Here is a 56,188-nt window from a genome sequence, read left to right on the forward strand (position 1 = left end):
CATCAGGACCAGGTCGCTGCCGCGGGCGGCGCCGTAGCGGTACTCGGCCCAGGCGGCGGCATCGGCGTCGTTGCCCACCCACAGCGGGCGCTGCAACCGCACCCCGAGGTCCTTGCGCAGCGACTGGTTGCGCCAGGCCAGGTGCGGGCTGAACAGCACGGTGTCCCCGGTGCGGTCGAACCAGCCGGCCGCGCCCACGCCGACGCCGACCAGCGGCCCGCCGTGACGCTCCGCCAGCTCGTCGACGACCGCGGCGATCGCGTCCTCGGTGGCCGCCACCGACTTGCCCGGCGTGGCCCGGCGGGCGGTGTCGAGGATGGTGCCGTCCGCGGCGACGACGCCGCCGGCGACCTTGGTGCCGCCGATGTCGATGCCCAGCGCGGGCAGCTCGGCGGCGGACGGGGTCGGGTCGGCCGCGGTCACGCGACGTCGATCCGCTGGACGCGGGCGGTGCGGGGGTCCGGGTGGGACACGGGCTCCTCGGTCGGGGAAGGGACGCCCGGGTTCCCGGCGCCGTCGTCGCGGGTGGTGGCGTCCGGAGCCGCCTCCTCGTCTCCGCGGGGCGTGCCGGCGTGCGCGCGGAGCGTCTCGGCCGCCGCGACGAGCACGTCGGCGAGCCCCTCGACGAGGTCCGGACGACGGCCGCGCAGCGCGGCCAGGCCGGTGCACAGCGGGCACCAGCGGCAGTCCCCGTCGGCGGTCGCGTCGTCCCGGTGCGCCGTCCCGGCCGGAGCACTCCCGAGCAGCCCGCCGAGGGCACCGGCCAGGCCACCGGCTGCGGGGTGCTCGGCCGCCAGGCCGGTGACCAGGCGCCGGGCCTGCTCCATCCAGTCCGGTGCCGGGGTGGTCACGGTGTCTCCTGCGGATCGGTGGGGAGGGGATCGGTGGGCAGCAGGCCGGCGGGCCACTGGGCGGGGTCCGGGGTGAAGCGCACCGCGAGGGTGGCCCGCGGGGTGCCGGCGTCGTCGAGCGCCCCACCGGAGACGGTGCACCGGCGCAGCAGCGGGTCCAGCGGGAAGGACCGTCGCACACCGGCCGCGGTGACGACCAGGTCGTCCGCCCACCGGGTGAGCTCGACCTCCCCCCGCCGGGCGAAGGGCAGCGTCAGCTCCAGCAGCCACTCCCCCGCCGCCGACCGGCTGGTGCGCGGCACCCCCGGTGGTGGCTGGGCGGCCGCCGGTGGCGGCGGCACGGCGGCGTCGAGCGCGGCCAGCTCGGCCGGCGTCCGGGGCGCGACGGCGGCCTCGGCGACCTCGCGCACGCCCCCGGCCAGCTCGGTCAGCGCCCGGACCGCCTCGGCCTGCGCAGCCGCGCGCTCGGCCCACCAGTCCCCGGCGGTCGCTGGGAGCAGCCGGGCGGCCGTCACCGACGCCAGCTGCTGCCCGAGCACGCCCAGGGCGGTGGCGGCCGACTGCAGCTCGCCGGCGGCGGTGGCGTCCGGCCGCAGCACCAGGTGCACGGCCGTGCGCTCGGGGTCGCCCAGCGGCACGCGGTCGGCGAGCTGGTCGAGCCCCTCGGCACCCGCCAGCAGCCCGGCCACGCCGTTCGGCCGCCCCGGAGCGGCCGCCGTGCGGAGGCTGGCCAGCACCCGGAGCCGGGTCGGCGCCAGCTGGCCGAGCCACCAGCGCAGCGCCCCGGGCAGGGCGAGCAGGGAGAGCGCGGCGGGGGTCGGTCCGGCGTCGACGACCACGACGTCGAACCGGCCGGCGGCGGCGTGCCCGGCGAGCGCCGTGAGCAGGGCGAACTGCCCCACCCCCGGCACCGGGACGACCGACGTCGCCGGCGGGAGCACGTGCATCGGCAGGAGACCGGCCAGCTGCTCGACGTGCCGGCCCCACACCTGCTGCAGCGCGGGCTGGGCCGCGACCACCTCGACGTCCACGGCACCGGACAGCCCGGGGGTGCCCGGTGCACGGTCGGTCAGCAGCAGGCAGCGGCTGCCGGCGGCGGCCAGCCGGAGCGCCGTGGCGGCGGCCACGGTGGAGCTGCCGGCTCCGCCGGGGCCGGTGACCAGGAGGATCTGCACGTCAGCCCTCGACGCGCTTCTTGAGCTCCTTGAGCGCGGTGTCCAGGATGACCTTCTCCGCCCGGCGCTTGATCAGCCCCAGCATCGGGATCGACAGGTCGATGGTGATCGAGTAGGTGACCGTCGTCCGTCCGCCGGTCTCGACGAGGGTGTAGGAGCCGTCCTGCTGCTTCTGCATCTGCCCGCGCACCAGGGTCCAGTGCACGGACCGGTCGTCGTCCCAGGTGTAGGCCAGCTCGTAGTCGTCGCTGACCGGGCCCGCGTCGATGACAAAGTGCACCCGGCGGGCGCGGCCGTCGGGCCCGGTCTCGAGCACCTCGACGGTCTTGGCCGCGTCCACCCACTGCGGGTACGACGGGAAGTCGGCGATCACGGCCATCACCTGGGCCGCGGGCGCGTCGACGACGATCGACTGGGTGGACTGGTCGGCCATGCGCCGGAGGGTAGTCGCCGACGGTGACCACCCGGAGCCCTGACCGGACCGGTCACCCCGACCGGGGGTCGTTGCCGTGCCCCCCGGCGGCTCCCCCGACTAGATTGACCTCCCGACCCAGCGTCCGGGTCCGGGAGGCGACGGCGCCCCCCGCCCGGGCGGGGCAGAGAGGACCGGCGTGCGCGAGCTGAGCGTTCCCCCCACCGCCACCGTGGGGGCCGATGACGCCCTGACGGACATGGTCGCCCGCAACGCGGCCGAGCACCCGCACGACGTCGGCCTGCGCCGGCAGGTCGACGGGGAGTGGCGGGACGTGACCTGGGCGCAGTTCGCCGCCGAGGTCGCCGGCGTGGCCAAGGGCCTGGTGGCCGGCGGGATCGGCCCCGGCGACCGGGTGGGCCTGCTGGCCCGCACCCGGTACGAGTGGACCGTCCTGGACTACGCCATCTGGACCGCCGGCGCCGTGGTCGTCCCGGTGTACGAGACGTCGAGCCCCGACCAGATCTCCTGGATCCTCACCGACTCCGGTGCCCGGGGGATCTTCGTGGAGAGCCCGCGGCACGCCGAGGACGTCGAGTCGGTGCGCAGCGAGGCGCCGGACCTGGGCCCGGTGTGGGTCATCGACGACGGCGCACTCGACCAGCTGACCACCGCGGGTGCCGACGTACCCGACGAGGAGCTGGCGGCCCGCCGGCGGACCCTCGGCGCGGACAGCCTGGCCACGCTGATCTACACCAGCGGCACCACCGGGCGGCCCAAGGGCTGCGAGCTGACCCACGGCAACTTCCTGTTCGAGGTCCGCAACGGGATCACCCTGCTGGACCGCTTCATCAACCCCGACGGCTCGATGCTGCTGTTCATCCCGCTGGCCCACGTGCTGGCCCGGGTGCTGCAGGTGGGCGCCATCGACGCCCGCACGGTCATCGGGCACACCCCCGACATCGCCGACCTGGTGGGCGACCTCGGCCGCTTCCAGCCGACGTTCGTGCTCGCCGTCCCCCGGGTGTTCGAGAAGGTCTACAACGGGGCGAAGGCCAAGGCCGAGGGCGACGGCAAGGGCAAGATCTTCGACCGTGCCGCGCAGGTCGCCGTCGACTGGTCCCGCGCCCAGGACACCGGCGGCCCCGGTCTGGCGCTGCGGCTGCAGCACGCGCTGTTCGACCGGCTGGTCTACGGCAAGCTGCGCGCCGCCCTGGGCGGTCGCTGCGCCGGCGCCGTCTCCGGTGGCGCCCCGCTCGGCGAGCGGCTGGGCCACTTCTTCCGCGGGCTCGGCGTGACCATCTACGAGGGCTACGGGCTCACCGAGACGACGGCGGCCGCGGCGGTCAACCACGACGCCGCGATCCGGATCGGCACCGTCGGCCGTCCGCTGCCCGGCGTCGACGCGGCCATCGCCGAGGACGGCGAGGTGCTGCTGCGCGGCGGCATCGTGATGCGGGGCTACTGGCGCAACGAGCAGGCCACGCGCGAGGCGATCGACGCCGACGGCTGGTTCCACACCGGTGACCTCGGCGAGCTCGACGAGCAGGGCTTCCTGCGCATCACCGGCCGCAAGAAGGAGATCCTGGTGACCGCCGGGGGCAAGAACGTCGCCCCGGCCGTGCTGGAGGACCGGCTGCGGGCGCACAAGCTGGTCAGCCAGTGCATCGTGGTCGGCGACCAGCGGCCGTTCATCGCCGCGCTGGTCACCCTGGACGCCGAGGCCCTGCCTGCCTGGCTGAAGGCCCGCGGCAGGGACGAGTCGCTCACCGCCGCCGAGCTGCGCGAGGACCCCGACCTGCTGGCCGAGCTCGACACCGCGGTCGCCGAGGCCAACAAGGCCGTGTCGCAGGCCGAGGCGATCAAGAAGTACCGGGTGCTCGCCGAGGACTTCACCGAGGCCAACGGCACCCTCACGCCGAGCATGAAGCTCAAGCGCGGCGTGGTGATGAAGGAGTTCGGCGCCGAGGTCGAGGCGATCTACCGCGCGTAGCGGCCCCGCACGTCAGCCCTCCAACAGCCGGGCGAAGGTGCCGGCGATGGTCGCCCAGGACCAGCGCTGCTCGACCCAGGCCCGGCCCGCGGCCCCCATGGCGCGGGCCCGGGCCGGGTCGTCGAGCAGGTCGGCGAGCACCCGGGCGACGGCGGTGGGCGAGCGCGGGTCGACCACGTGCCCCGTCTCCCCCTCGCGGACCGTCTCCGGGGCGCCGCCGGAGGTGCCGGCGACCACCGGTCGGCCACAGGCGGCGGCTTCGAGGAACACCATCCCCAGCCCCTCGACGTCCAGCCCGCCGCGGCGGGTGCGGCAGGGCATGGCGAAGACGTCGCCGGCGGCGTAGTGGGCGGGCAGTTCGCCGGCCGGCACACCGCCGGTGAGCACGACCGAGCCGCCCAGGCCGCGGGCGGCGACCGCCCGGCGCAGCCGCAGCTCCAGCGGGCCGCCCCCGACCAGCAGCAGCCGGGCGTCGGGGTGCCGGGCGAGCACCTGCGGCCAGCCCGCGACGAGGACGTCCTGCCCCTTGCGCGGCACCAGCCGGGAGACGCACACGACCACCGGCGCGCTCCCCAGCCCGTACCGCTCGCGCACGGCCGAGCCGTCGGCGTCGGGGCTGAACAGGTCGACGTCGACCCCCGGGGACAGCTGGCTGAGCACCGTCCGGTCCCCGAGCGCCGGGGCGAGCCGGTCGTGGGTGTAGGCGCTGATGTAGGTCAGCTCGTCCAGCCCCGACGCGATCCGCTGCACCAGCTGCCGGGCCGCCGGGAGCGCCACCCAGCCGGTCTCGTGCCCGTGGGTGGCACCGACCAGCCGGCGCACGCCGGAGCGGCGCAGCACCGGGGCCATCAGGCCCAGCGGCGCCGCCGCCCCGAAGAAGACGGTGTCGCAGCCGTGCTCCTGCGCCAGGCGCGCGGCGGTGCGGGTGGCGTCCGGGGTCGGCAGCAGCATCCCGGTGGCGGCTCGGACCACCGGGTAGGGCAGCTGCGCGTCGTGCTCGGCCGATCCCGGGTGGTCGGAGGCGAGCACGACCAGCGACTCCGGCGGGCGGGTGGCCAGCAGCGCCGCCACGAACGTCTGGATGCCGCCCTGCCGGGGCGGGAAGTCGTTGGTGACGACCAGGGTGCGGTTCACCGGGGCACCGGGGCACCGTGCAGCCGGGCCCAGTCGGCGGCGAAGGCGATCCGCTGCGGCACCGTGGGGTGCGATCCGTAGAACCACTGCCAGGCGGCCGGCGGGTCCGGGTCGTTGAGGTTGGCCTCCCCCAGCCGCCGCTGCATGGCGGTGAAGGCGGCCGGGTCACCGGTCAGGTCCAGCGCGTGCAGGTCCGCCCGTGCCTCGATCTGGCGGGAGACCAGGTTCTGCACCGGTGTCGAGACCAGCGTCCCGACCGTGACCAGGAACAGCAGCAGGCCGACGACGGCGCCGTCCCCCGGCCCCCGCGCCCCGGCCCGGCGCAGCAGCGGCGGTGCACCGAGCAGCCACCCGAGCAGCGAGACCCCGGCACCGGCGCCCAGCGCGCCGATGAGCGTGCCGCTGAGGACGTCGTCGTTGGCCACGTGCCCCAGCTCGTGCGCCACGATCGACTCGATCTCCTCGTCGGGGAGCCGCTCGAGCACCGTGTCGTAGACGACGACCCGGCGCGTGGACCCGAACCCGGAGACGTAGGCGTTGAGCGCCGTGGTGCGGCGGCTGGCGTCGGCCACCAGCACGTCCTCGACCGGGGTGCCGCTGCGCTCGGCGAGCGCGAACAGGTCGCTGCGCAGCTGACCCGCCGGCATCGGCTCGAACCGGTTGAACGCCGGCTCGATCACCATCGGGTAGAGGAACGACCCGACGACGACGAGCGCCGCCGCGCCCCCACCCGCCCAGGCCCACCAGGTCCGCGGCGCCCGGCGGGCCAGGGCCACCACCGCCAGCAGCCCCAGCGCGGTGAGGGCGGCGTTGATGCCGGTCGAGACGGCGACGTCCCGGGCCCACAGACCCCAGCCCCGGGTGGAGAGCCCGTAGCGGTGCCGCACCACCTCACCCCAGGCCGACAGCGGGAGGGTCACCAGCCGTCCCACGAGCAGGATCGCGAACGTGCCGAGGAGCACCTGCCAGGCCCAGCCGCCACCCATCGGGCGGGCCAACCGACGCGCGGTGGCCGCGCCGGCGCGGGTGAGGCCGAACACCGCGGAGACGGCCAGCCCCAGCAGCAGGGAGACCAGCGACGCCGGCCGCAGCGCGCCGGTGAAGTCCTCGGCCCGGGCGATCTGCTCGGCCGTGAACGCCGCGGCGGGGTCGACGGGGGTGCGGCCGCCGGGCGGTGCGGCGAGCACCTCCCACGGGGTGGTCACCACGATCACCACGACCAGCGTGGCCCCCAGGACCGCCGCCGTGCCGAGCGCCAGCCGCCGGGACCGGGCCGGGGTGGGCACGAGCGCCGAGGTGCTCACGCGGACGGGCTCGGGACGGTCGGGGCGCACACGCGGGCGAGCTTAGGACGGCGCCCTGTGCGCGCTGCCCGCCCCGGACGGCCTCAGCCGACGAGCCGGCGCGCCCCCACGTACCCGGCCATGTCGACCCCGGTGACGACGACCGGACTGCCGAACGTCGGCGCGTGCACCATCTTCCCGTTGCCCACGTACATGCCCACGTGGCTGACCGGGCTGTAGAAGAAGACCAGGTCACCGGGCTGCAGCTCGGCCCGGCTCACCGCGGTGCCCATGGTTGCCTGCACCCGGCTGGAGTGCGGCAGCCGGACCCCGGCCGCGGCGAAGGCGTACTGGGTCAGACCCGAGCAGTCGAAGGCGTCCGGGCCGCCGGCGCCCCAGACGTAGGGGTCGCCGATCTGGGCCAGCGCGGTGTCCACGGCGGTCTGCGCGGCGTCCGAGGAGGCGACGACCTCGGCGGGGGCGGGGGGCGTCAGCGTCGGACCGGCGTGCTCCTGCACCACCGCCTGCTGCTGGACCGCGCTGAGGGAGTCGTACTGGGCCCGGTACTCGGCGATCCGCCCCTGCAGGTCGGCCTGCCGGGTGGTGACGTCGGCCAGTCCGGCCTCGGCCTGCCCCGCCGCCGCGTCGGCGGCCGCCTTCGCCTGCTCGGCCGCCTGGGCCGCGGCGGTCACCTGGGCGAGGACGTCGGTGGTGTGCCCGGCGATGGCGTCCAGGGTGGTGACCTGGGAGAGGAACTCGTCGGCCGAGCCACTGGTCATCAGGGCGTTGAACCGGGACAGGTTCTCGCCGGTGAAGGCGCTCCGCGCGACGCGGCGCATCTGCTCGTCGAGGGCCGCCAGCTGCGCCTGGGCGGCGGCGAGGGCCTGGCCGGCGGCGTCGGCCGCGGCTCGCTGCTGGGCGAGCTCCTCCTGCGCGTCGTTGAACTGCTCGGTGACGACCTCGAGCTCGTGCGTCGCGTCGGAGACCAGGCGCGTGGCCTCCTCCGCCGTGCCGGCCCGGGCCACCGGGTCGCCAGGGGCAGCGGCCGCGCTGCCCGGGAGCAGGGTGAGCGTGAGGCTGGCGGTGAGCCCGAGGAGCACCCCGGCACCGAGCCGGCCGGTCAGCCGGGCGCGCCGGGAGCCCGAGGGCAAGGCGGCAGGGCGGGCCGGCGTGGGCCGGAGGCGGGACTGAGGGCTCGCCATGGGAGGCGGGGCTCCGTTCTTCCTGGTCGCACCGCCTACCGAGTCGGCTGACAGGCCCGGGCGCAGCAGTCACGCCCGATCTCGGCCGCGTCGACGACGACGCGGTGTGCACCGGGGCGACCCGGTGCACGTGAGCACCCACCTACAGCGTTGCGTGGGTCCCGGGTCCAGCCGGCGAGGCCGGCTGGTTCGGCGGTCTCCGGCCGGGGCCACCCTGATCAGTGACGACTTCCCTACCGGACGTCACGAAACTAGGTCCGTGACCGGACCGAGACAAAGACCCGTCAAACCCGAAACCTCGGGCTAGACCTGACGAATCACAGAAGTGCGATTTGTCAGCTCGCGTTGCGGTCGCCGTGGTCTGACGCATCTTGATGACGCAACGGCGGGACCAGGCCGAACTCTGCCAAAGCCCGGACCGCCCGGCGCTCCACGTCGTCCAGTTCCACGACGGCACGGCCGTCGCCCTCCGTCGCGTCAACAGGAGCCACGTCACGTCCGGACCGGGCCCGCCCGGGCGCGTCGCCGTGCGGCGCCACCTCGGCCGGGCCGGCCCCCACCGTCGCCCTCGGCACCAGGGGCACGACACAGGGATCGCTCCCCTGCCAGCCCGGCGGTGCACCGAGGAGCATGGTGACGACGCAGTCGGCGCAGCCCGTGCCGCGGACGGTGCAGGTGTCGCAGTCGATGAGCACGGCGGCTCTCCCTCCCTCTCGATCCGGACGGCCCTCCGTCCCGGCAGCGCGGACCGTAGGAGCAGCCACCGACAGTTCCCGCCGCACGCCCTCCGCGGGTCCGCCCCCGCCCCGGTCCCGGCGCGCCCTCCCCCGGACTGTCGGACCCCCGACCTACCGTCCGCGGCGTGCCACCCGCTCCTGCGCTGCCACCCGTTCCGCTCCCCGGGGGGCCGGGCGCCCGCCCGTCCGGCTGGGCCTCCACGGTCCTGCCGTCGGCCCCCACCCCCGCGGCACCGCCGGGCCGCCCGCGCTACGAGCAGGTGACGATCGAGGAGGCGGGCACCGCGCTGTCGGCGGTGACGTTCGTGGTCGTCGACCTGGAGACGACCGGTGGCTCCCCGAAGGACAGCGCGATCACCGAGATCGGCGCGGTCAAGGTGCGCGGCGGTCAGGTGGTCGGCGAGTTCCAGACCCTGGTCGACCCGGGCCGGGAGATCCCGCCGTACATCAGCGTGCTCACCGGCATCACCACGACGATGGTGGCGGCCGCGCCACGCATCGAGGCCGTGCTGCCGGCCTTCCTGGAGTTCGCCCGGGGCGCCGTGCTGGTCGCCCACAACGCCCCCTTCGACCTCGGCTTTCTGCGCGCGGCCTGCGAGGAAACCGGCATCGCCTGGCCCGCCGCCGCCTCGGTCGACACCGCCGTCCTGGCCCGCCGGCTGCTCACCCGCGACGAGGTGCCCAACTGCAAGCTGGCCACCCTCGCCCCCTACTTCGCCACCTCCACCGAGCCCTGTCACCGGGCGCTGGCCGACGCGCGGGCGACCGTCGACGTCCTGCACGGCCTGTTCGAGCGGCTGGGGCCGCTGGGGATCACGACGCTGGAGGAGCTCTCCGGCCTGACCCGCCAGGTCGACCCCGAACGCCGCCGGAAGCGGCACCTGGCCGAGCACGTCCCCACCGGCCCCGGCGTCTACGTCTTCCGCGGCCCGCGCGACGAGGCGCTGTACGTGGGCACCTCCACCGACCTCCGCAGCCGGGTGCGCAGCTACTTCTCCGCCGGCGAGCAGCGCAGCCGGATGACGGAGATGATCCGGCTGGCCGAACGGGTAGACGCGCTGCCGTGCGCGCACGACCTGGAGGCCGCCGTCCGGGAGCTGCGGCTGATCGCCGAGCACAAGCCCCGGTACAACCGCCGGTCCCGCTTCCCCGAGCGCGCCCTCTGGGTCCGGCTCACCGACGAACCCTTCCCGCGGCTCTCGGTGGTGCGCCGGGTCCGCCCGGGCACCGGGTCCTTCCTCGGCCCCTTCCCCGACCGGCGCGCCGCCGACGACGCGGTCGCCGCGGTGCACGAGTCCCTGCCGCTGCGCCAGTGCACCCCCCGGCTGGCGCTCGCGGGCACCGGCACCGCCTGCGCGCTCGCCGGCATGGGCCGGTGCGGAGCCCCCTGCACCGGCGCGCAGAGCCGCGAGGAGTACGCCTCGATCGCCGCGGTGTTCGCCGCCGCCGTCGACTCCGACCCCCGCGAGCTGGTCGCGCCGCTGCTCGACCGGGTCGAGCGGCTGGCCGGCGAAGGCCGGTACGAGGACGCCGCGCTGCTCCGCGACCGGGTGGCGGTGCTGGTGCGGGCGGTGCGGCGCCGTCAACGGCTGGAATCGCTGGCCACCGTGCCGGAGATGGTGCTGGCCCGTCCCGACGGCGCCGGTGGCTGGCAGCTGTCGGTCGTGCGGCGCGGCCGACTGGTCGCCGCCGGGGTCGCCGAGCGCGGCCGGTCGGTTCGCGAGTGCCTGGCCGGCCTCCGGGCCACGGCCGAGACCCCCACCGGACCGGACGGCGAGCTCGCCGCCACGGTCGACGAGACCGAGCTGGTGCTGCGCTGGATGGAGAAGCCCGGCACCCGGTTGGTCGAGGTCGACGGCACGCTGGCCAGCCGCACCCCGGGCACCGGCGCCTACCGCGCGTTCCTCGCGCGGGTGGAGGCCGGCCGCGCCGAGCGCGACCCCTTCGGCGACGGCCGGCCGCTGCGCACCCGCAGCCAGCCCGACCGGGTCGCCGCCGACCGGCCGGAGGCACGGCGCGGCCGGGGCGCCACCCGGCTAGCATCCCGGACGTGATCACCGCCATCGTGATGATCGATGCCGCCACCGACTCCATCGCCGAGGTCGCCGAGGCGGTCGCCGACCTGCCCGGGGTCAGCGAGGTCTACTCCGTCGCCGGCGACGTCGACCTGGTCGCGATCATCCGCGTGCCCGAGTTCGACGAGATCGCCCAGGTGATCGCCGGTCGGATCAACAAGGTGCCCGGCGTGGTCGACACCGCCACGCACATCGCCTTCCGCGCCTACTCACGGCACGACCTCGAGGCAGCCTTCTCGATCGGCTTCGAGTCCGCCGACTGAGGAAGGACCCCGCTGCCCCCAACCCTCGCGAGCCCGGGCCGGGCCACTGCAGCGGGGCCGATGGGCCGGGGGCCGTCAAGTGCGGGGGCGGAGCTCCTGGCTGACCTGCACCCACTCCGCGAGCTTGGCCGCGGCCCGGCCGTCGTCGACCGCGGCGGCAGCCCGTTCCAGCGCCGTGCCGACCACGTCGGGCAGCCGTCCGCCGCGGCCGTCGAAGGCAGCCAGTGCTCCCGCGGCGTTGAGCAGCACCGCGTCCCGCACCGGGCCGCGGTCCCCGGCCACGAGCCGGCGGACCACCTCGGCGTTCTCCTCCGGCCCCCCGCCCCGCAGCGCCCCCGGCTCGGCCACCGGGATGCCGAACGCCGTCGGGTCGAGCCGCTCGGCGACCACCTCGCCGTCGCGCACCACCCACACCGACGACGTCGTCGTGGTGGTCAGCTCATCGAGGCCGTCGTCCCCCCGGAAGACCAGGGCCCGGGTGCCGCGATCGGCGAGCACCTGCGCGACGACCGGGGCCATCCGCAGATCGGCGCAGCCGATCGCCCCGGCCACCGGCCGCGCCGGGTTGGTCAGCGGGCCCAGGAAGTTGAACACCGTGCCGATGCCCAGCTCCCGCCGCGGGACCGCCGCGTGCCGCATCCCGGGATGGAACACCGGAGCGAAGAAGAACCCGATCCCCGCCCGGCGGACGCACTCCGCGACGGCGTCGGCGGGGAGGTCGATGACCACCCCGAGCGCCTCGAGGACGTCGGCCGTACCCGACTTCGACGACGCCGCCCGGTTGCCGTGCTTGGCCACCGGCACCCCCGCCGCGGCGGTGACGATCGCGGCCATCGTGGAGATGTTGACCGTCTGCGCGCCGTCGCCCCCGGTGCCCACGATGTCCACGCAGTCCTGCGCGAGCACCACGGGCGTGGCCTGGTCGAGCATGGTCGCGGCCAGCCCCAGCACCTCGGCCGGCGTCTCCCCCTTGACCCGCAGCCCCATCACCAATCCGGCGATCTGGGCCGGGGAGGCCTCGCCGGTCATCACCTGGCGCATCGCCCAGCGGGTGTCCTCGATCGAGAGGTCCTCGCGCCGGGCCAGCCGGCCGAGCAGCACGGGCCAGGTCGGGGCGGTGCCCGCCACGCCGCTCAGCGCCGCACGACGGGCCGCGAGGCGGCCCGTTCGCGCAGCAGCCCGGCCACGGTCTCCGGGGCGACCAGCGGGTCGACCGGGAACGCCAGCGTGGCGTCGGCCTGCGACCAGTGCGCCAGCCACCGGTCGGCCTGACGGGCGATGAGGACCACCATCGCCGGGCAGTCGGCCACCTCGGCGCGCAACTGGCGGCTGATCCCCATCCCCCCGGTGGGCTGGGCCTCGCCGTCCAGGACGCACAGGTCGACCCCGCCGGCGTCGACCGCCGTCACCACCTCGTCACCGGTGGCGCACTCCACGTAGCGGAGGGGGCCGACGTCCGGAGCCGGGAAGGCCCCCAGCGCAGCACGGACGGCGGCGCGGACCTCGGCCCGCTGGCTGAAGACCAGCACGGTGGCCGGTGCGGCGTCGACGCTCACCCCGCGCAGCCTAGCGCTTCCCACCGTCACGTCGGAGGGGGCACCGCACGCGCACGGGGAGACACGCCACGCGCGCCCACCCCGCGTCGTGGGGAGGGCATCCCGATGCCATGATGACCCCGTGACAACGGCCCCCGTGGCGAGCAGCACCTTCGACACCTCGCGGGTGCACTCCCTGACCCGACCGAACATGGTCAGCGTCGGCACGATCGTCTGGCTCGCCAGTGAGCTGATGTTCTTCGCCGGCCTGTTCGCCATGTACTTCACCGCGCGCGCCCGGGCGACAGACGGCTGGCCTCCGGAGCCGACCGAGCTGAACCTGCCCTACGCGACGTTCTTCACCGTGATCCTGGTGGCCTCCTCGGTCACCTGCCAGCTCGGCGTGTTCGCCGCCGAGCGCGGGAACGTCTACGGGCTGCGCCGCTGGTTCGCCATCACGTTCCTCATGGGCGCGGTGTTCGTCCTGGCCCAGATGAACGAGTACCGGGTGCTGGTCGTCGACCACGGCACGACGATCGCCTCGTCGAGCTACGGCTCGGTCTTCTACCTGACGACCGGCTTCCACGCCCTGCACGTCATCGGTGGCCTGGTGGCCTTCGTCTACGTGCTCATCCGGTCCACCATGGGCCGATTCACGCCAGCCCAGGCGACCTCGGCCATCGTGGTCTCCTACTACTGGCACTTCGTCGACGTCGTGTGGGTCGGGCTCTTCGCCACGATCTACCTGATCCGCTAGGGAACCGGTGACCACCACGAACCCCTCGTCCGAGGCCCCCGTCGAGAGCGGCCGCCGCGGCGTGCGCGCCCGGTTCGGCCGGCGTCCGGCGGCCGGCAGCCCGGCCGCGGCCGCCCAGGCCCGGCGGCGGTCCAAGCAGCGTCGGCGGCTGGCCAACGTCGCGGGCCTCATGGCCGCCCTGGTGCTCACCGGCGTCGGCTACTCCGCCCTCGCCCCCGGCGCCAGCGCCGCCGACGACCCGACCGGCAACCCGTCGAACGCCGTCGAGGCCGGCCGGGACCTCTACGTCCGCAGCTGCATCACCTGCCACGGTTCGAACCTGGAGGGCGTGGAGGGCCGTGGGCCCTCGCTCATCGGCGTCGGCGAGGCCGCCGTCTACTTCCAGGTGCACACCGGCCGCATGCCGCTCGTGCGGCAGGAGGCCCAGGCCCCCGAGCGCCCGCCGGTCTTCTCCGAGGAGGAGATCGACCAGCTGATGGCCTACATCCAGGCCAACGGCGGTGGGCCGACGCTGCCCTCGGGTGACCTGCGCTCGGGCGATCTCGCCGCCGGCGGCGAGCTGTTCCGGCTCAACTGCGCCCAGTGCCACAACTTCACCGGCCAGGGCGGCGCGCTCTCCTCCGGGAAGCGGGCACCGTCGCTGTCGGAGGCCAACGACCTCACGATCTACTCCGCGATGCTCACCGGCCCGGAGAACATGCCCGTCTTCGGTGACAACCAGCTCACCCCGGAGGAGAAGCGGGCGATCATCAACTACGTGCAGACCGTGCAGGCCCAGGCCGACCCCGGTGGCGCCGGCGTCGGCCGGGTCGGCCCGGTGGCCGAGGGCCTGGTCATCTGGGTCGCCGGCATGGGCGCCCTGCTGTTCGGGATCTTCTGGATGGGGACGAAGGCGTGAGCACCACCCACACCGGCCCCGGCGCTGCCGGCGGCGACGACACCGCGGGTCCCGCGCACGGGGGCCCGGACGACGAGTACAGCCCCGAGCGGCTCAGCGCCATGGACCGCACCGAGCTGGACCGGCTGGGCGCCCGGTACGACGGCGTGGAGATCCTGCACGTCGACCCGGGCCCGGAGCCCGGCTCCTCCATGGAGAGGCGCGCCACCCGGCAGGTCACCCTCTCGTTCGCCATCGCCGCCGTCGCCGCCCTGGCGTTCCTGGTCGTCTACGCCGGCTCCGGCTGGTTCCTGCCCGACTGGGAGTGGCAGGTCGGCGGCAGCACCTGGAGCGCGCTGTTCACGCCCCTGCTCGGCATCACCATGGGCATCTCGCTGACCGCGATCGGCATCGGCCTGGTGCTGTACGTCCGCAACCTGCTGCCGCACGAGACCGCGGTCCAGGACAAGCACGACGGGTCGCACTTCGACCGGGTCACGACCTCGGCCACCCTGCTCAGCGGGCTGGACAAGTCCGGCCTCCCCCGCCGCAAGCTGCTGCTGACCACGATCGGCCTGATGGGCGCAGGTGCGGGCGCCATGGTCCTCGCACCGCTCGGGGGTCTGATCCGCAACCCGAACACCGGCAACCCGCTGGGCACGACCCCGTGGGCGGACGGCGTCCGGCTGCTGCGTGACGACGGCACCCCGGTCCGCCCCGCCGACCAGCAGCCCGGTTCGCTGGAGACGGTGTTCCCCGCCGTCCCCGGCGGCAACTTCCACGCCGACGCGTCGGCCTCGGTGATGCTCATCCGGCTCCGCCCGGAGCAGATGCAGGAGCTGGACCTCCCGGACGGGCAGGAGGACTTCGGCTACGGCGACTACGTCGCGTACTCGAAGATCTGCACGCACGCCGGCTGCCCGGTCTCGCTCTACGAGCAGGAGACCGGCCGGATCCTGTGCCCGTGCCACCAGTCGATGTTCCAGGTGACCGAGGGTGCCCGGCCCGTGTTCGGCCCGGCCACCCGGAAGCTCCCCCAGCTGCCGATCACCGTGGATGATGAGGGGTACTTCATCGCGCGAGCGGACTTCCCAGAGCCGGTCGGCCCTTCGTTCTGGAACCTTGGGAGGCTCGTCTGATGGCCACCACCACCACCCCGGGTCCGGCTGCGCCGAGCACGAGGATCGGGAAGGCGGCCCTGGAGGTCGACGACCGGCTCATCGTGGCCGGCCCGCTCCGCCGCACCCTGAACAAGGTCTTCCCCGACCACTGGTCCTTCCTGCTCGGTGAGATCGCGCTCTACGCGTTCGTCATCCTGCTGCTGTCGGGCACGTACCTGACGTTCTTCTTCGACCCGTCCCTCACCGAGGTCGTCTACGACGGCTCCTACGCGCCGATGCGCGGCATCGAGGTGTCGCGGGCCTACGAGTCGACGCTGGACATCTCCTTCGACGTCCGCGGCGGTCTGGTCGTCCGGCAGATCCACCACTGGGCGGCCCTGCTGTTCGTCGCGGCGATCGTCGTCCACCTGTTCCGGATCTTCTTCACCGGTGCGTTCCGCCGGCCGCGGGAGACGAACTGGTTCATCGGTGTCGCGCTCCTGGTGCTGGCCCTCGTCGAGGGCTTCGCCGGCTACTCGCTCCCCGACGACCTGCTCTCCGGCACGGGCCTGCGGATCGCCTCGGCGGTGATCATCTCGATCCCGGTGATCGGCACCTGGCTGTTCTTCACGGTCTTCGGCGGCGACTTCCCCGGCGAGCTCATCATCAGCCGGCTCTACATCCTGCACGTGCTGATCGTGCCCGCGATCCTGCTGGCGCTGATCGCGCTGCACCTGCTGATCCTGGTCAAGCAGAAGCACACCCAGTTCCCGGGTGCGGGGCGGACCGAGCACAACGTGGTCGGCAACCGGCTCTTCCCGGCGTTCGCGGGCAAGGCGACCGCACTGTTCTTCATCGTCTTCGGTGTGTGCGCCGCTCTCGGCGGCCTGGTGCAGATCAACCCGATCTGGCTGCTGGGTCCCTACAACCCGGCACAGGTCTCCGCCGGTTCGCAGCCGGACTGGTACATCGGGTTCCTCGACGGCGCCGCGCGGCTGTTCCCGCCGTGGGAGCTCGTGCTCTGGGGCTACCACATCCCGGCCCTGTTCTGGGCCACTGCGGTGATCCCCGGTCTGATGTTCGGTGTCCTGGCCCTCTACCCGGTCATCGAGCGCAAGCTCACCGGCGACACGGCCAGCCACCACCTGCTGCAGCGCCCGCGGGACGTGCCCGTGCGGACGTCCCTGGGCGCCATGGCCATCTCGTTCTACGTCGTGCTGTGGATCTCCGGTGGCAACGACGTCATCGCCGACAAGTTCGACATCAGCCTGAACGCGATGACCTGGTTCGGCCGGCTCGGCATGCTGTTGATCCCGCCGGCGGTGTACTGGCTCACCTACCGGATCTGCCTGGGTCTCCAACGGCACGACCGCGAGGTCCTCGAGCACGGCATCGAGACCGGTGTCATCCGGCGCCTGCCCAACGGTGAGTTCATCGAGGTGCACCAGCCGCTGGGCCCGGTCGACGAGCACGGCCACGGGGTGCTCGCCTACGGCGGCGCCTCGGTGCCGAAGAAGATGAACCAGGTGGGCGGCGCACGTCGCGCCATCCGGGGCTTCTTCAAGCCGATCGAGGAGCCGGCCGCGGTGCAGGCCGCTGCCGAGCGCGAGGCGCGCGGCCTGGAGGCCGCACAGGCGGCCGACCGCGAGCTGACCGGCTCGGGCCGCCCTGCCGAGGGTGGCCGTCCCTCCGAGGGTGGTCGTCCCTCCGAGGGTGGTCGTCCGCAGGACCCGCGCGACTGATCGACCCGCTCCACCACCAGCAGGGCCCCCGGCGGATCTCCGTCGGGGGCCCTGCTGTTCGTGCGGGGTGCCCGTGGGTCGCGGTTCTCCCCCGGACGTGTCCGGGGTGACAGGGCGAGCCCGTCCCCTCGGCCACGCCGCAGGGCACGTGGTCGTCCCTCGGACAGTGGGGCGCCACTTCCCCGCTGCGGCCCCGCACGCCCGGTGGTGGTCCGGCGGCCACACCGCTTCCGAACGCTCCCCGCCGGGCTTGCGTGGACGACCGCCGACGCTCGGGGCAGAGCCGCCTCCCGGACGCCCGTGCGCGGCACCGGAGGCGTCCTGCTCCGGGCGGCGCCAGTCCCGGTTCCGCCGGCTCCTCGCGCCCCTCGCTCCCCCGCCCCTGGCCGGGCGGAGCAACCGATGGGATCGGCGCGCAGCGGCGGGACGGGCCCGTTCCCGGCACCCCGCGACCAGCAGAGCCGGAGCGACGTGCGCCCCCACCTGCGCTCCCGGGGCAGCGACCCCACCGGCGGCTGGCTCATCTCGGCGGCGCTCGACCGGCCGCCGGTGTGGTGGTCGGTCCACCGGCGACGGGGAACACCTGGTCCGGCGGCGCCCCCGACCGGTCAGCTGCTCCCCGACGCCGGCCGACGTCCGTCACCGCCCGCGAGATCACTGCGCGGTCGGGTCGTAGTAGACCGGCCCGCACATCGAGCCGCCCGCCGTCGAGACCGGACCCGTTCGACCCCGCACACGCCACCGGGGCCCCTCCCGACGTGGGAGGAGCCCCGGTGGACGAGGTGGAGCTGGGCTCAGCTGTGCGCGTTCTGCCCGACGTAGTACTCGAAGAGCAGCCCGCCCACGGTGAGCAGCAGGGCCACGCCGGCGATCAGGACCAGCCACGGGTACCAGAAGGCCAGCGCCAGCCCCATGAGTGCGGCGGAGAGCCCCAGGCCGAAGGGCCAGTAGCTCGCCGGGCTGAAGAAGCCGAGCTCCCCCGCCCCGTCGGCGATCTCCGCGTCCTTGCGGTCCTCGGGGCGGGCGTCGATGCGCCGGCTGACGAACCAGAAGAAGCCACCGATCAGCGCGGTCAGGCCCCCGGAGAGCGCCAGCGCCGTCGTGCCGATGGGCTCCCGAGCCCAAACGCCGTAGACGACCGCGGCGACGACACAGAAGACCGTGATCAAGTTGAAGATGAGCGCTTCGACCTTCACGGTCGGTCCTCCTGGTGCTGCGGGGTGGTCAGGTCAGTCATCGGCGGAGGCGGACGCCTGCTCACGGGCGCCCGCGAACGGGCTCGTGGAGGTTGCGTAGCCCGGCTCGCCGATGCTCTCCAGCGCGTCGTGGGTCGACAGACCGGCCAGACGCGCACTGATGTAGTCGTCGAAGTCGTCGGCGCTCACCGAACGCAGCTCGAAGTTCATGAACGCGTGGTAGGTGCCGCACAGCTCGGCGCAGCGGCCGACGTAGGCCCCCTCCTCGCGCACGGTGACCTCGAAGACGTTGTCGCGGCCGTTCTCGTTGCCCGGGATGACGTCCAGCTTGAACAGGAAGTCCGGGATCCAGAACGAGTGGATGACGTCGGCCGAGGCCAGCTCGAACCGGATCGTCTGGTCGACCGGGACGACGAGGATCGGGATCTCGTCGGTGCTCCCGACCGTCGACACCGGCTCGCCGCCGTTCTCGTCGGTGGTCTCCGGGTAGACGAACTGCCAGTTCCACTTGAAGGCGTTCACCCCGACGGTCACGTCGGGGTCGGCGCTGCGCTCCATCACCCGGTTCTGCGTGTTCACCGTGAAGAAGAACAGCACCGACACGATGACGAACGGGATGATCGTGTAGACCACCTCGAGCGGCAGGTTGTACGCCGTCTGCTTGGGCAGGGTGTCGCCACGCTTCCGGTACCGGATCGCGGCGTAGGCGATGAGCACCCAGACGGCGACGCCGACCACGAGGGCGGCGATCGTGGAGCCGATCCAGAGCGCGTGCATCTGCTCGGCCTCGTCGGTGATGCCCTCAGGCCACCCCCAGCTCCAGAAGCTGCGGTCCACCGAGCACCCTCCTCATCTCCCCCGTGGCGGCGCCACGAGGTCTTCCCGGTGGAGGTCCACCGGCACCCATCGACAGGTGCCGCTCACCCCCACCACAGTCTCCCGGAGACTATCCGACCCCGCCTGCGGTGCCCGGGGCGGGCGGACCTGCCCGGCGGGTCGCCGAGGCGTCACTGGCTCCACTGCCGCCCCGCCGGCACCCCACGCCCCGCGACCGGATCGGACCGCGCCGGCCGCCGGTTACAGTCGGGGCGTGTACCGACGCCTGCTGACCTGGCGGTGGGTGCTCATGCACCTGCTGGTCCTGGGGCTGTTCGTGATGACCTTCTTCCTGGGCGCCTGGCAGCTGAGCAAGGCCGAGGCCGGTGGCGGCGCGGTCAACTGGAGCTACGCGCTCCAGTGGCCGCTGTACGGCTTCATGGGCCTGGGCTTCTACCTGCGGATGGTCCGGGACGAGTACCGCCGCGACCCCGCCGACGACGAGCCCGGCAACGCCGTCGTGCTGTATCAGCGCCCGCGGATCGACACGACGGGAGACCCGGAGCTGGCCGCCTACAACGCCTACCTCGCCGAGCTCAACGCGAAGGCGCTGGGACAGCGGGTGACCGGTGGCCGCTGACACCGGTCAGACGTCCTCCCGGCTGCCGCACGCCCTCGCCCGCAGGGTCGGCCGGGACGTCCCGGCGGCCCTGGGCCGCTACCGGGTGATGGCCTGGGTGGTGGGCGTCCTGCTGATCGCCCTGGTGCTGGTCGCCGTGCCGCTGAAGCACCTTGCCGGGATCGACGGGCCGGTGGCCGTCATCGGCACCGCCCACGGATGGCTGTACGCCATCTTCTTCGTGACCGCCTGCGACCTCGCGCTGCGGGCCCGCTGGTCGCTGAAGGGCACGGTCCTGGTGCTCCTGGCCGGCACCGTCCCCGTCCTGTCCTTCGTCGCCGAGCGGATCGCCACGCGCAGGACCCGCGCCGGCGAGCGCGTCTGACCGAGCGCCCCCCGCCTTCCCCACCCCTCCGTCGTCCCCCTCCTGGAGACCCCCCGTATGTGCGGCCTGCTCGCCTATGTGTCCACCGACGCCGACCGGGTGGGAGAGGGCACCGTCGAGCAGGTGCGGCAGGCGCTGCGCTGCCTGCGCCACCGGGGGCCCGACGACCGGGAGGTCTGGGCCGACCCGCACGCCGTCCTCGGGTTCAACCGGCTGGCCTTCATCGACATCGAGGGCAGCCCGCAGCCGATGCCCTATGCCGAGGGCCGGTACCGGATCGTCTTCAACGGCGAGATCTACAACTACCTCGAGCTCCGCGAGGAGCTGAAGGCCGCCGGCGCGACCTTCGGCACCGAGGGCGACACGGAGGCGATCGTCGCCGGGTACCACCTGTGGGGCGAGGCGGTCGTGCCCCGCCTGCGAGGGATGTTCGCCTTCGTCATCTGGGACACCGAGACCGGCACCGCGTTCGGCGCCCGGGACGCCTTCGGCATCAAGCCGCTGTTCACCGCGCGCCTGGCCGACGGCGGGCTGGTCTTCAGCTCGGAGAAGAAGGCGCTGCTGCAGCTGCTCGGCGGCACCCCCGGCGCCGGCGGCGTCGACCCGGCCTCCCTGCAGCACTACCTGACGCTGCAGTACGTGCCCGAGCCCGCCACGCTGCACCGCGGCATCCGCCGGATCGAGAGCGGCACCAGCTTCACCGTCGTCGACGGCGAGCTGCACACGAAGCGCTGGTTCCACCCGACGTTCCGCCCGACACCGGTCGCCCCCGGCTCGGAGCAGGCGCTGTTCGACCGGATCGCCGAGGTGCTCGACGACTCGGTCGCCAAGCACATGCGCGCCGACGTCACCGTCGGCTCGTTCCTGTCCAGCGGCATCGACTCGACCGCGGTCGCCGCCCTGGCGCACAAGTACAACCCCGACCTGGTCACCTTCACCGTCGGCTTCCAGCGGGAGGCGACGTCGGAGGTGGAGATCGCTGCCGAGTCCGCGGCGATCCTGGGGGTGAAGCACGTGCCGGTCGAGGTTTCGGCGCAGGAGTTCGCCGACGCCATCCCCGCCGTGGTCTGGTACCTCGACGACCCGGTGGCCGACCCGGCGCTCGTGCCGCTGTACTTCGTGGCCCGCGAGGCCCGCAAGCACGTCAAGGTGGTGCTCTCCGGCGAGGGCGCCGACGAGCTGTTCGGCGGCTACACGATCTACCGCGAGCCGCTCAGCCTGGCCTGGGCCACGAAGCTGCCGTCGGTCGGGCGGCGGGCGCTCGGCCGGCTGTCGAGGCTGGTGCCGGAGGGTGTCCGCGGGCAGAGCCTGCTGGAGCGCGCGTCGCAGCCGCTCGAGGAGCGGTACTACGGCAACGCCCGGAACCTCAACGCCGCCGAGCTCGCCCAGCTGCTGCCCGGCCGCGACCCCGACCTGTCGCACGTCACCGTCACCGAGGCGCTCTACCGGCAGACCCGCGAGGCCGGCTACGACGACGTGACCGCCATGCAGTACGTCGACCTGTTCACCTGGCTGCGCGGCGACATCCTGGTCAAGGCCGACAAGATGACGATGGCCAACTCGCTCGAGCTCCGGGTCCCGTTCCTGGATCCCGAGGTCTTCGCCCTGGCGAGCACCCTGCCGCTGGAGATGCGGGTCCCGGCGCGCGGGGACGCGACCAAGTACGCGCTGCGGCAGGCGATGCAGCAGATCGTGCCGCCGAAGATCATGAACCGGCGCAAGCTGGGCTTCCCGGTGCCGACGGCGGAGTTCCTGGCCGGCCCGCTGCACGAGTGGGCTCGCGAGGTCGTGACCGCCAGCCAGACCGACGAGTGGCTGGACCGCGACCACGTCCTCGCGCTGCTGGACCGGCTGCGCCAGGCCGAGGTGCCCAGCAAGCGGATCGCCCGCCAGGTCTGGGAGGTGCTGGTGTTCATGATCTGGCACGGCATCTTCGTCGAGGAGAGGATCGCGCCGCAGATCCCGGAGCCGGTCTACCCGGTCCGGCTGTGACCCGGCCGCGGTTGGTGGCGGCCGCCGGGCTCGTCACCGTCGGTCTCCTGACCGGCTGTTCCGGTGGTGGCGACGACGCCCCCACCGCCCCCGCGCCGTCGACCAGCACGACGTCGCCCGGGGCCACGGACACCCCCCCGCCGGTCACGCCCACGGCGCCGGGAACGCTCAGCCCGCCGGCGCCACCGGCGCCCACCTCGGGGCTGCCGATCCCGATCCCCTCGGAGCCGGCCGACTGACGACGAGCGCTCCTGCCCATCGCCACTCGCGGGCCCCGGCAGGCGGGCGGATGCGCGACGAGGCCCGGCACCCCCGCGGGGGTGCCGGGCCTCGTCGGTCGTTCAGCCGGCGATCAGTGGAAGCTGTCGCCGCAGGCGCAGGAGCCGCCCGCGTTCGGGTTGTCGATCGTGAAGCCCTGCTTCTCGATGGTGTCGACGAAGTCGATCGTCGCGCCGCTGAGGTAGGGGATGCTCATCCGGTCGACGATGACCTCGACGCCACCGAACTCGAAGGTCTGGTCGCCGTCGAGGAAGCGCTCGTCGAAGAACAGCTGGTAGCGGAGACCCGAGCAACCACCCGGCTGCACCGCGATCCGCAGCCGCAGGTCGTCGCGACCCTCCTGGTCCAGCAGCGTCTTCACCTTCAGGGCGGCGGGGTCGCTGAGGATGACGCCGGTGGCGCCGGGGGCCTGCGTGTCCTGCACGGTCATGTCGTGGTCCTCCCACACTCGAGGGTGTCCTGCTCGGCCCGTCGCGGGGACGGACTGCTGGAACGGCCAACACCGCCGTGGCGGAGCTGCTTCCCACTGTACGGCGCTCCTGGTGACCGGGGGAGCATCCGCACCCGTCCGGACGAGGACGACGCCGGCCCGGAGAGCACCGGACGGCGCTCCGGGCCACGTAGACTCACCGGCCGTGAAGCTCCGCCTGCCCGGCCGCCGCACCGACTCCGCGACGCCCCCGGACACCCAGTCCGACCTGACCGCCCAGCTGGCCGGGAGCACGGCCGTGGGCAAGGGCCGGCCGACCCCCCGCCGCAACGAGGCCCAGGGCCGCCGCAGCGGGCCGGTCCCACCGCCGCCCACCACGCGGAAGGAGGCCTACCGGCGGATGCGGGAGCAGTCGGCGGCCAACCGCGGCAGCACCCGCCAGGCCGCCCTGCGGGGTGACGACAGCGCGCTCCCGGCCCGTGACCGCGGCCCGGTCCGCCGGCTCGTCCGCGACGTCGTCGACGCCCGGCGCAACGCCGGCAGCTTCTTCCTGGTCGTGGCCGCCCTGGTGCTGGTCGGCTACTTCGTCCCGAACCCCGCCGTGCAGAGCTACACGGTGTTCGTCTGGTTCGCGTTCTTCCTGGTGATCATCGTCGACTCGGTGTTCCTCGGACGCCGGATCAAGAAGACGGTCGACGAGCGGTTCCCCGACCACACGGAGCGGATGCGCGGCCTGATCTGGTACGGCATCAGCCGCGCGACCATGATCCGCCGCTGGCGGTTCCCCAAGCCGCAGGTCCCGCTGGGCGCCGAGGTCTGAGCAAGGGCCCCGTCCTCCTCCCTCGCACGCTCGGGACGAGCCGCGGGACGGGGCCGTGCGAGCGGGCCACGGGGGTCGTTCGCATGGCTCACGACTAGCGTCCGTGGCGTGGAATTCAGACGCCTCGGCCGCTCCGGCCTTACCATCTCCGAGATCGCCTACGGCAACTGGCTGACCCACGGCAGCCAGGTCGAGGAGGACGCCGCGCACGCCTGCGTGCACGCGGCCCTCGACGCCGGGATCACCACGTTCGACACCGCCGACGTCTACGCCGGCACCAAGGCCGAGTCGGTCCTCGGCCGGGCGCTCGCCGGCCAGCGGCGGGAGGGCCTGGAGATCTTCACCAAGGTCTACTGGCCCACCGGCCCCGGTGCCAACGACCGCGGCCTGTCCCGCAAGCACGTCACCGAGAGCTGCCACGCCTCGCTGAAGCGGCTGCAGACCGACTACGTCGACCTCTACCAGGCCCACCGGTACGACGCCTCGGTGCCGCTGGAGGAGACGATGACCGCCTTCGCCGACCTGGTGCGGCAGGGCAAGGTCCTCTACCTCGGGGTCTCCGAGTGGCGCGCCGAGGAGATCGCCGCTGCCGCCGAGCTCGCCCGCGAGCTCAAGGTGCCGCTGATCAGCAACCAGCCCCAGTACTCGATGCTGTGGCGGGTGATCGAGGCCGAGGTGGTGCCGACCAGCGAGCAGGAGGGCCTCTCCCAGATCGTCTGGTCCCCGCTGGCACAGGGGGTGCTCACCGGCAAGTACCTGCCCGGCCAGCAGCCGCCGGCCGACAGCCGCGGGGGCCACGCCACCGCGGGCGGGTCGATGAAGAACTACCTGACCGACGACGTGCTCACCCGGGTGCAGCAGCTGCGGCCGATCGCCGCCGAGCTCGGCCTCACCATGGCGCAGCTGGCGATCGCCTGGGTGCTGCAGAACCCCAACGTGGCGGCGGCGATCATCGGGGCCAGCCGGCCCGAGCAGGTGCAGGACAACGTCAAGGCCGCCGGGGTGCGGCTGCCGGCCGAGGTCCTGACCCGCATCGACGAGGCGCTGGGCGACGTCGTCGAGCTGGACCCGGCCAAGACCAGCCGGGGCTAACGGCTCGGCCGCGCCTGCCCCCGCCGCTCACACCCGCGGCGGGGGCAGGCGCGCCCTCCGCTACGTGGCCGCCAGGCCCATCGGGCCGTACACGCGTTCACCGTCCTCGAGCAGGGTGACCGTCGCGACGCCACGGTCGAGCAGGTCGCGCCAGGCCTCGCCCAGCCACGACTCGGCGTCCCCCTGGTTGTCGTGCTCGGGCACCTCCACCCCGATCGTCGCCGGGTCCACGGGTGACCCCGAGGGGTTCTCCAGCCGCCACGTCCAGCTCATGGCGGGAGGCTAGCGAGGCCGAGGCCCCCGCGGCAGCCCGGAGGGAGGCAGGACGACCCGCGCGCTGCCGCGGCGACCACGAGGACGATCTTGGTTTACAAGGTAAGGGCCTGGGCATGGGTCGGTGCACCATCCTTGCTCGACCCTACGGAGAACCGATGAGCCAGCCCACCCAGGGCGCCGGCGCCAGCCGGGTGGAGATCCCGCCCCCGGCCCCCGAGAACGCCTCCACCGGTCAGCTGATCGGTCAGCTCTCCGACCAGCTGACCCGGCTGGTGCGGGACGAGATGCGACTGGCCCAGGCCGAGGTGGGCGCCAAGGCCAAGAGGTTCGGCCTCGGCGCCGGCCTCGTCGGCGGCGCCGGGGTCGCCGCCTTCCTCGGCCTGCAGGTGCTCGTCGCCGCCGCCGTGCTGGCGCTGGCTCTCGCCCTCCCGGGCTGGCTGGCCGCGGTCGTCGTCGCCGTCGTGCTCTTCGTGGTCGCCGCCGTCCTGGCCCTGACCGGCAAGAAGGACGTGCAGCAGGCCGCTCCCCCCGTGCCGACCGAGGCCATCTCCGGCGTCAAGACCGACGTCGCCACCGTGAAGGAGAGTGCGTCCCGATGAGCGGACCCCATGACGAGCAGCCGGATCGCGGGGCGGACCCCGACGCCATCCGGGCCGACATCGAGCGGACCCGCGAGCAGCTCGGCCGGACGGTCGACGAGCTCAGTCACCGGCTGGACGTGCCGGCCCGGGCGAAGGAGCGCGCCGACCGGGCCAGGAGCTCAGCGGTGGAGAGCGCCAACCGCACGAAGGACACCGCGGTCGAGACCTACCGGGAGAACCCGCCAGCGGTCATCGGGGGCGGCGTGGCCACCCTGACCGCGGTCGTCGGTCTGCTCGCCTGGCGGCGCCGGCGCCGGCAGACCGCAGCGGAGCGTGCAGCCGCGAAGCAGGCCGCCCGGCGCCGCGCGGCGGCCCAGCAGGCGGCGGCACGGGCCCGTGCGGAGCGGGCGGCAGCCCGGAAGGCGGCCGCCGCGCGCGCCGAGGCCCGCCGCAAGGCGGCGGCACGCGCGCTCGCCACGCGCAGGCGGAGGGCCGCGCAGCGGCGCACCGCCGCCCGGCTGGCCGCCACCGCCCGGCTGACCGCGAGCCACCGGTGAGCCCCAGCCCCAAGGCCGTCTACCGCCCGATCGGCCTGCTGGGCGGCCTCGTGGCGGGCGCAGTCTCGGGTGCGGTGTTCAAGCAGATCTGGAAGCGGGTCGCCGACGAGGACGACGCACCCGGCGCCCTGCAGAGCGAGTACCGGATGCGCGAGGTGGTCCTGGCGGCCGCGATCCAGGGAGCCCTGTTCGGTGCCACCAAGGCCCTGATCGACCGGGCCGGCGCGCGGGGGTTCACCAAGCTCACCGGCAGCTGGCCCGGCGACTGACCCGCCACGGAACGACCACCACCCGAGACGAGGGGATCCATCAGATGGTCGACGCCGGACGCCGGGAGAGCTCCGTCGAGCGCATCCGCCAGCGGGTGCAGGAGAAGGCCGAGCGGCGCGCCGCGGCCCGGGCCGCGGCCGAACGTGCCCAGGACGATCCCGCCACCGGCGCATCGGCGGCCTCGGTGGTGGCAGCCGAGCGGCGGGAGGCGGCGCGTCCGGCCCCGGACGTGCCCGACCCCGAGCAGATGCCCGGCGTGCACGCCCGGACCCCGATGCAGATACCCGCGCGGGGCTGGCTGCAGGTGGTCAAGCGGGCCTGGGCGGAGAACAACGCCGACAACATGCCGATCATCGCCGGCGGGGTGGCGTTCTTCGCCTTCCTGTCCATCTTCCCGGCGCTGATTGCGACGATCTCGATCTACGGCCTCGTCGCGTCTCCGGAGCAGGTCGCCGAGCAGATCGAGGCGCTGTCCGACCAGCTCCCGGAGAGCGCCCAGGAGATCCTCACCGAGCAGCTGACCGACATCACCAGCAACGCCGGCGGGGCCCTCACCTTCGGGTTGATCGCCTCGGTGCTCGGTGCCCTGTGGACGGCGTCCGGGGGCGTGAACAACATGGTCAAGGCGGTGAACATCGCCTATGACGAGGTCGAGACCCGCAACTTCCTCAAGCTGCGCGCGCTCTCCCTGGTGCTCACCCTGGGCGCGATCGTGTTCGTGCTGTTCACCTTCGCGCTCATCGCCGTAGTCCCGGTGGTGCTGGACGCGCTCCCGCTGGGCGGCGTCGGCACGGTGCTCGCCCAGGTCCTGCGCTGGGTGCTCCTGCTGGTCGTGGTGGTCGGCTCGCTGGCCGTCCTCTACCGGGTGGCCCCGGACCGGGATGCACCGCAGCTCAAGTGGGTCAGCCTCGGGTCGATCGTCGTGACCGTCGTCTGGGCGCTGGTCAGCTTCGGCTTCAGCTTCTACGTCAACAACTTCGGCTCCTACAACGAGACCTACGGCGCCATCGCCGGGGTCATCGTGCTGATGCTGTGGCTGTACCTGACCTGCTACCTGGTGCTGCTCGGTGCGGAGATCAACTCCGAGACCGAGCACCAGACCACCGTCGACACCACCCAGGGCGACCCGGAGCCGATGGGCCAGCGGGACGCCGTCGTCGCCGACGAGGTGCCCGACCCGCCGGTGCCCTCGAAGTAGGCCCCCGCACGGACGAGGGGCGCCGATCGTGTGCCGTGCTCACGACCTCCCTAGGATCGAGCCGTGCCACCGACGATCTCCGCCACCGACCGCCCGCTCGAGAAGCTGACCGCCGACGCCGTCGTCGTCGGCGTCGGCGCGGGGCCCACGGGCCTGCTGACCACCCCCGGCGCCGAGGCGGTCGACCGTCTCCTGGGCGGGCGGCTGCTCGCGGCCCTGGCCGACCTGGGCGCCCGCGGGGCCGAGGACGAGGTGACCCGGCTGCCCACCTTCGGGCAGACCCCGTTCCCGGTGGTCGCCGTCGCGGGGCTGGGCGCCCCGCAGGCCGACGGCACGTACTCCCCCGAGGCGGTGCGCCGCGCCGCCGGCGCCGCCAGCCGTGCCCTGACCGGCCGTGGCTCGGTGGTCACGCTGCTCGCGGCCGTGGGTGGCGCCCCGGACGCCGAGCGCCTGCACGCCGTCGGCGAGGGCTCGCTGCTGGGCGCCTACGAGTTCACCGCCTACAAGACCGGGCTGGCCGCCGACCGCCCCACCCCGCCGGCCTCGTTCGAGCTGGTGGTCCCCGACGCGGCCGCGGCGAAGGCACCGCTGGCCCGGGTCCGGGCGGTCGCCGACGCCGTCGGCCTGGTCCGCGACCTGGTCAACACCCCGCCGAACGACCTGCACCCGGCCGAGCTGGCCGCCCGCGGCGCGGCTGCCGGCAAGAAGGCCGGGCTGTCGGTCGAGGTGCTCGACGAGAAGGCGCTGGCCGACGGCGGCTACGGCGGCATCCTCGCCGTCGGCGGCGGCTCGACCCGCGGCCCGCGGCTGCTGCGCCTGGTCTACAAGGGCAAGAAGGCGCGCACCAGCGTGGCCCTCGTCGGCAAGGGCATCACCTTCGACAGCGGCGGCATCTCGATCAAGCCGGCCGCGAAGATGGAGGACATGAAGAGCGACATGGCCGGCGCCGCGGCCGTGATCGCCACGGTGTGCCTGGTCGCCGATCTCGGGCTGCCGGTCGACGTCACCGCGACCGTGCCGATCGCGGAGAACCTGCCCAGCGGCACCGCCTACCGGCCGGCCGACGTGGTCACCTTCCGCAACGGCACGAAGGCCGAGATCACCAACACCGACGCCGAGGGCCGCGTGGTGCTCGCCGACGCGATCTGCCGCGCCGCCGAGGACTCCCCCGCGTACCTGCTGGAGACCTCCACGCTCACCGGCGCCCAGCTGGTGGCCCTGGGCACCCGCACCGCCGGGGTCATGGGCAGCGACGACCTGCGGGACGCCGTCATCGCGGCGAGCACCCGCACCGGGGAGCCGATGTGGGCGATGCCGCTGCCGCCGGAGCTGCGCCGCGGGCTGGACTCCTCCGTGGCCGACCTGGTCAACGCCAACGCCGACCGCATGGGCGGCATGCTGGTGGGCGGGCACTTCCTGGCCGAGTTCGTGCCCGCCGGGCTGCCGTGGGCGCACATCGACATCGCCGGCCCGTCGTTCAACACCGGAGCGCCGTGGGGCTACACGCCCAAGGGCGGCACCGGGGTGCCGGTGCGCACCCTGCTCGCCACGATCGAGGGCCTCATCGCCGAGGCGTGATCAGGCCGGGCCGGTCCGCCCGGCGGACCGGCCCGGTCCTCACAGCCGGTTCTGCTTCTGGCGGGCGCTCCAGTCGCGCATCCGCTGGGGGTAGCCGGTGACCTGCGCGTCGTAGACGGGGACGGCGAGGTCGCGGGAGAGCCGCCGGGCGACGTCGGGGCCGTCGATCCGCCGGCGGGTCCACTCCCCGTCGGCGGCGACGAGCAGGATCGTCGTCTCGGTGACCGCGGTGCGGGGCTCGACGTAGCCCTCCACGCCCCGCCGGGTCGCGACGAACTGCTCCAGGTGGGCCAGGTCGCCGGACGCCGACGCGCGATCCAGCGTGCCCCGGCGGTCCCCGCCGCCACCGCCGGTCCCCCGTCGTCCGCGCAGCCGGTCGAACAGCCCCATTCCCCGCTCCCGTCACCTCCGGCCGCGGTCTCCTCCGCGACGCTCTGGCGACAGCAACGGAGCATGCGGACGCCCCGTTCCCGGGAGTGGCAGGATGGGCACGCGCACGATCGCCGCGTCCGGGTCCGACACCGGGCCACCCAGCACTGAGGAGCACTTGTGAGCGCACCGACCACCCCCGCTGACCTGGTCATCCTCGGTGGTGGCTCCGGTGGCTACGCCGCTGCGCTGCGCGGCGCCGAGCTCGGCCTGTCGGTCGTGCTCATCGAGAAGGACAAGGTCGGCGGCACCTGCCTGCACCGCGGCTGCATCCCCACCAAGGCGCTGCTGCACAGCGGCGAGATCGCCGACATGGCCCGCGAGGGCGAGCAGTTCGGCGTCAAGACCTCGCTGGCCGGCATCGACATGGACGGCGTCAACGCCTACAAGGACGGCGTGATCGGCAAGCTCTACAAGGGCCTGCAGGGCCTGATCAAGAGCCGCAAGATCACCTACGTCGAGGGAGAGGGACGGCTGGTCTCCCCCACCGCGGTCCAGGTGAACGGGGAGACCTACGAGGGCCGCCACGTGCTGCTGGCCACCGGCTCCTACGCCCGCTCGCTGCCCGGCATCGACGTCGACGGCACCAAGGTCATCACCAGCGACCACGCGCTCGCGCTGGACCGGGTGCCCGCCTCGGCGATCGTCCTCGGCGGCGGCGTCATCGGCTGCGAGTTCGCCAGCGCGTGGAAGTCCTTCGGCGTCGACGTCACCATCGTCGAGGGCCTCAAGCACCTCGTCCCGCTCGAGGACGAGTCCTCCTCCAAGCTGCTCGAGCGGGCCTTCCGCCGTCGCAAGATCGGCTTCGAGCTGGGCAACCGCGTCTCCACCGTGCAGACCACCGCCGACGGCGTGAAGGTCACCCTGGAGAACGGCAAGGAGCTCGAGGCCGAGCTGGTGCTGGTCGCCGTGGGCCGCGGCCCGGTCAGCCAGGGCCTGGGCTACGAGGAGGCCGGCCTGCAGATGGACCGCGGGTACGTGCTGGTCGACGAGTACTGCCAGACCAACGTCCCCACCATCTCCGCCGTCGGTGACCTGATCCCGACCCTGCAGCTGGCCCACGTCGGGTTCGGGGAGGGCATCCTCGTCGCCGAGCGGCTGGCCGGCCTCCCCGTCGTGCCGATCGACTACGCCGGCGTCCCCCGGGTCACCTACTCCGACCCCGAGGTCGCCTCCGTCGGCCTGACCGAGGCCCAGGCGAAGGAGAAGTACGGCGAGGTCGAGGTGCTCACCTACGACCTGGGTGGCAACGGCCGCAGCCAGATCCTCAAGACCGCCGGCGCGGTCAAGCTCGTCCGCGCCGCCGACGGCCCCGTCATCGGCGTCCACATGGTCGGCAGCCGCGTCGGCGAGCTCATCGCCGAGGCGCAGCTGATCTACAACTGGGAGGCGCTGCCCGACGAGGTCGCCCAGCTGATCCACCCGCACCCGACCCAGAGCGAGGCCCTGGGCGAGGCGCACCTCGCCCTGGCCGGCAAGCCGCTGCACGCGCACAGCTGACCGTCGCTCGACCCGCACGCCCCGTTCCCGCCAGCACCGCACCCCACGACCTGAGGAGACCTGCCTTCGATGCCGACGTCCGTCACCATGCCCGCCCTGGGCGAGAGCGTCACCGAGGGCACGGTCACCCGCTGGCTGAAGCAGGAGGGTGAGCAGGTCGAGGTCGACGAGCCGCTCCTGGAGGTGTCCACCGACAAGGTCGACACCGAGATCCCGTCGCCGGCCGCCGGTGTGCTCACCAAGATCCTCGTCGGTGAGGACGAGACGGTCGACGTGGGCGCCGAGCTCGCGGTGATCGGTGGCGACGGCGACGGCGCCGCGCCGGCCGCACCCGCCGAGGAGGCCCCCGCGCAGGAGGCCCCGGCTCAGGAAACTCCCGCGGAGGCACCGGCCCAGGAGGCCCCTGCGCAGGAGGCACCTGCACAGGAGGCACCGGCCGAGCCGGCTCCGGCGCAGTCCTCCGGCGGCTCCGGCGGCGGGCAGGGCACCTCGGTGACGATGCCCGCGCTGGGCGAGAGCGTCACCGAGGGCACCGTGACCCGCTGGCTGAAGGCGGTCGGTGAGGAGGTCACCGCCGACGAGCCGCTCCTGGAGGTGTCCACCGACAAGGTCGACACCGAGATCCCCGCGCCCGTCTCGGGCACCCTGCTGTCCATCTCGGTCAGCGAGGACGAGACGGTCGAGGTCGGCGCCGAGTTGGCCGTGATCGGCTCGTCCGACGGCGCTGCCGCCCCCGCGTCCGAGCCGGAGCCGGCCCCGCAGCAGCCCGCCGAGCAGCCGGCCGCCGCGCAGCAGTCGGCACCGCCCGCGCAGCAGCAGCCCACCCCCCAGCGGGCCGAGCCCTCCTCGGAGCAGCCCGGCGCCGACTACGGGTCCAGCGGTGCGCTCCCGGCGGAGTCGCCGACCTCGCAGCCCTCGCCGGCCGAGGCGGTGGCCCCGGCCTCCCGTCCCGCCAGCGCTCCGGCACCCAGCGGTGGCGGCGCCTACGTCACCCCGCTGGTGCGGCGGCTGGCGGCCGAGCACGGCGTCGACCTCGGCTCCGTCGAGGGCACCGGCGTCGGCGGTCGGATCCGCAAGCAGGACGTGCTCGCGGCGGCCGAGAAGGCGCAGCAGCCCGCCCCGGCGGCGGCCGCCCCGGCGGCGCCGCGCACCCCGTCCCCGGCGGCCAGCCCGGACCAGCACCTGCGCGGGCGTACCGAGAAGCTGTCCCGCCTCCGGACCGTCATCGCCAAGCGCATGATCGAGTCGCTGCAGGTCAGTGCGCAGCTGACCACCGTGGTCGAGGTGGACATCACCAAGATCGCCCGGCTGCGCGATCGGGTGAAGGGCGACTTCGCCGCCCGTGAGGGCGTGAAGCTGTCGTTCCTGCCGTTCTTCGCGAAGGCCGCCGTCGAGGCGCTCAAGGTGCACCCGGTGGTGAACTCCTCCATCGACATGGAGGCCGGCACGGTCACTTACCACGACGCCGAGAACCTCGGCATCGCGGTCGACACCGAGCGCGGGCTGCTGGTGCCGGTCGTCCACGGTGCGGGCGACCTGAACATCCCGGGCATCGCGCGCAAGATCGCGGACCTGGCCGAGCGGACCCGCACCAACAAGGTCACGCCCGACGAGCTGGGCGGCGGCACGTTCACGCTGACCAACACCGGCAGCCGCGGCGCGCTGTTCGACACCCCGATCATCAACCAGCCGCAGGTCGCCATCCTCGGTGTCGGCTCGGTGGTCAAGCGCCCGGTGGTCGTCACCGACCCGGAGCTCGGCGAGGTCGTGGCGGTCCGGTCGATGGTCTACCTGGCCCTCAGCTACGACCACCGGATCGTCGACGGCGCCGACGCCGCCCGCTTCCTCAGCACCATGAAGGAGCGGCTGGAGGCCGGCCAGTTCGAGGGCGAGCTCGGCATCGCCTGACATTCCGGCCTGATCCCCTGAGGAAGGGCCCCGGCTACCGCCGGGGCCCTTCGTCGTCCCGCCCGGTCACCACCCCACCACCAGGGAGCTCCCCGCGATGAAGGTCGCCGTCACCGGCTCCTCCGGGCTCATCGGCAGCGCCCTGGTGCCCGCGCTCCGGGCGGACGGCCACGAGGTGGTGCGGCTGGTCCGCCGCACCCCGCGGACCGCGGACGAGCACCGCTGGGACCCCGACCACCGGCAGATCGCCCCCGTGTTGCTCGCCGACGTCGACGCGGTCGTCAACCTGGCCGGCGTCGGGGTGGGCGACCGGCGGTGGAGCGAGGGGCACAAGCAGCGGGTGCTGCGCAGCCGGGTGGACAGCACCACGACGATCAGCCAGGCACTTGCCGACGCCGCGACGGCCGCCCCCGGCCGCCCGCGGGTGCTGCTCTCCGGCTCCGCGGTGGGCTTCTACGGCGACACCGGCGATCGGGTGGTCGACGAGACGGCACCGGCCGGCACCGACTTCCTCGCCCGGGTCTGCGTGGCGTGGGAGGGGGCGACCGCCCCGGCGGCCGACGCCGGCGTCCGGGTGGCCACCCTGCGCACCGGGCTGGTGCTCGGCCGCGGCGGGCTGCTGGGCCGCATGCTGCCGCTCTTCCGCCTCGGGCTGGGTGGGCGACTCGGCTCGGGGCGCCAGTACCAGCCGTGGATCAGCCTGCGCGACGAGGTCGACGCGATCCGCTTCCTGCTGACCGCCGACGTCTCGGGGCCGGTGAACCTGACCGGGCCGGCACCGGTCACCAACGCCGAGTTCACCGCGGCCCTGGGACGCGCCGTCCACCGCCCCGCCGTCGTGCCGGTGCCCGGCCCCGCACTGCACCTGGTGCTCGGGGAGTTCGCCGAGGTCGGCGTGCTGGCCGGCCAGCGAGCCGTCCCCGCCACCCTGGAGGCCGCGGGGTTCCGGCACACCCACACCGACGTGGACGCCGCGCTGGCGGCTGCGCTCAGCGAGGGCTGACCGGGCCGGGTCACGGCAGCCGCTCGCCGTCAGCGATCCGCCAGCCCGCTGCGGTCACCTCGACGACCAGCCGCACGCGCGCCTCGCCCCGGGGCGGGACCTCCCGCACCAGCCCGCCGGCGGCATCGGTCACCCGGAAGCCGGGCAGCGTGTCGACGACCTCGAGCACGGCCCGCCCGTCCTCGACCGACACCTCCCGGACCTCGCTGACCTCCGGGGTGAACCCGGTGAGCGCCTGGCCGGCCGCGTCGAGCGCCTCGACCTGGGCCAGGTCGCGCCGTGCCGACGCGCTGCCGGGCACGTGGACGTCGGCGACCGCGGTGGGATCCGCCGTGGCGAACACCGCCGCCCGCCGTTCGTACAGGGCGGTGAGCAGGGCCTGCCACGCCGCCCGGTCGGGGGGCACCACGGTGGCGGCAGCCGGCTCGTCCGCCGTGTCGTCGTCCGGTCGGCCCTCGGTCGGGACAGGGGGGCGCTCGGCCGGCGCGGGGTCGGCGTGCCGGCCCGGCTGCCCGGACGGCACGTCGACGCCATCGGCCGCCGGCACCGGGACGGGCGTTCCCGCTCCCCAGTGGGTGCCCACCCAGGCCGCGCCGATCGACCCCAGCGCCACAGTGGCCAGGACCGCCGCCGGCACCAGCAGCCGCCGCGCGCCGGCCCACCGCCGTCCGGGGTCCGGCAGCCGATCCGGGTCCCGGTGCACCGCGCGCCCGAGGCGCGCCCCCGCCGCGCGGACACGCACCAGCCGGCCGTCGGGCGTGGGCGCGGCGTGGGCCGCGCGCGTGCGCCGTCCGGGCACCTGGTGGGTCAGTTCGGTGCGTGGCCCCCGCTCGGTGACGCCGAGCTCGTGGTCGGGCACCCCGGCCACCGGCAGCCGCACCGGCTCGGGGCGGCAGGCGTGTCGCAGGTCCAGGGCGAAGGCCGCCGCCGTGCCCCGCAGGTGCGGGTCCGCGGACAGCCCGCGCAGCACCACCCGCACCAGCTCGGCCGGCGCCTCGGGCGCCAGCATCGCGAGGTCGGGCAGCTCACCCGCCGCCGCGACCGCGAGGGTCTCGGCCGGATCGGCCGCGTTCCACGGGGCGACGCCGGTGAGCGCGTGGAAGGCCGCCGCCGCCGCACCGAACACGTCGGAGGCAGGACCCGGGGCACCCCCGCGGGCCACGACCGGGTCGACGTAGGGCGGGGTGACCTCCGCACGCGCGGTGTCGCCCACCAACCGCGCGGTGCCCAGGTCGGTGAGCACCGGCCGCCCCTCGGCCGTGAACAGCACGTTCCCCGGCGACAGGTCGCCGTGGACCACCCCGCGCTCGTGCGCCTGGGCGAGCGCCGCCGCGACCGGGGCGACCGTGGTGACCACCTCTCCCGGGCGGAGCCGACCGCGGCGGGCGAGCAGGGCAGCGAGGCTGCCACCGGCCAGCAGGTCGAGCACGAGGCTCACCTCGGCGGGCCCGCCGCGCACCTCCCGGCGGACCACCCGGTGCAGCCGGACCAGGTGGGGGTGGTCCAGCTCCGCGAGCAGGCGCGCCTCCCGCTCCTGCCGTTCCGGGTCACCCCGCAGCAGGACCTTGACGGCCACTGGCTCGCCGCCGTTCCGCGGCCGCGCCCGCCAGACCTGACCGGAACCTCCCCGGCCGAGCAGCTCCTCGAGCACGTAGCCGGGCACGACGGGGGCTGCGGCCGGTGGGGTGGGTGCAGGCACGGATCGGACCGTAGGCCGATCGGGCACCGGCCCGCTGCCGTCGTCCACAGGCGCCACTGTTGCCCACATCCCCGCGCCCCGGGGCCGATCGGACCGGTCAGCGCCTGCGTTCGGGACATGTCATGCCTCCCGGCGCCGAGGTGGTCGTCGGCGGCGCCGGCCTCGCCGGGCTCTCGGCCGCCGTCACCGGAGCACAGCCGGCCGCCACTCCCCCACTGCAGCACCGCCGCCCGGTCGACCTCGGTGGTGGGCTGTTCGTCTGCGGCGACCACCGGGACACCCGTCCATCCACGGCGGGATGGCCGAGTGGGCGTCGCCGGACCGCGCACGCGGTGCTGGCCCGGCTGCGCGGCGGCCCGCCCACCCCGCCGCCGCCCGGGGCAGGTGCCCCCCGGCCGGGCATAGGCTGGTGGTCGTGAGCGAGCTGCGCGTCGTCCGGGCGGGTCTGGTCCCCTACGAGCAGGCGTGGGCCTGGCAGCGGGAGCTGCACGAGCAGCGGGTGGCCGGCACCGGACCGGACACGATGCTGCTGCTGGAGCACCCGCCGGTCTACACAGCGGGCAGGCGTACCGAGCCGCACGAACGCCCCTTCGACGGCACCCCCGTGGTCGACGTCGACCGCGGCGGCAAGATCACCTGGCACGGCCCCGGCCAGCTGGTCGGTTACCCGATCGTGCAGCTGCCCGAACCGGTCGACGTCGTGGCCCACGTCCGGCGGCTGGAGCAGGCACTGATGCGCGTCTGCGCCGACCTCGGGCTGCGCACCGAGCAGGTGGAGGGCCGCAGCGGGGTGTGGGTCCGCGCCGACGACCGGGGCCCGGACCGGAAGATCGCCGCCATCGGCGTCCGGGTGGCCCGCGGCGTGACCATGCACGGGTTCGCGCTCAACTGCGACCCCGACATGTCCGCCTTCGCCAACATGATCCCCTGCGGGATCGTCGACGCCGGCGCCACCTCGTTGAGCGCCGAGCTGGGCCGCGACGTCCCCGTCGCCGAGGTCGTCGACGCCGTCGAGCAGGCGGTGCGTGAAGTCCTCACCGCCGCCGTCCCCGCCTGATCGCGATGCCGCTGCCGCAGAGCGAGTACGTCAGCCTCACCACGTTCCGGCGCACCGGCGTCCCGGTCGCCACCCCGGTGTGGGCCGCCCCGCACGGGGACGAGCTCGTCGTCTGGACCCGCGCAGACTCGGGGAAGGTCAAGCGGCTGCGGCACACCAGCCGGGTCACCGTGGCGCCGTGCGACGTCCGGGGCCGGCTGCGCGGCCCGGCGGTCGACGCGGTGGCGACCTTCGTGCCCCGCGAGGAGTGGCCTGCGGCTCTCGCGGCGCTGCGGCGCCGGTACGGGCTGCGGTTCCAGGTCGGGCTGGTCGCCTCCCGCGCGTGGACGCGCCTGCGCCGCCCCGGCACCGAGCGGCACGCCCTGATCCGCATCTCCGCCGTCGCCTGACCCCGCCCCCTGCCGGCCCCACCGCGAGCGGGGCCGGCAGAATCTGCCCGCTCAGCCGACGACGAAGTTGACCAGCCGGCCCGGGACCGCGATCACCCGGCGCACCGTCTTCCCCGCCAGCTGCGCGGCCACCTTCTCGTCGGCCCGGGCAGCGGCCTCCAGGCCGGCGGCGTCGGCGTCGGCCGGCACCGCGACCTGCGCCCGCACCTTGCCGTTGACCTGCACCGCCACGGTCACCGTGTCGTCGACCAGCCAGCGGGGGTCCGCGACCGGGAACGACGCCCAGGCGACGGAACCGGAGTGGCCCAGCCGGGACCACAGCTCCTCCGCCAGGTGCGGGGCCAGCGGCGAGGTCAGCAGCACCAACGTCTCGGCGACCCGCCGCGGCACGTCCGTCCCCGGCGGGTAGGTCGCGGTCAGGTGGTTGGTCAGCTCGGTGATCCGGGCGATGGCGATGTTGAACCGCAGGGTGGTCATGCCGTCGCGCACGGCCTCGATCGTGCGGTGCAGCGCACGCGAGGTGTCCTCGTCCGGCTCGACGTCCGCGGCACGCACCGCGCCGGTCTCCTCGTCCAGCACGACCCGCCAGATCCGCTGCAGCAGCCGCTGCGAGCCGACCGCGGCCTTGGTCTCCCACGGCCGGGACTGGTCCAGCGGCCCGGTCGACATCTCGTAGACCCGGAAGGTGTCCGCGCCGAACATCGCGATCATCTCGTCCGGCGTCACGACGTTCTTGAGGCTCTTGCCCATCTTCCCGTACTCACGGTCGACCGGCCTGCCCTCGAACGAGTACTGGCCGTCGCGCTCGACGACCTCGGCCGCGGGCACGTAGAAGCCCCGCTCGTCGGTGTAGGCGTAGGCGGAGATGTACCCCTGGTTGACCAGGCGGCGGAAGGGCTCCTCGCTGGACACGTGCCCCAGGTCGAACAACACCTTGTGCCAGAACCGGGCGTACAGCAGGTGCAGCACCGCGTGCTCGACGCCGCCGACGTACAGGTCGACCCCGCCCACGTCGCCGGGCTCGCGCGGGCCCATCCAGTACCGCTCCAGCTCCGGGTCGACGAAGCGCTCGTCGTTCGTCGGGTCCGCGTAGCGCAGGTAGTACCAGCAGGAGCCCGCCCAGTTGGGCATCGTGTTGGTCTCCCGGCGGTACCGCTTCGGCCCGTCGCCCAGGTCGAGGGTGACCGTCGTCCACTCGGTGGCCCGGGACAGCGGTGGCTCCGGCTTGGAGTCGGCGTCGTCGATCTCGAAGGTCTTCGGCGAGTAGTCGTCGACGTCGGGCAGCAGCACCGGGAGCAACGAGTCCGGGACGGCGATCGGCAGGTCGTGCTCGTCGTAGACGACCGGGAAGGGCTCACCCCAGTAGCGCTGCCGGCTGAACAGCCAGTCGCGCAGCTTGTAGGTGGTGGTCGCCTCACCGTGGCCGGTGGCCACCAGCCAGTCGGTGACCTTCGCGATCGCCGCGGCCTTGTCCAGCCCGTCCAACGACAGCTGCTCGTTCGAGCTGTTGATCATCGGCCCGGTGCCGGTCCAGGCGCCGGAGGCGTCGTCGAAGTCGGCCGGCGGCTGCACCGTGCGGACGACGGGCAGCCCGAACGCCTGGGCGAAGTCCCAGTCGCGCTGGTCCTCACCGGGCACGGCCATGATCGCGCCGGTGCCGTAGCCGGTCAGCACGTAGTCGGCGATGAACACCGGCAGGTCACGACCGGTCAGCGGATTGCGCGCGGTGACGCCCAGCCAGACCCCGGTCTTGTCCCGGCCCTCGGTCTGCCGCTCCAGCTCCGAACGGCGCGAGGCCTGCAACTGGTAGGCCGCCACCGCCTCGGCGGGGGTGGCCGCTCCACCGGTCCACCGCGGGTCGGCGCCCTCCGGCCACGAGTCGGCGGTCAGCGCGGCCACCAGCGGGTGCTCGGGGGCCAGCACCAGGTAGGTGGCGCCGAAGAGGGTGTCGGGTCGGGTGGTGAAGACCTCGACCGCCTCCCCCGACACGGGGAAGCGCACCCGGGCACCGGTCGAACGACCGATCCAGTTGCGCTGCATCTGCTTCAGCGAGTCCGACCAGTCCAACCGGTCCAGGTCGTCGATCAGCCGCTCGGCGTAGGCGGTGATCCGCATCATCCACTGGGTCAGCGGGCGGCGGAACACCGGGAAGTTGCCGCGCTCGGAGCGCCCGTCGGCGGTGACCTCCTCGTTGGAGAGCACGGTGCCCAGACCCGGGCACCAGTTCACCGGCGCCTCGTGCCGGTAGGCCAGCCGGTGCGCGTCGACGACCCGCCGTCGCTCGACGTCGTCCAGCTCGGCCCAGGTGCGGCCCTCGGGCAGGGTGCCCGGCGCGGGCTGCCGGGTGCCGGCGTCCAGCTCGGCGACCAGCTCGGGGATCGGCCGGGCCCGGCCGCGGCCGCCGTCGGCGGTCTCGTCGAACCAGGCCTCGAAGACCTGCCGGAAGATCCACTGGGTCCACTTGTAGTAGCCCGGGTCGATCGTGGCGAAGGTGCGGCGGGTGTCGTGGTCGACGCCCAGCCGGCGCAGCTGCGCGCTGATCGCGGCGATGTTGGCCTCGGTGGTGACCCGGGGGTGCTGCCCGGTCTGCACGGCGTACTGCTCGGCGGGCAGACCGAAGGCGTCGTAGCCCATCGGGTGCAGCACGTTGTGCCCGTCCATCCGCAGGAAACGGCTGGTGACGTCGGTGCCCAGGTAACCCAAGGGGTGCCCGACGTGCAGCCCGGCGCCCGAGGGGTACGGGAACATGTCCATCACGAACGCCTTGGGGCGGTCGGCCACCCGGTCGAAGCCCTCGCTGAGCGGCCCCACCGGGTTCGGCGTGTGGAAGGTCCCCTCGGCGTCCCAGCGGTCCTGCCAGGCGAGCTCGATCTGCTGGGCCAGCTGCGGGGTGTACCGGTGCGGCGGCACGTCACTGGTCGGGTCGGTGCTCTGGCTGGCCGTCTGGCTCATGGCTGGTGCTCCACAGGAGAGGATCTGGCGGCGGACAGAAAAAGACCCCTCACACAGGAGGGGTCGCCGTGCTGGTCCGATCGGTCAGGTCAGCACGGCCGGAGAAGGAGGAGTCCGCCGGTCACGGGGCGATCCTAGCGCGCGCACCGGCCCAACACGTCGGCCTCCGAGCAGCGACAGCGGTCACCGGCGCAGGGTGCGTCCCGGTCGCTGAACCGCCACCGGGCCGGGGCCCGTGGCGCTCGCCGTACACGTGTTCACCGAGGGGTGTCATGATCAGCCTTGTTTGTCGCGCCCACCGACTGGGCACGACAGCGCCCCGGCGTTGAGCAGCAGCGCCGCCTGCGCATGGGCGTGGAGCGGCGCGCTCCCGGAGACGCAGCAGGCCGACGGCGGTACCCGTCCCGGCCGCAGCGCCTCCGGTGCAGGCCGGTCCGCACCAGGGTCCGAGACCCCGGAGCAGCAGCCCGCCCACCGGCGGCGCGGCGAGATGATCGAACCGCACGAGCAGTGACCGCGCACCCCCGGTGCCCGCGAGAAGAGGAGGACCGTGCATGGCAGAGCTCGCCCAGCCCGGCCCGGCACCCGCGGGTCACGTGGACGTCGCCGGAGCCGTCCCCCTGACCCAGCACGCCCTGCCGCTGCTCGCCGGACGTGTCCGGGTGCCCACCTACGACCGCACGGCGCTCACCCCCGCCGTCGTCCACTTCAGCGTCGGCGGCTTCCACCGCGCCCACCAGCTGGTCTACTTCGACGAACTGGCCGAGCAGGGCGACACCGACTGGGGCGTGGTCGGCGTCGGCCTGCACTCCCCCGCGATGCGCGACGCCCTCCGGCCGCAGGACCACCTCTACACGGTGGTGGAACGCAGCTGCGAGGGCGAGCAGGCCCGGGTGGTCGGTTCCCTGGTCGACTACCACTTCGCGCCGGACTCCCCGGAGACCGTGCTGGCGGTGCTCACCGACGAGCGGACCCGGCTGGTGACCATGACCGTCACCGGGACCGCCTACCGGGTCGACCCCGCGACCGGCGACTTCCACCCCGACGACGCGGTGCGGGCCGACCTGGCCGACCCGCACCGCCCCGCCTCGCTGTTCGGTTACATCGTCGAGGCACTGGACCGGCGGCGCCGGGCCGGGCGCCCGCCGTTCACCGTGCTGTCCTGCGACAACCTGCAGCGCAACGGCGAGATCGCCCGCGCCGCCGTGGTGGGGTTCGCGCAGCTCCGCGACGAGTCGCTGGCCCGGTGGATCGACGAGCACGTGACGTTCCCGGGCAGCATGGTCGACCGGATAACACCCCGCACCAGCCTGCAGGACCGGATCGCCCTCGCGCAGCGGAACGGCGTCGACGACCGCTGGCCGGTCATCACCGAGCCGTTCTCGCAGTGGGTCCTGGAGGACTCCTTCTGCAACGGGCGCCCGCCGCTGGAGCAGGTGGGCGTGCAGTTCGCCGACGACGTCAGCGGCCACGAGCTCATCAAGACCCGGCTGCTCAACGCGAGCCACTCGGCCCTGGGCCACCTCGGCTCGCTGGCCGGCCACCGCTACGTGCACGAGGTGATGGCCGACCCGGTGCTCCGCCGCTACGCGACGCAGCTCATGGCCGTGGAGATCGGGCCGCTGCTCACCGCCCCCGCCGGGGTCGACCTGCCCGACTACCAGACACGCCTGCTGCGTCGCTTCGCCGACCCGGCCATCGGCGACCGCCTGGAGCGGCTGTGCCGGCGCGGGTCGTCGAAGGTGCCGCTGTACGTGCTCCCGTCCCTGCGCGCGGGGCTCACGCAGGGACGCCCGACCGAGCTGCTGACCCTCGCGGTGGCCGGCTGGTGCCGGTACGTGCGGGGCAGGGACCTGCAGGGCGGCGAGCTGGTGGTCGAGGACGAGCTCGCCGACCAGCTGCGCGCGCTGGCCCGCGCGGGGGGCACGGACCCCCGGCCGCTGCTGGGCCTGCACCCGGTCTTCGGCGACCTGGCCACCGACCCGACGTTCGTGGCGGCGCTGACCCGCTGCCTCCAGGACCTGGAGGCAGATGGTGTCCGGGTCACGGTCGCCCGGGCACTGGCCCGCAGCGGCGACCACCCGGTGGCCGACCCCGACACCCCGAACCGGGTGTCGGCCGTCATCGACGACCTGCTGTCCGCATGACCACGTCCCCACCGGCCCGGACCCCCAGGAGACCGCCCCAGATGCCAGAGATCAGGACCACGCAGGCCGAAGGCCTCACGGCGCTGCTCTGCGACGCCGACGGGAACCTCTTCCCCTCCGAGGAGCCCGCCTTCGTCGCGTCGGCCGACGTCACCAACCGCTTCCTGGCCGCCCACGGGATCCCGGACCGCTTCACCGCCGAGGAGCTCCGCCGGGCCGCGACGGGCCGCAACTTCCGTTCCACCGCCGCCGACCTCGCCGCGGCGCACGGCGTCGAGGTGACCGACCTCGACGAGTGGGTCGCGGAGGAGCGGCGCGTGGTGACCGAGCACCTCGGCCGGGAGCTGCGTCCCGACGTCGACGTGACCGCCGGGCTCACCGCGCTCGGCGAGCGGCTCACCCTCGCCGCGGTCAGCTCCAGCGCACTCACCCGGCTGGCGGCCTGCTTCAGCGCCGCGGAGCTGGACGACCTCATCCCACCGACGCTGCGGTACAGCGCGGAGGACTCCCTGCCGACGCCGACCAGCAAGCCCGATCCGGCGGTGTACCTGCACGCCTGCGACCAGCTGGGCATCTCCCCCGAGCAGGGCCTGGCGGTCGAGGACTCGGTGGCCGGTGCGCTCTCCGCCGTCCGGGCCGGCTGCCCTACCGTGGGCAACCTGCGGTTCGTGGCTCCCGGCGAGCGGGCCGAGCGCGCGGCCCAGCTGCGGGACGCCGGCGTGGTCGCGCTGGTCTCCTCCTGGGCGGAGCTGACCGACCTGCTGCTGCCGACGCCGGCCGGGCGCCCGGCGACCGTGGCGGGAGGTGCCCGGTGAGGGCCGTGCTCAACAGCTTCCGCGGGGTGTACTCCGACAGCCCGCGGACGATCTTCGAGGCCCTCCGGCAGCGCGGCGACGATCACGAGGTCGTCTGGCTGGCCGCCCCGGACCGCCTGGGCGACTTCCCGGCCGACGTGACGACCGTCGAGTTCGGCACCGCCGAGGCCCGGGCCGCGCTGGAGTCCGCCGACGTCGTGGTGTCCAACGACCACATCGGGTTCGACTGGGACAAGCAGCCGGGCACGACCTACCTGCAGACCTGGCACGGGACACCGCTGAAGCGGATCCACAACGACGTGCTGTGGGCCCCGGAGGGCCGACTGGCCTACCTGGACACCGAGATCGCCCGGTGGGACGCGCTGCTGTCCCCGAACGCCGTCAGCACGCCGCGGTTCCGCAGGGCCTTCGGGTTCACGGGGCCGGTGCACGAGACGGGCTACCCGCGCAACGACCTGCTGAGCTCACCCGACCGTGCGCGCATCCGGGCCGAGGTCCGTGACGCCCTGGGGATCGCCGACGGCGTCACCGCCGTGCTGTACACCCCGACGTGGCGCGACGACCAGGTGTTCGGCGGGGGCGGCGGACCACAGCACACCTTCCCGCTCGACCTCGGGGACTTCGCCCACGGCCTGGGCGAGGACCACGTGCTGCTGCTGCGTCTGCACCAGATGGTCTCCGACCGGCTGGAGGTGCCCGCGGGCGCGCCGGTCCGCGACGTCTCGCGCTACCCGGACATCCGGTACCTCTACCTGGCCGCCGACGTCCTGGTCACCGACTACTCCTCGACGATGTTCGACTTCGCCGTCACCGGGAAGCCGATCCTCCACTTCACCTACGACCTGGACTACTTCCAGGACACCCTGCGGGGCTTCTACTTCGACCTGGCCGAGGCGGCCCCGGGCCCGCTGCTGTCCACCAGCGACGAGGTGCTCGACGCGATCGCCGAGCTCGGTCGACAGCCGTGGGAACCCACCGAGCGGTACACCCGGTTCCAGGAGACGTTCTGCTCCCTCGAGGACGGCCACGCGACCGACCGGGTCCTGGAGTTGTTCTTCCCCCGGACGGGCGCCCCCGGCCCGTCCGGCGCCACCCCGACGAACGACGAACCGAGGAGATGAGCATGCGCACTGCTGACCCGATCCTGACCGGGGGCCGCGATCGGCGGTCGCGTCCGGCGGTGGCCGACGGCTCGTCCGGCACCCCCGCCGCCGCCCCGCAGGTGGTCATCCTGGCCGCGGGCATGGGCACCCGGCTGGGCCGCAAGCTGCCCAAGCCGCTGACCCAGCTGATGGACGGCCGCAGCATCATGCAGCAGCAGCTGGACGGCATCCGTGCCGTCTTCGGCGCCGCGGCACCGGTGACCGCGGTGGTGGGCTACCGCGCCAAGGCCGTCATGCGGGCGCAGCCGGACCTGCTGTTCGCGTTCAATCCCGACTTCGCCGTCACCAACACCTCGCAGAGCCTGCTCAAGGCCCTGCGGTCTTCCCAGGCCGGCGGAGTGCTCTGGATGAACGGCGACGTGGTCTTCGACCCGGCGGTGCTCGACCACGCCGCCCCGCTCATCCAGGCCGACGAGAGCTTCGTCTGCGTGGACACCTCGACCGTCGCCGACGAGGAGGTCAAGTACACCCTGGACGACGACGGCTTCATCGCCGAGCTGTCCAAGACCGTCGTCGGCGGGCTCGGCGAGGCGGTCGGCATCAACTACGTCTCCGGGGCCGACAAGGCCGCGCTGGTCGAGCACCTCGTCGCCTGCGACGCGAACGACTACTTCGAGCGCGGCATGGAGCTGGCGATCCAGCGGGCCGGGGTGCGTTTCCGCCCGGTGGACATCTCCCGATTCTCCGCCGTCGAGGTCGACTTCGACGACGACCTGCAGCGGGCGAACACCTGGCTGCGCTCGCGCGCGGCTCTGGAGCCGCTGGCCTCCGAGCTCCGCTGAGGCACCGGCGCCCCGCCCACCACCGGCGGGCGGGGCGCCGCGCTGCTCACGCCAGCTGCGGGGCGACCTCGCCGGCGACCAGGTCCAGGTGGTCGAGGTCGGCGAGGTCGAGCACCTGCAGGTACACGCGGGTGGCGCCCGCCTCCGCGTAGCGCCCCAGGGTGTCCACCGCCTCCGCCGGGGTGCCGGCGACGCCGTGGGCGCGCAGCTCGTCGACGTCCCGGCCGATGGCGGCGGCCCGGCGGGCCAGCTCCGCCTCGTCCCGGCCGACGCAGAGCACCAGCGCGGAGCTGTAGACCAGCTCACCCGGGTCGCGCCCGACCTGCGCGCAGGCGTCCCGCACCCCGGCGAACAGCCGGGCGTTGTCCTCGGCCGACTGGAACGGCACGTTGAACTCGGCGGCATACCTCGCCGCCAGCCGCGGGGTGCGCTTCTTGCCGTTGCCGCCGACCAGGATCGGGATGCCGCCGGGCTGCACGGGCTTGGGCAGCGCCGGGGACCCGGAGAGCTGGTAGTGCTGCCCGGCGAAGTCGAAGGTCTCCCCCACCGGGGTGTTCCACAGCCCGGTGATGACGGCCAGCTGCTCCTCGTACCGGTCGAAGCGCTCCCCCAGCTCGGGGAACGGGATGCCGTAGGCGCTGTGCTCCTCGGCGAACCAGCCCGAGCCGATGCCCAGCTCCACCCGGCCGCCGCTCATCTGGTCGACCTGGGCCACCGAGATGGCGAGCGGGCCGGGCAGCCGGAAGGTGGCCGCCGTCATCAGCGTGCCCAGCCGGATCCGGCTGGTCTCCCGGGCGAGCCCGGCGAGGGTGACCCAGGCGTCGGTCGGCCCGGGGAGGCCGTCGCCGCCCATCGTGAGGTAGTGGTCGGAGCGGAAGAAGGCGTCGAAGCCGGTCTCCTCGGTGCGGCGGGCCACCGCGAGCAGGTCGTCGTAGGTGGCGCCCATCTGGGGTTCGGTGAAGATCCGTAGCTGCACGGGGTGGAACCTAGCCAGCCCGACCGCCCGCTGCTGGCCGGCGTGGCACCCGCCCCGTGGGCGACTCGGGGTGTGCCCACGGGCGATGGCGGGCAGGATGATCGCGACGCGATCAACTCGGAGGTGCTGGAGTGTTCCGCAAGAAGAGCTCGACAGAGGTCATCGGGACCGAGTTGCAAGAGGGGTTCGCCCACATCGGCGCCGCGGTCACCGAGGCCCGTCGGGCCGCGGCGGACCAGCTCGGGCCCCAGGTGGCGGCGGCGACCAAGGCGGCGCAGCAGACCTACGCCACCGACGTCGCCCCGCGGATGGAGGCCGCGGCCGCGGCCCTGGCCCCGCAGCTCGACGCTGCCCGTGACGTGCTGGCCCCCCGGCTCGGGGCGGCGCAGAAGACGTACGAGAAGGACGTCGTGCCCCGCCTGGAGGCCGCCGCCAAGGTCGCCCGGGCGAACCTGGAGACGGCGGTCGCCGCCGCCACCCCGCGGATCGAGGCCGCCCGCGAGGCGGCCGGGCCGGCGTGGGAGAACGCCGCCCGGACCGCGCGCACCAACCTCGAGGCCGCCGGCCCGCGGCTGACCGCGGCATCCACCGCGGCCGCCGCCTACGCCACCCCACGGGTGACCGCAGCCCGCGAGGCAGCCGGGCCGGCCTTCGAGACGGCGCGGGGGAACCTGCTCGCCAGCGTCGAGGCGGCCCGGGCCCAGCTGGAGGCCCGCAGCGCGGAGCTCGCCGCCACCGCGGCCACCCTGGGCACCGCCGCCGGCGCCCAGACCGAGAAGGCGCGCCGCGATGCGGTGGCCGCTGCCGAAGCCGCCCGCGAGACCGCCGCCGCCCGGCTCGCCGCCGCCGTCGCCGCGGCCGAGACCGGTCGCCGAGCCGCCGGCAAGAAGGCCGACAAGCTGGGCAAGCGGGCCGACGAGCTGTCCCGCAAGGCCGCCAAGCGCCGGGCCGCGCTGGAGAAGGCCACCGCCCGGGCACGCAAGGACGCCGCCAAGCGCACCGCCGCGACCGTCACCTCGGTCAAGCGGGGCGTCGGCATCGAGGAGAAGGCGCCGCGGCGCTGGCCGTGGGTCCTCGCCGTCCTCGCGGTCGTCGCGGGTGTGGTCGTGGCCCTGCGGGGGAAGAAGAGCGAGGACCCGTGGAACCCTGCGCCCACCGGCGACGGGCCCGTGCCCAGCTACCGAGAGGACCCCGTGTCCAGTTCCCCCAGCACCCCGGCCGGCGGCACCGAAAGCCCCGCGTCGCAGGGCGGGAAGGCCGTCTCGACCGCGGAGACCGCGCCGTCGGACTCCGCTCCCACCGACACCGACATCGGCGCGCTGGAGGCCCAGCCGGCCTCCGGCCCGGGTGAGCCGAGCAACCAGTCCACCCCGGAGCCGACCACCAGCACCCGCAACGACCCGGACACCCCGGTCGCCACGGCGGGGCCGGACGCGGACGACACCGGCGGCCCCGCGGGCACGCCGGGCAGCACCCGCGGCTGACCGCAGCACCACCAGGAGGGGGCCCGGCGCACTCGCGCCGGGCCCCCTCCTGCGCGTCCGGGGGCGTCGGCAGCCGGGAGTACCGTGCTGGTCATGAGCCTGGGCATGGACGAGGCGACCACGAACGACGCAACCGCGAACACCCCGGGCGACGCGTCCCGGATCGAGCCCGCCGGCCGCAAGCTGCTGCGCCTGGAGGTCCGCAACAGCCAGACCCCCATCGAGCGCAAGCCCGAGTGGATCAAGACGAAGCTCAAGACCGGCCCGGAGTACACCGAGCTGAAGTCGCTGGTGCGCCGCGAGGGGCTGCACACGGTCTGCGAGGAAGCCGGCTGCCCCAACATCTACGAGTGCTGGGAGGACCGGGAGGCCACCTTCCTCATCGGCGGTGACCAGTGCACCAGGCGCTGCGACTTCTGCCAGATCGACACCGGCAAGCCCGCCGACTTCGACCGTGACGAGCCGCGCCGGGTCGCCGAGAGCGTCGCCACCATGGGCCTGCGCTACGCCACGGTCACCGGCGTCGCCCGCGACGACCTCCCCGACGGCGGCGCGTGGCTGTACGCCGAGACCGTCCGGCAGATCCACGCGGCCATCCCCGGCTGCGGCGTCGAGCTGCTGATCCCCGACTTCAACGCCGACCCCGACCAGCTGGCCGAGGTCTTCTCCTCCCGGCCGGAGGTGCTGGCGCACAACGTCGAGACGGTGCCCCGCATCTTCAAGCGGATCCGCCCCGGCTTCCGCTTCGAGCGGTCGCTGGCGGTGATCACCGCGGCCCGCGAAGCCGGCCTGGTCACCAAGTCCAACCTGATCCTGGGCATGGGCGAGGAGCCGCACGAGGTCGTGGAGACCATGCAGGCCCTCCGCGACGCCGGCTGCGACCTGCTGACCATCACCCAGTACCTGCGGCCGAGCGTCCGGCACCACCCGGTGATCCGCTGGGTCAAGCCCGACGAGTTCGTCGGCTTCGCCGCGCAGGCCGAGGAGATGGGCTTCCCCGGCGTGCTGGCCGGGCCGCTCGTGCGCAGCTCGTACCGGGCGGGGCGGCTCTACCAGCAGGCCGCGGAAGCGCGCGGGCTCGCCGTCCGCGGCTGATCCCGCTCCTCGGCCCGGTGCCGGGGCCCGCCGCGAGCTCGCGAGTAGCAGGGGGCAGCGGGCCCTCTGGCTATCCTCGACGCATGGCACGCAGCAGGTCCACCGACACCTCCGCCCCCGCCGGCAAGGCCGGCCGGGGCCCGGCCGGCGGCGCGCCCGGACGCAACACCGGCGCCACCGCCGCGGGCAAGGCCACGAGCGGCAAGACCGGCAAGACCGGCAAGGACGGCAAGCCCAAGGTGAAGCGGCTGGCCAAGCTCAAGAGCCAGGCGGGGATGATCCGCCAGGCCTACACGCTGACCCACCGCAACGACCCGAAGCTCCCCTGGATCATGCTCATCGCCTTCGTGGTGGTGGCGGCCGCGGTGGAGCTGTTCGGGCTGCTCGTCTTCAGCTCGCCGTTCCTGTTCCTGCCCATCGCCATCGCCCTCGGGCTGCTCGCCGCCCTCATCGTGTTCGGCCGGCGCGCCCAGGGCTCGGCGTACCGGCAGGTCGAGGGCCAGCCCGGCGCGGCGTCCTGGGTGCTCGAGGGCATGCGCGGTGACTGGCGGGTCTCCTCCGGCATCGCCGGCACGCGGGAGTTCGACGCCCTGCACCGGGTGCTCGGGCGGCCCGGCATCATCCTGGTCGGCGAGGGCACCCCGCAGCGGGTGCGCGGCCTGATCGCGCAGGAGAAGCGCCGGATGGCCAAGGTCGTCGGCGACACCCCGATCTACGACGTCGTGGTCGGCGACGGCGAGGGCGAGGTACCGCTGAAGAAGCTCAGCGCGCACGTCATGAAGCTGCCCCGCAACCTGTCCGGCGCCGAGGTCAACGCCTTGTCGAAGCGGATGAGCGCCCTGGGTGGCAGCCGGATGCCGGTTCCCGGCGGCCCGCTCCCCGGTGGGCGGCAGATGTCGATCAGCCAGCGGCAGGTCCGCCGCCGCTGAGCCCGGCACCCCGACGACGAACGCCCCCGGCCCTCGTGGCCGGGGGCGTTCGTCGTCGGTCGGCCCGGTCCGGGGCACCGCCCCGGGCCCGCATGGGGCGGGGGGGCTCAGGCCCGGTCGCGGACCACCGCGGTGTCGGTGAGCCGGTCGTGCATCCCCCGGCCGTCGGCGTCGACCACGAGCGCCGGGACGAGGGTCATGAGCAGGGCGGTGCGGACGACGGCGCGCCACAGCGCCAGCCGCTGAGCGGGGTGCGGGTGCGCCAGGCGCAGCCCCATCACCCGCATGCCGGGGGTCTGGCCGGCGAACACCAGCGAGACGACGGTGATGGCGCCGAAGCTGAGCAGGCTCCACAGCCGGGGCGCCTCGGGCGCCGTGAACAGCCCGGCGACCAGGGCCGCGGCCACCGCGTCGACCAGGTACTGCGCCACCCGCTGCCCGAAGCCCGCCAGCGAGCCCGGGCCGGTGGCCGGCAACCCCAGTGCGGCCCCCCGGGTGCGCCCCTGAGAGGGTGAGACGTCGTCACTGGCCACGTCCGCCAGCCTAGGACGTGCCCCGTGCACACCTCGGTGGGCGCCGTCCGGCTCCCGGCGCGACACGCCGGAGGCGGTGTTACGCCCCGGAAACACGAGAGACACCCCAGGGCAATCGCACGCTCGTAGCTTGCGTGTCGGCTGTCCGTCCACTCCCGGAGGATCGATGTTCACCAGTCCCGACGAGGTCACCGCCTACATCCGCGACAACGACGTGAAGTTCGTCGACGTCCGGTTCTGCGACCTCCCCGGCGTCATGCAGCACTTCACCATCCCGGCGGAGACCTTCGGCCCGGACACGTTCAGCGAGGGTCTGGGCTTCGACGGGTCCTCGATCCGCGGCTTCCAGGCGATCAACGAGTCGGACATGCTGCTGCTGCCCGACGCGAACAGCGCCTTCGTCGACCCGTTCCGGGCGCACAAGACGCTGAACGTCAACTTCTTCATCCACGACCCGATCACGCGCGAGGCCTACAGCCGCGACCCGCGCAACGTGGCGAAGAAGGCCGAGGCCTACCTCGCGAGCTCCGGCATCGCCGACACCGCCTACTTCGGCCCCGAGGCCGAGTTCTACGTCTTCGACTCGGTCCGGCACAGCACCTCGATCAACGAGGGCTACTACCACGTCGACTCGGTCGAGGGCTCGTGGAACTCGGGCTCGCTGACCGGTGAGAACGGCGGCCCGAACCTGGGCTACAAGACCCGCGCCAAGGGCGGCTACTTCCCGGTCGAGCCGTACGACCACTACAGCGACCTGCGCGCGGACATGATGGTCAACCTGACCAACGCGGGGCTGCAGCTCGAGCGCGGCCACCACGAGGTCGGCACCGGCGGTCAGGCCGAGATCAACTACAAGTTCGACACGCTGCTGCGCTCGGCCGACAGCCTGATGCTGTTCAAGTACATCGTGAAGAACACCGCCTTCGCCGCCGGCAAGACCGCGACCTTCATGCCGAAGCCGCTGTTCGGCGACAACGGCTCGGGCATGCACTGCCACCAGAGCCTGTGGAAGGACGGCGAGCCGCTCTTCCACGCCGAGACCGGCTACGCGGGGCTGTCCGACACCGCCCGCCACTACATCGGTGGGCTGCTGGCGCACGCCCCGTCGCTGCTGGCCTTCACCAACCCGACGGTGAACAGCTACCACCGGCTGGTGCCCGGCTACGAGGCGCCGATCAACCTGGTCTACTCCGCGCGCAACCGCTCGGCCTGCTGCCGCATCCCGATCTCCGGCGACAGCCCGAAGGCCAAGCGCATCGAGTTCCGCGTGCCCGACCCGTCGGCCAACCCCTACCTCGCGTTCTCCGCGATGCTGATGGCCGGCCTCGACGGCATCAAGAACAAGATCGAGCCCCCGGCGCCGGTCGACAAGGACCTCTACGAGCTGCCGCCCGAGGAGGCCCTGGGCATCGACAAGGTGCCCGCCTCGCTCGACGCCGTCCTCGACCGGCTCGAGGTCGACCACGACTACCTGCTCGACGGTGGCGTGTTCACCTCCGACCTGATCGAGACCTGGATCGAGTACAAGCGGGAGAACGAGATCGACCCGATCCGTCTCCGCCCGCACCCGCACGAGTTCGCGATGTACTACGACATCTGATCCCGGCGCGGTCCCCGCGGCCCCCGTTCGCTGCGTGCGCGCAGGGAACGGGGGCCGCGGTGCGTTTCGGGCCTGCCCGGGGCGCAGGGCGCGGCCGGCTGGGCGAGGATTGCCGGACGGCGCCGACCACGAGGAGGGCACACGATGACGCCACGGCTGGTACTCCTGCCACAGGCGGGCAGGTCGCTGGCGACCTGGCGAGAGCGGCTGGCCGAGCAGGTGCCGCAGCTGGACGTCCTGCTGGCTCCGGCCGAGGCCGGGGAGGACGAGCTGGCCGGGCTGCTGACCGAGGCGGAGGCGGCGTTCGGCGCCCTCACACCCCGGCTGCTGGCCGCCGCCGGCCGGCTGCGGTGGCTGCACTCCCCCCAGGCCAACCCGCCGTCGGGGTACTTCTTCCCCGAGCTGGTCGAGTCCGACGTCGTCGTCACCAACGTCCGGGGCATCTACGGCGACTCGGTCGGGGTGCACGCGATCGCGCTGCTGCTCGCGCTGGCCCGTCGCCTGGACGTGTACCGGGCGCAGCAGGACGAGCGCGGCTGGCGCCCCGACGAGGGCCCGGTGCTCCACCTGGACGGGGCGACCCTCCTGGTCGCCGGCCTGGGCAGCATCGGCGCCGAGATCGGCCGGCTGGCCGCCGCGCTGGGGATGACCGTGCTGGCCACCGACGCACGCCCTGGGGATCCACCGCCGGGCGTGGCCGAGGTGCACGGTCCCGACGCCCTCGACGCGCTGCTCCCCCGCGCTGACGCGGTGGTGAACGTCCTGCCCGAGACCCCCGCGACCGCAGGGACGTTCGACCTGACGCGGTTCCGCCGGATGCGCCGAGGCGCCTTGTACGTCACCGTGGGCCGCGGCGCCACCACCGTGACCGCAGACCTGGCCCGAGCCCTCAGCGACGGGCTGCTCGGCGCAGCCGGCGTCGACGTGGCGGACCCCGAACCGCTGCCCGCCGACTCGCCCCTCTGGAGCGCACCCCGGGTCCTGGTCACCCCGCACGTGGCCGACCGCGGCCCGGACCTGGAGGAGCGCCGGTACGCCGTGCTCGCGGAGAACTGCCGTCGCTTCGCCCTCGGCGAACCGCTGGTCAACGTCGTGGACAAGGCCGCCGGCTTCTGAGCTCGCCCCATCCGCGCGGACGCACCATCTGATTGCGCCCGATCCGGTCGTCGGCTCAACACCGCCCCCCGGCTGCCGATGAGGACGGCAGACCTGGACCTGGCCGGCGCACCGAGCCCGGTCCGCGCGGGCAGGCCGCGCACGGCGGCCGGACAGCCACGAGACATGGGGGACGACAGATGAGGCGGCGCACCAGTACCCCGGAGCGCACTCCCCTCTCCCCGGCGGAGATGCCCCGGGACGTGGAGGCGGTGGAGAAGGTGATCGCGGTCCTGGACCGCGGGGTCACCGACGCCGTCGAGGCGCACCGCACCATCACCGCCACCCTCGTCGACGAGCTGGGGCTCGGCTACGGGGCCAGCTGGCTTCCCGGCCCCGACGGCGCATTCCAGCTGGTCGGGGAGCACGGCGAGATGACCGGTTCCCTCGCGGCCACCCCGGCGGCCCGCGTGCACCGGGTCACCTCCGCCGACGGCTACGCCGGTCAGGCGCTCCGCTCGAAGGCCACCGTGCTGGTCGACGAGGGCAGCGACCCGGCGACCTGCCTCCGCTGGTCCGGTGCCCGGATGGCCGGCGCCACCCACGGCTGCGTGCTGCCGACGGTGGAGAACGGCGTCGTCGTGGCGCTGAACGAGTACTACGCCCGCGGCGAGCTGCCCTTCACCGGGGCCCGTCAGGGCAAGTGGGACTCCCTGGGTCGGCTGCTGTCGCACGCGCGCCGGGCCGCGCTGGCCCGGAACGAGCTGCAGGAGACCCTCGACGACCGGGTCGCGGTGACGACCGTCGTCACCGAGCTCGGGGCGGCCATCGACCAGGCGTCCGCGCTGCGCATCGCGCTGGACACCGTCCGGGAGGCGTTCGGCTGGGCCTACGGCTCCTACTGGGCGCTGGACGAGTCCGCCGGCGTGCTGCGGTTCCAGCAGGAGTCCGGCTCGGCCGGCGAGGAGTTCCGCACGGTCACCCTGTCCGCGTCCTTCGCCGAGGGCGTCGGGCTCTCCGGCCGGGCCTGGCGCGCGCGGGACCTGTACTTCGTCAGCGACATCGGTGAGATGACCGACTGCGTGCGGGCTCCGGCAGCCCAGCGCGCCGGGGTGAAGTCCGGTGTCTGCTTCCCGCTGCTGGTCGGCGGGCGGGTCATCGGCACGATGGACTTCTTCGTCACCGAGACCATCGAGCTGTCGGAGTCGCGCCGTTCGGCCCTGAGCAACGTGCAGCAGCTGGTCTCCCAGCGGCTGGACGTGCTGCGGCGCACCGAGGAGTCCGCGGAGAACGCCCGCGAGCTGCTGGACACCGTGTCCCGGCTGCGCGAGGCCGCCGGCGACGCCGGCCGGGTCGCCGAGAGCGCGGTCAGCCAGGCCTCCACGATGACCGGCGAGGTCGTCTCGCTGGACGAGGCGTCGGCGGCGGTCGGTGAGGTCATCCGGATCATCTCCGGCATCGCCGACCAGACCAACCTGCTCGCCCTCAACGCCACCATCGAGGCCGCCCGCGCCGGTGAGCTCGGCAAGGGCTTCGCCGTCGTCGCCAGCGAGGTCAAGGACCTCGCCCGGGAGACCGCCAACGCCACGCAGAAGGTCTCCGACCAGATCGCCGGGATCCAGGCCAGCAGCAAGGCGGTCGCCGACGGCATCCACGCCACCAGCGAGATCATCGGCCAGCTGGACGCGGTCCAGGCGCGGATCAACGACGTGCTGGAGGAGCAGGCGAGGATGGCGACCGCGTTCGACGCGCACGTCTGACCCCCGAGCCGGGGGTGGCAGGTCACGTTCGGGGCGTCGCCGTCCGGGGCATGGTCGCTGACATGCGCCTTCCCAAGCCACGGGGCCCGCTGAGCGCCGCGCTGTTCGCGGACCTGACCGGCGGTTCGATCGGCCCGGCCACCGTCGCCACCGCCGAGGCCCTGCTCGATGCACTCGGCGCCGCCACCGCCGACCCGCTCACCGACGAGGACCTGCAGCTCAGCCTGGCCGTCTGCTACGAGCTGCACTACCAGGGCTTCGACGACGTCGACGACGCCTGGGAGTGGGACCCCGAGCTGCTGCGCCTGCGCGCACTGCTGGAGGCGGTGCACCTGCGGGCCCTGCAGGCGCTCGTCCCGGCCGTCGACCTCCCCGAGGACACCGTCGACCGGCAGCTCACGGCGGTCATCGAGGCCGACGACGGCCCGTCGCTGTCCCGGTACATGGCCAAGCAGGGCACCGCCGACCAGTGGCGGGAGTACCTGACCGTGCGGTCGGTCTACCACCTCAAGGAGGGCGACCCGCACACCTGGGCCATCCCCCGCATCTCCGGGCGGAGCAAGGCCGCGATGGTGGAGATCCAGGCCGACGAGTACGGCGGCGGGGCGCCCGAGCGCATGCACAGCCGGCTCTTCGCCGGGATGATGCGCGACCTGGGCCTGGACGACGGCTACGGCGCGCTGTGGGACGAGGCCCCCGCGGTCGCCTTCACCTCGGTCAACACCATGTCGCTGTTCGGCCTGCACCGCCGGTGGCGCGGCGCCTGCCTGGGCCACCTGGCCGCGGTGGAGATGACCTCCTCCGAGCCGAGCCGGCGCTACTCCGCCGGTCTGCGGCGGCTGGGGTTCGGCGCGGACGCCAGCGTCTTCTACGACGAGCACGTGGAGGCCGACGCGGTGCACGAGCAGATCGCCGCCGTCGACATGTGCGGGTCGCTGGTGGCCGAGCAGCCGGCGCTGGCCGCCGACGTCCTCTTCGGCGCGCAGTGCTCGCTCGCCCTGGACGGGCTCACCGCCGGGTACCTGATGGACGCCTGGGCCGCCGGACGGTCCGCCCTGCGGCAGCAGGAGCCGGTCGCCGCCTAGCCGCGACCGGCTCCGCCGGGCCTCAGCGCAGGCCGAAGACCGACAGGGTGCCGTCGTCCTCGTCACTGGTCACGAAGAGCTCCCGCGACTCGATGGCGAGCAGCCCCTCGGGCGCGTCGCCGGTGGGCAGCACCTGGAGCAGCCGCGGGGTGACCCTGTCCCCGAGCCGCGAGCGGCCGATGTCGTAGACCAGGACGGCGTCGCCCCGCTCGGCGCCGATGAAGGCGTAGTCGGTGCCGCGCATGCGCGCCACCTCCGCGCCCTCGAACTCCGCGCCCTTGTCGTCGCTGCGCTCGTCGGGGTACCGGCCGGCCTCGGCGAGCGCGCGCTCCGCCGAACCGCCGCTGGACCAGCGCACCGTGCCGTCCTGGCCGAAGACCGTCCACCCCCGGCCGCCGCTGGGCTCGGCGAACAGGTCACCCTCGTCGGCGGTGACCAGTTCGCCGCGCAGCGTCCACTGCACGGCGTCCGGCTCCCGCGGTGCGACGAGCGGGTCGTCGAAGGCGACGGTGCCGTCGTCGGCCGTGTCGGCGTCGGTGCGGGTGACCGTGCCGGCGGAGAA

Annotated in this window: 54 protein-coding genes (2 of these 54 only partly in view); 34 read left to right on the forward strand and 20 right to left on the reverse strand. The window is 74.0% G+C overall.

What is annotated here, in order from left to right:
- The 4 genes in view from ACI79A_RS06030 to ACI79A_RS06045 are tightly spaced (at most 1 nt apart) and all read right to left on the reverse strand, a layout consistent with a single transcriptional unit that may run on beyond the window.
- Positions 1 to 423, reverse strand: the start of a protein-coding gene (locus tag ACI79A_RS06030; RefSeq protein ID WP_457080982.1) for an ROK family protein. 579 nt of this gene lie to the left of the window's left edge; 423 of the gene's 1,002 nt are visible here — the first part of the coding sequence; the start codon lies at positions 421 to 423; its stop codon lies beyond the left edge, outside the window.
- On the reverse strand, positions 420 to 851 hold the full coding sequence (locus ACI79A_RS06035) for a hypothetical protein (RefSeq protein ID WP_457080984.1): 432 nt from the start codon (positions 849 to 851) through the stop codon (positions 420 to 422). Before ACI79A_RS06035 ends, ACI79A_RS06030 begins: the two co-directional genes overlap by 4 nt.
- Positions 848 to 2,026, reverse strand: coding sequence for an ArsA family ATPase (locus ACI79A_RS06040; protein WP_457080986.1), 1,179 nt, complete (start codon positions 2,024 to 2,026; stop codon positions 848 to 850). Before ACI79A_RS06040 ends, ACI79A_RS06035 begins: the two co-directional genes overlap by 4 nt.
- A gap of 1 nt (position 2,027) precedes the next feature.
- On the reverse strand, positions 2,028 to 2,459 hold the full coding sequence (locus ACI79A_RS06045) for an SRPBCC family protein (protein ID WP_457080988.1): 432 nt from the start codon (positions 2,457 to 2,459) through the stop codon (positions 2,028 to 2,030).
- 178 nt (positions 2,460 to 2,637) lie between these two features.
- Between ACI79A_RS06045 and ACI79A_RS06050 the strand changes: the two genes are divergently transcribed.
- On the forward strand, positions 2,638 to 4,431 hold the full coding sequence (locus tag ACI79A_RS06050) for an AMP-dependent synthetase/ligase (protein ID WP_457080990.1): 1,794 nt from the start codon (positions 2,638 to 2,640) through the stop codon (positions 4,429 to 4,431).
- Positions 4,432 to 4,443: 12 nt separating this feature from the next.
- Here the strand turns inward: ACI79A_RS06050 and ACI79A_RS06055 are convergent, their stop codons facing one another.
- The 4 genes from ACI79A_RS06055 to ACI79A_RS06070 form a co-directional block, all read right to left on the reverse strand.
- A complete protein-coding gene (locus ACI79A_RS06055) occupies positions 4,444 to 5,565 on the reverse strand; it encodes a glycosyltransferase family 4 protein (protein WP_457080992.1) in 1,122 nt (373 codons plus the stop codon).
- Complete coding sequence (locus ACI79A_RS06060) at positions 5,562 to 6,869, reverse strand: M48 family metallopeptidase (protein WP_457080994.1); 1,308 nt, start codon at positions 6,867 to 6,869, stop codon at positions 5,562 to 5,564. Before ACI79A_RS06060 ends, ACI79A_RS06055 begins: the two co-directional genes overlap by 4 nt.
- A gap of 83 nt (positions 6,870 to 6,952) precedes the next feature.
- Entirely contained in the window at positions 6,953 to 7,999 is a 1,047-nt protein-coding gene (locus tag ACI79A_RS06065; protein ID WP_457080996.1) for a C40 family peptidase, read from the reverse strand.
- 386 nt (positions 8,000 to 8,385) lie between these two features.
- Positions 8,386 to 8,745 (reverse strand): hypothetical protein, encoded by a 360-nt coding sequence (locus tag ACI79A_RS06070; RefSeq protein ID WP_457080998.1) that lies wholly within the window; start codon positions 8,743 to 8,745, stop codon positions 8,386 to 8,388.
- A 167-nt stretch (positions 8,746 to 8,912) separates the two neighbouring features.
- Here ACI79A_RS06070 and ACI79A_RS06075 point away from each other — a divergent pair, with 167 nt between their 5' ends.
- Together ACI79A_RS06075 and ACI79A_RS06080 are read left to right on the forward strand one after the other, a co-directional pair.
- Positions 8,913 to 10,841 (forward strand): DEDD exonuclease domain-containing protein, encoded by a 1,929-nt coding sequence (locus tag ACI79A_RS06075; protein ID WP_457081000.1) that lies wholly within the window; start codon positions 8,913 to 8,915, stop codon positions 10,839 to 10,841.
- Positions 10,838 to 11,125, forward strand: coding sequence for an Lrp/AsnC family transcriptional regulator (locus ACI79A_RS06080; protein WP_457074338.1), 288 nt, complete (start codon positions 10,838 to 10,840; stop codon positions 11,123 to 11,125). Before ACI79A_RS06075 ends, ACI79A_RS06080 begins: the two co-directional genes overlap by 4 nt.
- Positions 11,126 to 11,200: 75 nt before the next feature.
- Here ACI79A_RS06080 and trpD read toward each other — a convergent pair whose 3' ends face one another.
- Together trpD and ACI79A_RS06090 are read right to left on the reverse strand one after the other, a co-directional pair.
- Positions 11,201 to 12,253: an anthranilate phosphoribosyltransferase gene (gene trpD / locus ACI79A_RS06085; RefSeq protein ID WP_457081002.1), complete on the reverse strand. Its 1,053-nt coding sequence runs from the start codon at positions 12,251 to 12,253 to the stop codon at positions 11,201 to 11,203.
- Positions 12,254 to 12,258: 5 nt separating this feature from the next.
- Positions 12,259 to 12,681, reverse strand: coding sequence for a hypothetical protein (locus ACI79A_RS06090; RefSeq protein ID WP_457081004.1), 423 nt, complete (start codon positions 12,679 to 12,681; stop codon positions 12,259 to 12,261).
- A 121-nt stretch (positions 12,682 to 12,802) separates the two neighbouring features.
- On the opposite strand from ACI79A_RS06090, the gene ctaE reads away from it, so the two are divergent.
- From ctaE to qcrB, 4 genes are read left to right on the forward strand one after another with little or no spacing between them, the layout of a single operon-like run.
- The gene (ctaE, locus tag ACI79A_RS06095; protein WP_457068700.1) at positions 12,803 to 13,417 is read left to right on the forward strand and encodes an aa3-type cytochrome oxidase subunit III; all 615 of its coding nucleotides are present in this window, start codon (positions 12,803 to 12,805) and stop codon (positions 13,415 to 13,417) included.
- Positions 13,418 to 13,424: 7 nt separating this feature from the next.
- Entirely contained in the window at positions 13,425 to 14,315 is an 891-nt protein-coding gene (gene qcrC, locus ACI79A_RS06100) for a cytochrome bc1 complex diheme cytochrome c subunit (RefSeq protein WP_457081006.1), read from the forward strand.
- Entirely contained in the window at positions 14,312 to 15,433 is a 1,122-nt protein-coding gene (qcrA, locus tag ACI79A_RS06105; protein WP_457081008.1) for a cytochrome bc1 complex Rieske iron-sulfur subunit, read from the forward strand. Before qcrC ends, qcrA begins: the two co-directional genes overlap by 4 nt.
- Positions 15,433 to 17,136: a cytochrome bc1 complex cytochrome b subunit gene (qcrB, locus tag ACI79A_RS06110; RefSeq protein WP_457081010.1), complete on the forward strand. Its 1,704-nt coding sequence runs from the start codon at positions 15,433 to 15,435 to the stop codon at positions 17,134 to 17,136. Before qcrA ends, qcrB begins: the two co-directional genes overlap by 1 nt.
- Before the next feature lie 794 nt (positions 17,137 to 17,930).
- Here qcrB and ACI79A_RS06115 read toward each other — a convergent pair.
- Both ACI79A_RS06115 and ctaC read right to left on the reverse strand, forming a co-directional pair.
- Entirely contained in the window at positions 17,931 to 18,332 is a 402-nt protein-coding gene (locus tag ACI79A_RS06115; protein ID WP_457081012.1) for a cytochrome c oxidase subunit 4, read from the reverse strand.
- Positions 18,333 to 18,365: 33 nt separating this feature from the next.
- Positions 18,366 to 19,169 (reverse strand): aa3-type cytochrome oxidase subunit II, encoded by an 804-nt coding sequence (gene ctaC, locus ACI79A_RS06120; RefSeq protein WP_457081014.1) that lies wholly within the window; start codon positions 19,167 to 19,169, stop codon positions 18,366 to 18,368.
- A gap of 253 nt (positions 19,170 to 19,422) precedes the next feature.
- Between ctaC and ACI79A_RS06125 the strand changes: the two genes are divergently transcribed.
- The 3 genes from ACI79A_RS06125 to asnB are packed head-to-tail and all read left to right on the forward strand — an operon-like array spanning position 19,423 to position 22,144.
- Positions 19,423 to 19,788: a metalloprotease gene (locus ACI79A_RS06125; RefSeq protein WP_457081016.1), complete on the forward strand. Its 366-nt coding sequence runs from the start codon at positions 19,423 to 19,425 to the stop codon at positions 19,786 to 19,788.
- The gene (locus ACI79A_RS06130) at positions 19,778 to 20,152 is read left to right on the forward strand and encodes a DUF3817 domain-containing protein (protein ID WP_457081018.1); all 375 of its coding nucleotides are present in this window, start codon (positions 19,778 to 19,780) and stop codon (positions 20,150 to 20,152) included. Before ACI79A_RS06125 ends, ACI79A_RS06130 begins: the two co-directional genes overlap by 11 nt.
- Before the next feature lie 57 nt (positions 20,153 to 20,209).
- Entirely contained in the window at positions 20,210 to 22,144 is a 1,935-nt protein-coding gene (gene asnB / locus ACI79A_RS06135; RefSeq protein ID WP_457081020.1) for an asparagine synthase (glutamine-hydrolyzing), read from the forward strand.
- 352 nt (positions 22,145 to 22,496) lie between these two features.
- Here the strand turns inward: asnB and ACI79A_RS06140 are convergent, their stop codons facing one another.
- Complete coding sequence (locus ACI79A_RS06140) at positions 22,497 to 22,853, reverse strand: HesB/IscA family protein (protein ID WP_457081022.1); 357 nt, start codon at positions 22,851 to 22,853, stop codon at positions 22,497 to 22,499.
- Between the two features lie 205 nt (positions 22,854 to 23,058).
- Between ACI79A_RS06140 and ACI79A_RS06145 the strand changes: the two genes are divergently transcribed.
- Both ACI79A_RS06145 and ACI79A_RS06150 read left to right on the forward strand, forming a co-directional pair.
- Positions 23,059 to 23,673 carry a DUF3043 domain-containing protein gene (locus ACI79A_RS06145; RefSeq protein WP_457081024.1) on the forward strand — a complete coding sequence of 205 codons (615 nt, stop codon included), beginning with the start codon at positions 23,059 to 23,061 and terminating at the stop codon, positions 23,671 to 23,673.
- Between the two features lie 108 nt (positions 23,674 to 23,781).
- Positions 23,782 to 24,765, forward strand: a complete 984-nt coding sequence (locus ACI79A_RS06150) for an aldo/keto reductase family protein (RefSeq protein ID WP_457081026.1) — start codon at positions 23,782 to 23,784, stop codon at positions 24,763 to 24,765.
- Between the two features lie 60 nt (positions 24,766 to 24,825).
- On the opposite strand, the gene ACI79A_RS06155 is transcribed toward ACI79A_RS06150, so the two are convergent.
- Positions 24,826 to 25,038 (reverse strand): hypothetical protein, encoded by a 213-nt coding sequence (locus ACI79A_RS06155; protein ID WP_457081028.1) that lies wholly within the window; start codon positions 25,036 to 25,038, stop codon positions 24,826 to 24,828.
- A 158-nt stretch (positions 25,039 to 25,196) separates the two neighbouring features.
- Here ACI79A_RS06155 and ACI79A_RS06160 point away from each other — a divergent pair, with 158 nt between their 5' ends.
- From ACI79A_RS06160 to ACI79A_RS06180, 5 genes are all read left to right on the forward strand, one after another.
- A complete protein-coding gene (locus ACI79A_RS06160) occupies positions 25,197 to 25,640 on the forward strand; it encodes a phage holin family protein (RefSeq protein WP_457081030.1) in 444 nt (147 codons plus the stop codon).
- Complete coding sequence (locus tag ACI79A_RS06165) at positions 25,637 to 26,179, forward strand: DUF3618 domain-containing protein (protein WP_457081032.1); 543 nt, start codon at positions 25,637 to 25,639, stop codon at positions 26,177 to 26,179. Before ACI79A_RS06160 ends, ACI79A_RS06165 begins: the two co-directional genes overlap by 4 nt.
- Positions 26,176 to 26,448, forward strand: a complete 273-nt coding sequence (locus ACI79A_RS06170; RefSeq protein ID WP_457081034.1) for a DUF4235 domain-containing protein — start codon at positions 26,176 to 26,178, stop codon at positions 26,446 to 26,448. The genes ACI79A_RS06165 and ACI79A_RS06170 overlap by 4 nt, the downstream gene beginning before the upstream one ends.
- Before the next feature lie 44 nt (positions 26,449 to 26,492).
- A complete protein-coding gene (locus tag ACI79A_RS06175; RefSeq protein WP_457081036.1) occupies positions 26,493 to 27,647 on the forward strand; it encodes a YihY/virulence factor BrkB family protein in 1,155 nt (384 codons plus the stop codon).
- 63 nt (positions 27,648 to 27,710) lie between these two features.
- Positions 27,711 to 29,225, forward strand: coding sequence for a leucyl aminopeptidase (locus ACI79A_RS06180; protein ID WP_457081038.1), 1,515 nt, complete (start codon positions 27,711 to 27,713; stop codon positions 29,223 to 29,225).
- A gap of 39 nt (positions 29,226 to 29,264) precedes the next feature.
- Here the strand turns inward: ACI79A_RS06180 and ACI79A_RS06185 are convergent, their stop codons facing one another.
- Positions 29,265 to 29,615, reverse strand: a complete 351-nt coding sequence (locus tag ACI79A_RS06185) for an oxidoreductase (protein ID WP_457081040.1) — start codon at positions 29,613 to 29,615, stop codon at positions 29,265 to 29,267.
- Between the two features lie 159 nt (positions 29,616 to 29,774).
- On the opposite strand from ACI79A_RS06185, the gene lpdA reads away from it, so the two are divergent.
- The 3 genes from lpdA (at position 29,775) to ACI79A_RS06200 (ending at position 34,065) form a co-directional block, all read left to right on the forward strand.
- Entirely contained in the window at positions 29,775 to 31,154 is a 1,380-nt protein-coding gene (lpdA, locus tag ACI79A_RS06190) for a dihydrolipoyl dehydrogenase (protein ID WP_457081042.1), read from the forward strand.
- Between the two features lie 69 nt (positions 31,155 to 31,223).
- Entirely contained in the window at positions 31,224 to 33,062 is a 1,839-nt protein-coding gene (sucB, locus tag ACI79A_RS06195; protein ID WP_457081044.1) for a 2-oxoglutarate dehydrogenase, E2 component, dihydrolipoamide succinyltransferase, read from the forward strand.
- 97 nt (positions 33,063 to 33,159) lie between these two features.
- A complete protein-coding gene (locus tag ACI79A_RS06200) occupies positions 33,160 to 34,065 on the forward strand; it encodes a TIGR01777 family oxidoreductase (protein WP_457081046.1) in 906 nt (301 codons plus the stop codon).
- Between the two features lie 10 nt (positions 34,066 to 34,075).
- Here ACI79A_RS06200 and ACI79A_RS06205 read toward each other — a convergent pair whose 3' ends face one another.
- Complete coding sequence (locus tag ACI79A_RS06205; protein WP_457081048.1) at positions 34,076 to 35,764, reverse strand: protein kinase domain-containing protein; 1,689 nt, start codon at positions 35,762 to 35,764, stop codon at positions 34,076 to 34,078.
- A gap of 122 nt (positions 35,765 to 35,886) precedes the next feature.
- Here ACI79A_RS06205 and ACI79A_RS06210 point away from each other — a divergent pair, with 122 nt between their 5' ends.
- The 3 genes from ACI79A_RS06210 to ACI79A_RS06220 are packed head-to-tail and all read left to right on the forward strand — an operon-like array spanning position 35,887 to position 37,210.
- Positions 35,887 to 36,183: a hypothetical protein gene (locus tag ACI79A_RS06210; RefSeq protein ID WP_457081050.1), complete on the forward strand. Its 297-nt coding sequence runs from the start codon at positions 35,887 to 35,889 to the stop codon at positions 36,181 to 36,183.
- Positions 36,180 to 36,821 (forward strand): lipoyl(octanoyl) transferase LipB, encoded by a 642-nt coding sequence (lipB, locus tag ACI79A_RS06215; protein ID WP_457081052.1) that lies wholly within the window; start codon positions 36,180 to 36,182, stop codon positions 36,819 to 36,821. The genes ACI79A_RS06210 and lipB overlap by 4 nt, the downstream gene beginning before the upstream one ends.
- A gap of 5 nt (positions 36,822 to 36,826) precedes the next feature.
- Entirely contained in the window at positions 36,827 to 37,210 is a 384-nt protein-coding gene (locus ACI79A_RS06220; protein WP_457081054.1) for a PPOX class F420-dependent oxidoreductase, read from the forward strand.
- Between the two features lie 51 nt (positions 37,211 to 37,261).
- Here the strand turns inward: ACI79A_RS06220 and leuS are convergent, their stop codons facing one another.
- Complete coding sequence (gene leuS, locus ACI79A_RS06225) at positions 37,262 to 40,162, reverse strand: leucine--tRNA ligase (protein WP_457081056.1); 2,901 nt, start codon at positions 40,160 to 40,162, stop codon at positions 37,262 to 37,264.
- 554 nt (positions 40,163 to 40,716) lie between these two features.
- Between leuS and ACI79A_RS06230 the strand changes: the two genes are divergently transcribed.
- From ACI79A_RS06230 to ACI79A_RS06245, 4 genes are read left to right on the forward strand one after another with little or no spacing between them, the layout of a single operon-like run.
- Positions 40,717 to 42,309, forward strand: a complete 1,593-nt coding sequence (locus ACI79A_RS06230; protein WP_457081058.1) for a mannitol dehydrogenase family protein — start codon at positions 40,717 to 40,719, stop codon at positions 42,307 to 42,309.
- Between the two features lie 41 nt (positions 42,310 to 42,350).
- Positions 42,351 to 43,124, forward strand: coding sequence for an HAD family hydrolase (locus tag ACI79A_RS06235; RefSeq protein ID WP_457081060.1), 774 nt, complete (start codon positions 42,351 to 42,353; stop codon positions 43,122 to 43,124).
- The gene (locus tag ACI79A_RS06240; protein WP_457081062.1) at positions 43,121 to 44,245 is read left to right on the forward strand and encodes a CDP-glycerol glycerophosphotransferase family protein; all 1,125 of its coding nucleotides are present in this window, start codon (positions 43,121 to 43,123) and stop codon (positions 44,243 to 44,245) included. Before ACI79A_RS06235 ends, ACI79A_RS06240 begins: the two co-directional genes overlap by 4 nt.
- A 2-nt stretch (positions 44,246 to 44,247) precedes the next feature.
- Positions 44,248 to 45,069, forward strand: coding sequence for a phosphocholine cytidylyltransferase family protein (locus tag ACI79A_RS06245; RefSeq protein ID WP_457081064.1), 822 nt, complete (start codon positions 44,248 to 44,250; stop codon positions 45,067 to 45,069).
- A 46-nt stretch (positions 45,070 to 45,115) separates the two neighbouring features.
- On the opposite strand, the gene ACI79A_RS06250 is transcribed toward ACI79A_RS06245, so the two are convergent.
- Positions 45,116 to 46,045 carry an LLM class F420-dependent oxidoreductase gene (locus tag ACI79A_RS06250; RefSeq protein ID WP_457081066.1) on the reverse strand — a complete coding sequence of 310 codons (930 nt, stop codon included), beginning with the start codon at positions 46,043 to 46,045 and terminating at the stop codon, positions 45,116 to 45,118.
- Positions 46,046 to 46,176: 131 nt separating this feature from the next.
- On the opposite strand from ACI79A_RS06250, the gene ACI79A_RS06255 reads away from it, so the two are divergent.
- The 3 genes from ACI79A_RS06255 to ACI79A_RS06265 all read left to right on the forward strand — a co-directional run bounded on the left by ACI79A_RS06255 (position 46,177) and on the right by ACI79A_RS06265 (position 49,553).
- Positions 46,177 to 47,529, forward strand: coding sequence for a hypothetical protein (locus ACI79A_RS06255; RefSeq protein WP_457081068.1), 1,353 nt, complete (start codon positions 46,177 to 46,179; stop codon positions 47,527 to 47,529).
- 93 nt (positions 47,530 to 47,622) lie between these two features.
- Positions 47,623 to 48,624 carry a lipoyl synthase gene (lipA, locus tag ACI79A_RS06260; protein ID WP_457081070.1) on the forward strand — a complete coding sequence of 334 codons (1,002 nt, stop codon included), beginning with the start codon at positions 47,623 to 47,625 and terminating at the stop codon, positions 48,622 to 48,624.
- An 83-nt stretch (positions 48,625 to 48,707) separates the two neighbouring features.
- Positions 48,708 to 49,553 (forward strand): DUF4191 domain-containing protein, encoded by an 846-nt coding sequence (locus ACI79A_RS06265; protein WP_457081072.1) that lies wholly within the window; start codon positions 48,708 to 48,710, stop codon positions 49,551 to 49,553.
- Positions 49,554 to 49,660: 107 nt separating this feature from the next.
- Here ACI79A_RS06265 and ACI79A_RS06270 read toward each other — a convergent pair whose 3' ends face one another.
- Complete coding sequence (locus ACI79A_RS06270) at positions 49,661 to 50,086, reverse strand: RDD family protein (RefSeq protein ID WP_457081074.1); 426 nt, start codon at positions 50,084 to 50,086, stop codon at positions 49,661 to 49,663.
- A gap of 166 nt (positions 50,087 to 50,252) precedes the next feature.
- Here ACI79A_RS06270 and glnA point away from each other — a divergent pair, with 166 nt between their 5' ends.
- From glnA to ACI79A_RS06290, 4 genes are all read left to right on the forward strand, one after another.
- Positions 50,253 to 51,686: a type I glutamate--ammonia ligase gene (gene glnA / locus ACI79A_RS06275; protein ID WP_457081076.1), complete on the forward strand. Its 1,434-nt coding sequence runs from the start codon at positions 50,253 to 50,255 to the stop codon at positions 51,684 to 51,686.
- A gap of 144 nt (positions 51,687 to 51,830) precedes the next feature.
- Positions 51,831 to 52,802 (forward strand): D-2-hydroxyacid dehydrogenase, encoded by a 972-nt coding sequence (locus tag ACI79A_RS06280; protein WP_457081078.1) that lies wholly within the window; start codon positions 51,831 to 51,833, stop codon positions 52,800 to 52,802.
- A 179-nt stretch (positions 52,803 to 52,981) separates the two neighbouring features.
- Positions 52,982 to 54,541: a methyl-accepting chemotaxis protein gene (locus tag ACI79A_RS06285; protein WP_457081080.1), complete on the forward strand. Its 1,560-nt coding sequence runs from the start codon at positions 52,982 to 52,984 to the stop codon at positions 54,539 to 54,541.
- A gap of 62 nt (positions 54,542 to 54,603) precedes the next feature.
- The gene (locus tag ACI79A_RS06290; RefSeq protein WP_457081082.1) at positions 54,604 to 55,626 is read left to right on the forward strand and encodes an iron-containing redox enzyme family protein; all 1,023 of its coding nucleotides are present in this window, start codon (positions 54,604 to 54,606) and stop codon (positions 55,624 to 55,626) included.
- Between the two features lie 22 nt (positions 55,627 to 55,648).
- Here the strand turns inward: ACI79A_RS06290 and ACI79A_RS06295 are convergent, their stop codons facing one another.
- Positions 55,649 to 56,188 carry the end of a hypothetical protein gene (locus ACI79A_RS06295; RefSeq protein ID WP_457081084.1) on the reverse strand. 762 nt of this gene lie beyond the right edge of the window, so only the last 540 of its 1,302 coding nucleotides appear in the window; its start codon lies off the right edge, out of view — the gene reads right to left on this strand; the stop codon is at positions 55,649 to 55,651.

The organism is Modestobacter sp. SYSU DS0657 (assembly GCF_054050925.1).

Excerpts from the sequence above, each read along its gene's own strand:
- ACI79A_RS06045 (WP_457080988.1), bottom strand. The coding sequence starts at position 2,459 with ATGGCCGACCAGTCCACCCAGTCGATCGTCGTCGACGCGCCCGCGGCC.
- qcrB (WP_457081010.1), top strand. The coding sequence starts at position 15,433 with ATGGCCACCACCACCACCCCGGGTCCGGCTGCGCCGAGCACGAGGATC.
- asnB (WP_457081020.1), top strand. The coding sequence starts at position 20,210 with ATGTGCGGCCTGCTCGCCTATGTGTCCACCGACGCCGACCGGGTGGGA.
- ACI79A_RS06140 (WP_457081022.1), bottom strand. The coding sequence starts at position 22,853 with ATGACCGTGCAGGACACGCAGGCCCCCGGCGCCACCGGCGTCATCCTC.
- ACI79A_RS06155 (WP_457081028.1), bottom strand. The coding sequence starts at position 25,038 with ATGAGCTGGACGTGGCGGCTGGAGAACCCCTCGGGGTCACCCGTGGAC.
- ACI79A_RS06160 (WP_457081030.1), top strand. The coding sequence starts at position 25,197 with ATGAGCCAGCCCACCCAGGGCGCCGGCGCCAGCCGGGTGGAGATCCCG.
- ACI79A_RS06165 (WP_457081032.1), top strand. The coding sequence starts at position 25,637 with ATGAGCGGACCCCATGACGAGCAGCCGGATCGCGGGGCGGACCCCGAC.
- ACI79A_RS06175 (WP_457081036.1), top strand. The coding sequence starts at position 26,493 with ATGGTCGACGCCGGACGCCGGGAGAGCTCCGTCGAGCGCATCCGCCAG.
- ACI79A_RS06185 (WP_457081040.1), bottom strand. The coding sequence starts at position 29,615 with ATGGGGCTGTTCGACCGGCTGCGCGGACGACGGGGGACCGGCGGTGGC.
- sucB (WP_457081044.1), top strand. The coding sequence starts at position 31,224 with ATGCCGACGTCCGTCACCATGCCCGCCCTGGGCGAGAGCGTCACCGAG.
- ACI79A_RS06200 (WP_457081046.1), top strand. The coding sequence starts at position 33,160 with ATGAAGGTCGCCGTCACCGGCTCCTCCGGGCTCATCGGCAGCGCCCTG.
- ACI79A_RS06210 (WP_457081050.1), top strand. The coding sequence starts at position 35,887 with ATGCCTCCCGGCGCCGAGGTGGTCGTCGGCGGCGCCGGCCTCGCCGGG.
- ACI79A_RS06220 (WP_457081054.1), top strand. The coding sequence starts at position 36,827 with ATGCCGCTGCCGCAGAGCGAGTACGTCAGCCTCACCACGTTCCGGCGC.
- leuS (WP_457081056.1), bottom strand. The coding sequence starts at position 40,162 with ATGAGCCAGACGGCCAGCCAGAGCACCGACCCGACCAGTGACGTGCCG.
- ACI79A_RS06230 (WP_457081058.1), top strand. The coding sequence starts at position 40,717 with ATGGCAGAGCTCGCCCAGCCCGGCCCGGCACCCGCGGGTCACGTGGAC.
- ACI79A_RS06235 (WP_457081060.1), top strand. The coding sequence starts at position 42,351 with ATGCCAGAGATCAGGACCACGCAGGCCGAAGGCCTCACGGCGCTGCTC.
- ACI79A_RS06245 (WP_457081064.1), top strand. The coding sequence starts at position 44,248 with ATGCGCACTGCTGACCCGATCCTGACCGGGGGCCGCGATCGGCGGTCG.
- lipA (WP_457081070.1), top strand. The coding sequence starts at position 47,623 with ATGAGCCTGGGCATGGACGAGGCGACCACGAACGACGCAACCGCGAAC.
- ACI79A_RS06265 (WP_457081072.1), top strand. The coding sequence starts at position 48,708 with ATGGCACGCAGCAGGTCCACCGACACCTCCGCCCCCGCCGGCAAGGCC.
- glnA (WP_457081076.1), top strand. The coding sequence starts at position 50,253 with ATGTTCACCAGTCCCGACGAGGTCACCGCCTACATCCGCGACAACGAC.
- ACI79A_RS06280 (WP_457081078.1), top strand. The coding sequence starts at position 51,831 with ATGACGCCACGGCTGGTACTCCTGCCACAGGCGGGCAGGTCGCTGGCG.
- ACI79A_RS06285 (WP_457081080.1), top strand. The coding sequence starts at position 52,982 with ATGAGGCGGCGCACCAGTACCCCGGAGCGCACTCCCCTCTCCCCGGCG.
- ACI79A_RS06290 (WP_457081082.1), top strand. The coding sequence starts at position 54,604 with ATGCGCCTTCCCAAGCCACGGGGCCCGCTGAGCGCCGCGCTGTTCGCG.